This is a genomic window from Streptomyces griseus, assembly GCF_900460065.1.
GTDB lineage: Bacteria > Actinomycetota > Actinomycetes > Streptomycetales > Streptomycetaceae > Streptomyces > Streptomyces griseus.
Genome location: NZ_UAVD01000005.1, coordinates 57672 through 115342, shown reverse-complemented (window position 1 = coordinate 115342; position 57671 = coordinate 57672). Strand labels below are relative to the sequence as shown.

48 protein-coding genes (2 of these 48 cut by a window edge) are annotated in these 57671 nt (G+C 71.7%); 22 read left to right on the top strand and 26 right to left on the bottom strand.

Going from position 1 to position 57671, the window contains the following annotated elements; all coding sequences use genetic code 11:
- Positions 1–1487, bottom strand: the 5' portion of a protein-coding gene (locus DTB53_RS03010; protein ID WP_042497018.1) for a peptidoglycan recognition protein family protein. 61 nt of this gene lie to the left of the window's left edge; the window shows 1487 of its 1548 coding nt (coding positions 1–1487); the start codon lies at positions 1485–1487; its stop codon lies beyond the left edge, outside the window.
- A gap of 137 nt (positions 1488–1624) precedes the next feature.
- On the opposite strand from DTB53_RS03010, the gene DTB53_RS03005 reads away from it, so the two are divergent.
- The 4 genes from DTB53_RS03005 to DTB53_RS02990 all read left to right on the top strand — a co-directional run bounded on the left by DTB53_RS03005 (position 1625) and on the right by DTB53_RS02990 (position 7960).
- Positions 1625–2377, top strand: a complete 753-nt coding sequence (locus DTB53_RS03005) for a TIGR03089 family protein (protein WP_012380648.1) — start codon at positions 1625–1627, stop codon at positions 2375–2377.
- Between the two features lie 177 nt (positions 2378–2554).
- Positions 2555–4186, top strand: coding sequence for an LCP family protein (locus tag DTB53_RS03000; RefSeq protein WP_012380647.1), 1632 nt, complete (start codon positions 2555–2557; stop codon positions 4184–4186).
- A gap of 224 nt (positions 4187–4410) precedes the next feature.
- On the top strand, positions 4411–6198 hold the full coding sequence (locus DTB53_RS02995; RefSeq protein ID WP_003968718.1) for an LCP family protein: 1788 nt from the start codon (positions 4411–4413) through the stop codon (positions 6196–6198).
- 292 nt (positions 6199–6490) lie between these two features.
- The gene (locus DTB53_RS02990) at positions 6491–7960 is read left to right on the top strand and encodes an LCP family protein (RefSeq protein ID WP_012380645.1); all 1470 of its coding nucleotides are present in this window, start codon (positions 6491–6493) and stop codon (positions 7958–7960) included.
- A 76-nt stretch (positions 7961–8036) separates the two neighbouring features.
- Here DTB53_RS02990 and DTB53_RS02985 read toward each other — a convergent pair whose 3' ends face one another.
- Positions 8037–9065, bottom strand: coding sequence for a glycosyltransferase family 2 protein (locus DTB53_RS02985; protein ID WP_012380644.1), 1029 nt, complete (start codon positions 9063–9065; stop codon positions 8037–8039).
- A gap of 220 nt (positions 9066–9285) precedes the next feature.
- On the opposite strand from DTB53_RS02985, the gene DTB53_RS02980 reads away from it, so the two are divergent.
- Complete coding sequence (locus DTB53_RS02980; RefSeq protein ID WP_435809098.1) at positions 9286–10791, top strand: LCP family protein; 1506 nt, start codon at positions 9286–9288, stop codon at positions 10789–10791.
- 142 nt (positions 10792–10933) lie between these two features.
- Here the strand turns inward: DTB53_RS02980 and DTB53_RS02975 are convergent, their stop codons facing one another.
- Positions 10934–11503, bottom strand: coding sequence for an acyl-CoA thioesterase (locus DTB53_RS02975; protein WP_012380642.1), 570 nt, complete (start codon positions 11501–11503; stop codon positions 10934–10936).
- Positions 11504–11620: 117 nt separating this feature from the next.
- Here DTB53_RS02975 and DTB53_RS02970 point away from each other — a divergent pair, with 117 nt between their 5' ends.
- Positions 11621–12940, top strand: a complete 1320-nt coding sequence (locus DTB53_RS02970; protein WP_078562766.1) for an LCP family protein — start codon at positions 11621–11623, stop codon at positions 12938–12940.
- 65 nt (positions 12941–13005) lie between these two features.
- Here DTB53_RS02970 and DTB53_RS02965 read toward each other — a convergent pair whose 3' ends face one another.
- Positions 13006–14052 carry a DUF5954 family protein gene (locus DTB53_RS02965; RefSeq protein WP_012380640.1) on the bottom strand — a complete coding sequence of 349 codons (1047 nt, stop codon included), beginning with the start codon at positions 14050–14052 and terminating at the stop codon, positions 13006–13008.
- A gap of 303 nt (positions 14053–14355) precedes the next feature.
- Complete coding sequence (locus DTB53_RS02955) at positions 14356–14835, bottom strand: hypothetical protein (protein WP_012380639.1); 480 nt, start codon at positions 14833–14835, stop codon at positions 14356–14358.
- 161 nt (positions 14836–14996) lie between these two features.
- Here DTB53_RS02955 and DTB53_RS02950 point away from each other — a divergent pair, with 161 nt between their 5' ends.
- On the top strand, positions 14997–15569 hold the full coding sequence (locus tag DTB53_RS02950; RefSeq protein ID WP_003968710.1) for a dihydrofolate reductase family protein: 573 nt from the start codon (positions 14997–14999) through the stop codon (positions 15567–15569).
- Positions 15570–15601: 32 nt separating this feature from the next.
- Here the strand turns inward: DTB53_RS02950 and DTB53_RS02945 are convergent, their stop codons facing one another.
- Entirely contained in the window at positions 15602–16129 is a 528-nt protein-coding gene (locus DTB53_RS02945; RefSeq protein WP_012380638.1) for an AAA family ATPase, read from the bottom strand.
- 108 nt (positions 16130–16237) lie between these two features.
- On the opposite strand from DTB53_RS02945, the gene DTB53_RS02940 reads away from it, so the two are divergent.
- Positions 16238–16816: a maltokinase N-terminal cap-like domain-containing protein gene (locus tag DTB53_RS02940; RefSeq protein WP_012380637.1), complete on the top strand. Its 579-nt coding sequence runs from the start codon at positions 16238–16240 to the stop codon at positions 16814–16816.
- Between the two features lie 204 nt (positions 16817–17020).
- Here the strand turns inward: DTB53_RS02940 and DTB53_RS02935 are convergent, their stop codons facing one another.
- Positions 17021–18178 carry an acyl-CoA dehydrogenase gene (locus tag DTB53_RS02935; protein ID WP_030705411.1) on the bottom strand — a complete coding sequence of 386 codons (1158 nt, stop codon included), beginning with the start codon at positions 18176–18178 and terminating at the stop codon, positions 17021–17023.
- Positions 18179–18385: 207 nt separating this feature from the next.
- On the opposite strand from DTB53_RS02935, the gene DTB53_RS02930 reads away from it, so the two are divergent.
- Positions 18386–19729: a UDP-glucose dehydrogenase family protein gene (locus tag DTB53_RS02930; RefSeq protein WP_012380635.1), complete on the top strand. Its 1344-nt coding sequence runs from the start codon at positions 18386–18388 to the stop codon at positions 19727–19729.
- A gap of 173 nt (positions 19730–19902) precedes the next feature.
- Here the strand turns inward: DTB53_RS02930 and DTB53_RS02925 are convergent, their stop codons facing one another.
- The 4 genes from DTB53_RS02925 to DTB53_RS02910 all read right to left on the bottom strand — a co-directional run bounded on the left by DTB53_RS02925 (position 19903) and on the right by DTB53_RS02910 (position 23246).
- Positions 19903–20229 carry a pentapeptide repeat-containing protein gene (locus tag DTB53_RS02925; protein ID WP_003968705.1) on the bottom strand — a complete coding sequence of 109 codons (327 nt, stop codon included), beginning with the start codon at positions 20227–20229 and terminating at the stop codon, positions 19903–19905.
- Positions 20230–20341: 112 nt separating this feature from the next.
- On the bottom strand, positions 20342–21538 hold the full coding sequence (locus DTB53_RS02920) for a dipeptidase (protein WP_012380634.1): 1197 nt from the start codon (positions 21536–21538) through the stop codon (positions 20342–20344).
- 11 nt (positions 21539–21549) lie between these two features.
- A complete protein-coding gene (gene purE / locus DTB53_RS02915; protein ID WP_012380633.1) occupies positions 21550–22098 on the bottom strand; it encodes a 5-(carboxyamino)imidazole ribonucleotide mutase in 549 nt (182 codons plus the stop codon).
- Entirely contained in the window at positions 22095–23246 is a 1152-nt protein-coding gene (locus DTB53_RS02910) for a 5-(carboxyamino)imidazole ribonucleotide synthase (RefSeq protein WP_012380632.1), read from the bottom strand. The genes purE and DTB53_RS02910 overlap by 4 nt, the downstream gene beginning before the upstream one ends.
- Positions 23247–23423: 177 nt before the next feature.
- On the opposite strand from DTB53_RS02910, the gene DTB53_RS02905 reads away from it, so the two are divergent.
- Positions 23424–23945: a GtrA family protein gene (locus tag DTB53_RS02905; protein WP_003968701.1), complete on the top strand. Its 522-nt coding sequence runs from the start codon at positions 23424–23426 to the stop codon at positions 23943–23945.
- Between the two features lie 111 nt (positions 23946–24056).
- Here the strand turns inward: DTB53_RS02905 and DTB53_RS02900 are convergent, their stop codons facing one another.
- Complete coding sequence (locus DTB53_RS02900) at positions 24057–25322, bottom strand: sensor histidine kinase (protein WP_003968700.1); 1266 nt, start codon at positions 25320–25322, stop codon at positions 24057–24059.
- Positions 25323–25377: 55 nt separating this feature from the next.
- Entirely contained in the window at positions 25378–26055 is a 678-nt protein-coding gene (locus DTB53_RS02895) for a response regulator transcription factor (protein WP_012380631.1), read from the bottom strand.
- Between the two features lie 488 nt (positions 26056–26543).
- On the opposite strand from DTB53_RS02895, the gene DTB53_RS02890 reads away from it, so the two are divergent.
- Positions 26544–28043: a peptide MFS transporter gene (locus DTB53_RS02890; protein ID WP_003968698.1), complete on the top strand. Its 1500-nt coding sequence runs from the start codon at positions 26544–26546 to the stop codon at positions 28041–28043.
- A gap of 115 nt (positions 28044–28158) precedes the next feature.
- On the opposite strand, the gene DTB53_RS02885 is transcribed toward DTB53_RS02890, so the two are convergent.
- The 6 genes from DTB53_RS02885 to DTB53_RS02860 form a co-directional block, all read right to left on the bottom strand.
- Positions 28159–29538, bottom strand: coding sequence for a hypothetical protein (locus tag DTB53_RS02885; protein ID WP_012380630.1), 1380 nt, complete (start codon positions 29536–29538; stop codon positions 28159–28161).
- A 14-nt stretch (positions 29539–29552) separates the two neighbouring features.
- Complete coding sequence (locus tag DTB53_RS02880; protein WP_012380629.1) at positions 29553–30689, bottom strand: hypothetical protein; 1137 nt, start codon at positions 30687–30689, stop codon at positions 29553–29555.
- Positions 30686–31765, bottom strand: a complete 1080-nt coding sequence (locus DTB53_RS02875; RefSeq protein WP_012380628.1) for a COG1470 family protein — start codon at positions 31763–31765, stop codon at positions 30686–30688. The genes DTB53_RS02880 and DTB53_RS02875 overlap by 4 nt, the downstream gene beginning before the upstream one ends.
- Before the next feature lie 51 nt (positions 31766–31816).
- Entirely contained in the window at positions 31817–32539 is a 723-nt protein-coding gene (locus DTB53_RS02870; protein ID WP_012380627.1) for a hypothetical protein, read from the bottom strand.
- 382 nt (positions 32540–32921) lie between these two features.
- On the bottom strand, positions 32922–33413 hold the full coding sequence (locus DTB53_RS02865; RefSeq protein WP_003968693.1) for an ATP-binding protein: 492 nt from the start codon (positions 33411–33413) through the stop codon (positions 32922–32924).
- Positions 33414–33615: 202 nt separating this feature from the next.
- Positions 33616–33984 carry an STAS domain-containing protein gene (locus tag DTB53_RS02860; protein ID WP_003968692.1) on the bottom strand — a complete coding sequence of 123 codons (369 nt, stop codon included), beginning with the start codon at positions 33982–33984 and terminating at the stop codon, positions 33616–33618.
- A gap of 285 nt (positions 33985–34269) precedes the next feature.
- On the opposite strand from DTB53_RS02860, the gene DTB53_RS02855 reads away from it, so the two are divergent.
- A complete protein-coding gene (locus DTB53_RS02855; RefSeq protein WP_003968691.1) occupies positions 34270–35241 on the top strand; it encodes an RNA polymerase sigma factor SigF in 972 nt (323 codons plus the stop codon).
- A 139-nt stretch (positions 35242–35380) separates the two neighbouring features.
- Here DTB53_RS02855 and hutI read toward each other — a convergent pair whose 3' ends face one another.
- The 4 genes from hutI to hutU form a co-directional block, all read right to left on the bottom strand.
- Positions 35381–36553: an imidazolonepropionase gene (hutI, locus tag DTB53_RS02850; RefSeq protein WP_012380626.1), complete on the bottom strand. Its 1173-nt coding sequence runs from the start codon at positions 36551–36553 to the stop codon at positions 35381–35383.
- A 146-nt stretch (positions 36554–36699) separates the two neighbouring features.
- Positions 36700–38067 carry a formimidoylglutamate deiminase gene (locus DTB53_RS02845; protein ID WP_003968689.1) on the bottom strand — a complete coding sequence of 456 codons (1368 nt, stop codon included), beginning with the start codon at positions 38065–38067 and terminating at the stop codon, positions 36700–36702.
- Positions 38058–39344: an allantoate amidohydrolase gene (locus DTB53_RS02840; protein WP_012380625.1), complete on the bottom strand. Its 1287-nt coding sequence runs from the start codon at positions 39342–39344 to the stop codon at positions 38058–38060. Before DTB53_RS02840 ends, DTB53_RS02845 begins: the two co-directional genes overlap by 10 nt.
- Entirely contained in the window at positions 39344–41002 is a 1659-nt protein-coding gene (gene hutU, locus DTB53_RS02835) for a urocanate hydratase (RefSeq protein ID WP_012380624.1), read from the bottom strand. Before hutU ends, DTB53_RS02840 begins: the two co-directional genes overlap by 1 nt.
- A 134-nt stretch (positions 41003–41136) precedes the next feature.
- Between hutU and DTB53_RS02830 the strand changes: the two genes are divergently transcribed.
- The 5 genes from DTB53_RS02830 to DTB53_RS02810 all read left to right on the top strand — a co-directional run bounded on the left by DTB53_RS02830 (position 41137) and on the right by DTB53_RS02810 (position 44916).
- Positions 41137–42519 carry an APC family permease gene (locus tag DTB53_RS02830; protein ID WP_012380623.1) on the top strand — a complete coding sequence of 461 codons (1383 nt, stop codon included), beginning with the start codon at positions 41137–41139 and terminating at the stop codon, positions 42517–42519.
- Positions 42520–42677: 158 nt separating this feature from the next.
- A complete protein-coding gene (locus DTB53_RS02825; protein ID WP_003968685.1) occupies positions 42678–43091 on the top strand; it encodes a hypothetical protein in 414 nt (137 codons plus the stop codon).
- Positions 43088–43897 carry a helix-turn-helix domain-containing protein gene (locus tag DTB53_RS02820; RefSeq protein ID WP_012380622.1) on the top strand — a complete coding sequence of 270 codons (810 nt, stop codon included), beginning with the start codon at positions 43088–43090 and terminating at the stop codon, positions 43895–43897. Before DTB53_RS02825 ends, DTB53_RS02820 begins: the two co-directional genes overlap by 4 nt.
- Positions 43898–43935: 38 nt before the next feature.
- Positions 43936–44400 carry a roadblock/LC7 domain-containing protein gene (locus DTB53_RS02815; RefSeq protein WP_003968683.1) on the top strand — a complete coding sequence of 155 codons (465 nt, stop codon included), beginning with the start codon at positions 43936–43938 and terminating at the stop codon, positions 44398–44400.
- A gap of 141 nt (positions 44401–44541) precedes the next feature.
- Positions 44542–44916 carry a hypothetical protein gene (locus DTB53_RS02810; protein ID WP_003968682.1) on the top strand — a complete coding sequence of 125 codons (375 nt, stop codon included), beginning with the start codon at positions 44542–44544 and terminating at the stop codon, positions 44914–44916.
- Between the two features lie 255 nt (positions 44917–45171).
- Here DTB53_RS02810 and DTB53_RS02805 read toward each other — a convergent pair whose 3' ends face one another.
- Together DTB53_RS02805 and DTB53_RS02795 are read right to left on the bottom strand one after the other, a co-directional pair.
- Positions 45172–46017, bottom strand: a complete 846-nt coding sequence (locus DTB53_RS02805; protein WP_003968681.1) for a MurR/RpiR family transcriptional regulator — start codon at positions 46015–46017, stop codon at positions 45172–45174.
- Between the two features lie 1027 nt (positions 46018–47044).
- Entirely contained in the window at positions 47045–50614 is a 3570-nt protein-coding gene (locus DTB53_RS02795; RefSeq protein WP_236586338.1) for a hypothetical protein, read from the bottom strand.
- Between the two features lie 468 nt (positions 50615–51082).
- Between DTB53_RS02795 and DTB53_RS02790 the strand changes: the two genes are divergently transcribed.
- Both DTB53_RS02790 and DTB53_RS02785 read left to right on the top strand, forming a co-directional pair.
- The gene (locus DTB53_RS02790) at positions 51083–51601 is read left to right on the top strand and encodes a hypothetical protein (RefSeq protein ID WP_012380618.1); all 519 of its coding nucleotides are present in this window, start codon (positions 51083–51085) and stop codon (positions 51599–51601) included.
- Between the two features lie 274 nt (positions 51602–51875).
- Positions 51876–52292, top strand: coding sequence for a hypothetical protein (locus tag DTB53_RS02785; protein ID WP_003968680.1), 417 nt, complete (start codon positions 51876–51878; stop codon positions 52290–52292).
- Between the two features lie 446 nt (positions 52293–52738).
- Here the strand turns inward: DTB53_RS02785 and DTB53_RS02780 are convergent, their stop codons facing one another.
- The gene (locus tag DTB53_RS02780) at positions 52739–54145 is read right to left on the bottom strand and encodes a cystathionine beta-synthase (protein WP_003968679.1); all 1407 of its coding nucleotides are present in this window, start codon (positions 54143–54145) and stop codon (positions 52739–52741) included.
- A gap of 159 nt (positions 54146–54304) precedes the next feature.
- On the opposite strand from DTB53_RS02780, the gene DTB53_RS02775 reads away from it, so the two are divergent.
- From DTB53_RS02775 to DTB53_RS02765, 3 genes are all read left to right on the top strand, one after another.
- Positions 54305–55306: an SGNH/GDSL hydrolase family protein gene (locus tag DTB53_RS02775; RefSeq protein ID WP_042497007.1), complete on the top strand. Its 1002-nt coding sequence runs from the start codon at positions 54305–54307 to the stop codon at positions 55304–55306.
- Positions 55307–55483: 177 nt separating this feature from the next.
- A complete protein-coding gene (locus DTB53_RS02770; protein ID WP_003968676.1) occupies positions 55484–56704 on the top strand; it encodes an acetyl-CoA C-acetyltransferase in 1221 nt (406 codons plus the stop codon).
- A gap of 366 nt (positions 56705–57070) precedes the next feature.
- A protein-coding gene (locus tag DTB53_RS02765) for a hypothetical protein (RefSeq protein WP_370454203.1) crosses the window boundary here: on the top strand, positions 57071–57671 show its 5' portion. Its footprint extends 296 nt past the window's final position; 601 of the gene's 897 nt are visible here — the first part of the coding sequence; the start codon lies at positions 57071–57073; its stop codon lies off the right edge, out of view.

Here is a 57671-nt window from a genome sequence, read left to right as displayed (position 1 = left end):
GCTCCGGGGCATTCGGTTGCGAAGGCGTTGCGATGGCCCGAGATGACGTTCATCTTGACCTTCTTGCCCTTCGCGTACTTGCCGCTGCCGCCGGAGACGAGGGTGACCTTGCCCTTGGGGTTGGCCCCGAACAGTCCGAGCTTCCAGGCGGTGAGCTTGGAGACGGCGGTCACCGCGGCGGCGGGCGGGTTGGTGGAGGAGTACGTGCCGAGCACGGCGACCCCCATGGTGTTGGTGTTGAAGCCCAGCGTGTGGGCGCCCAGGACGGCCTTGGAGACGCCTCCGGCGCGGCCCTCGTAGATGTTTCCGCACTTGTCGACGGCGAAGTTGTAGCCGAAGTCGCGCCAGCCGCTGCTCTTGACGTGGTAGCGGTAGATGGAGCGGAGGACCGAAGGGGCCTGCTTGCAGGTGTAGTTGTTCCCGGTCGCGCTGTGGTGCACGAAGGCGGCCTTGACGGACTTGGTGTACGCGAAGTTCCGCTCGCGGAGCTTCTCGTCCGCGCCCCAGCCCTTGCGGGTGACGATCTTCGGGCGGGGCCCGATGTACGGCTTCGCGCCGGCCGCGACGATCGTCGCCTCCGCCTCCGTCTGCGCCTTGGTCAGCGCGGGGATGACGGCGGCGCCGAGGGGCGCGAGGTCCGCGTTGACGGCCGAGGTCGCGGCGGATTCGGCGGTGAGCGCCTCCGGCACGACCGCCGTCGTCGCCGGCGGCACCGGGCTGCCCGCGAACGTCGCCCGGGTGACGTGCCCGCCGGCCGTGGCGTCGGGGGCGGTTCGGGGCGCGGGGTCCTCGCCGGGGTCGACGAGTTCGAGGCGCAGCCCCTCGGGGAGCGGCGCGGCGGACCCGTGCTGCGGATCGGCCGCTTCCGGGCGTACGCGTACCTCCACGCCGTCCGAGTCGCCGACCCAGAGCGGGGCGGTCGATCCGCGCACGGCGCCGGACTCCCGCTCGGCGCTGCCCGGGTCGGCGGCGTGCTCGGCGTTGTGGGTCTCGACGTCCTGCCAGTGCGACCAGTCCGCGGAACCGGTCGCCCGGGTGCGGACCTGGACCGTGCCGTGGAGTTCGGCGTCGGCGTCGTCCCAGACCACGCCGACCAGGGAGAACGGGCGGGCGGTCCGCCGGTCCAGCCCCTGGCCGGCCGTCGCGGGGCCCATGGACCGGTCGGACGGTGCGGCGAGGGGTTCCAGGGGCAGGGACTGCGTCGAGCCGGCGAGCCCGGCCGAACGGGGCTCGCCGGTGCGCGGGGTGGCTGCTCCGGGGTCGCCGAGGACGCGCCCCGAGCCCTCTTCGCCGACCTCGTCGGCTTCGTTCGCGCGGTCGGGGGCGGCTGCGGTCCGGGCCGACGGCGGGCCGGACCCGGGTGACAGGGAGGGAGGCCGGGCCGAGGCGGAGTGCGCGGCCGGGACGGACAGGGCGGGGGCGGCGAGCGGCAGGGTGAGGGCTGCCGCGCAGGTGACGCCGACTGAGGTGACCAATAGTGCACGCATACGCATGATCCTGGCCATATGGTGATGAGTCCGGCGACCCGGGCGTCTGCCCCGACGTGACGCGCCGTCGGCCGAACCGGTGGACGTGACACCCGTTCAGCCCGCCCCGCACGGCGGCCCCGCGTACGCTTGCGCGGATGAACTCCAGCGACCGTACCCCTGCCGACCTGCTGCGATCCGCCCTCGCCGCGGACCCGGCACGCCCCCTGGTCACCTTCTACGACGACGCCACCGGAGAACGCGTCGAACTGTCGGTGGCCACCTTCGCCAATTGGGTGGCCAAGACCGCCAATCTGCTCCAGGGCGACCTCGCGGCGGAGCCGGGCGACCGGCTCGCCCTGCTGCTCCCCGCGCACTGGCAGTCCGCGGTGTGGCTGCTCGCCTGCTCCTCCGTCGGGGTCGTCGCCGAGGTCCAGGGCGACCCGGCCGCCGCCGATCTCGTCGTGACCGGTCCGGACACGCTGGAGCGGGCGCGGGCCTGCCGGGGCGAGCGGGTGGCCCTCGCGCTGCGTCCGATGGGTGGCCGGTTCCCGCGGACGCCCGAGGGGTTCGCGGACTACGCGGTGGAGGTGCCGGGACAGGGGGACCGCTTCGCGCCCTTCGCCCCGGTGGACCCGGAGGCGCCGGCGCTGGCCGTCGGCGGGATCGGGCTGACGGGCGCGCAGCTCGTCGCCCGGGCCCGTGAGGACGCCGACGCCCTCGGACTCGCGCCGGGATCCCGGCTGCTCACCGGGCGTTCGTACGACAGCTGGGACGGGCTGAGCGCCGGACTCTTCGCGCCACTGGCGGCCGGCGGGTCCGTGGTGCTCTGCCGCCACCTCGGGCAGCTCGACGCGGCGGGGCTGGCCGAGCGGACCAGGAGCGAGCGGGTCACCAACACCGCGGTATGACAAGCGCCCTGAGGTGCACTCGTCCGGCCCACAGCGGGCCGAGTCCTCGGTAATCGGCTCCGGAGCGGGTAGATGATCGGGCGGTACAGACCACTCTCCTGGCCGTGCACAACCAAGCGTGAGTTTCAGCCGTCTACTCCTGCGACCGGCGGCCCCTCGCGCCGCCGAACGTGAAGGATGGACGCAGACGTGACCGACAGTGCTGGCCCGCCGTCCGACCCGGACCACCCGGCCGGGGACAAGCCACAGGGCTCACCGGGCAGGTCGCAGGAGGAGTCCGGGCCCGAGGGCGCGAACGCCGGGGGCGGGGCCCCCGGGAGCGGTTCGCCGCGGGGCGGTTCGGACGGGAGCCCGGCGGCCGGGGACGCCCAGGGGCCCGCGGACTCCCCTCGGACCGCGAAGGACGCGGCGGCGGGGGCGGAGACCCCGGCCGCCGCGGAGCCCGGGACCGGGGCCGGCTCCGGGAACGAGACCGAGGCCGAGGCGGGCTCCGGGCCCGCGGCCGACGCCGGGCCCGGGGCCACGACCGAGGCGGATTCCGGGCCGGCGGCCGCGCTGACCGCCGAGCCCGACCCCGCGACCGAGCCCGCCACCGAGGCCCCCGAGCCCGCCGGGGCCGGGGGCGCCGGGGTGCAGACCTGGGCCGAGCGGCCCAAGGACGGCGGCACGGCCGCCCCCAAGAGGCACTGGCTGCGCTGGACCGCGCTCGGCGCGTCGTTCCTCGTGCTGGTCGCCGCGGGTGTGGGCTGGTGGATGTACCAGAAGCTCGACGGGAACATCACCACCGACACGAGCGCCGCCGCCGAGCTCAAGGCGTACGAGAAGGAGCGGCCGGCCCCGGTCGTCATGGACGCCCAGAACATCCTGCTCATCGGGTCCGACAGCCGGGCCGGGGACAACCGGAAGTACGGCCGGGACGACGGCGGCAGCCAGCGCTCCGACACCACGATCCTGCTGCACCTGGCGGCGGACCGGAAAAGCGCGACCGCCGTGTCCCTCCCCCGCGACCTCATGGTGGAGATCCCCAGCTGCCGCACCGCGGACGACAAGGAGACGCGGAAGCAGTTCACCCAGTTCAACACGGCGTTCGAGCTCGGCGGCACCGCCTGCACGATCCGCACCGTGGAGAAGATGACCGGCATCCGCGTCGATCACCACATGGTCGTCGACTTCAACGGCTTCAAGGACATGGTCGACGCCGTGGACGGGGTCGAGATCTGCCTCAAGGAGCCGATCGACGACAAGGACGCGCACCTGGAGCTTCCGGCCGGCCGGCAGACGCTGGACGGCGAGGAGGCCCTCGGCTACGTACGGGCGCGCAAGACCCTCGGCAACGGCAGCGACACCGAACGCATGGAGCGCCAGCAGCAGTTCCTGGGCGCCCTGGTGAACAAGATGCAGAGCAACGGCGTCCTGCTCAATCCGACGCGCCTCTACCCGGTGCTGGACGCGGCGACCAAGTCGCTGACCACGGACCCGGGGCTGGACTCGCTGCGCGACCTGTACGACCTGGTGCGCGGGATGCGGAACGTACCGACCGAGCAGGTGCAGTTCCTGACCGTGCCCCGGCAGCCGTACCGCAACAACGCGAACCGGGACGAACTCGTCGAACCGGACGCGGGTGACCTGTTCGAGCAACTCCGCGAGGACCGGCCCGTCGCCGTGGTCCCGGCCGACGAACTGGAGGAAGCGCGGCGGGAGCAGGAGGGGAAGCAGGACGGGAAGCCGGACGACGCGGGGTCCGAGAGTCCGACGCCCACGCCCACCTATTCGGGTTCGAGCGCGGCGGACGACCTGTGCAAGCAGTAAAGCAATTGCCAAGACATAGAACGCAATCGACGGCTAATGGGAAGAATGCCCGGTTGTAAAGGGCGTGGAATGTGTCACGCACGTCGCTCGACGCGGAATCGGCCGGATAGTGTGACGCGATCCGGTGCTTCCGGCCGTCAGGTCGTGCACTGCTGGAGCGAAGGAACGAGCGCCTTGCCGGGGGAGGGCGCCTCGCGTGGCACCGACGGAGGACGCAGGCAACCGTGGACGCGCACAGTCGTGGACGGGCGGACGATATCGACCCCGCCGACCAGTGGGTACTCAACCCGCAGACCGGCAATTACGAATTGCGACTGGATCACTCCACTGGGGAGTCGAGCAGCCCTTCGCGTACGGCTACGGCCGAGGAAACCGGTCGCCGGGGCGGCTCCCGGACCGGTTCGTCCCGCGAGGGTTCGGGGCGCCGCGGGGCCGGTTCCCGTGAGCGCGAGGGCGCCCCGGACGGGCCGCGCCGCGAGGTGCCCGGCCAGCGCAGCCGCCGCAGCTCCCAGGGGGAGCGCCGCGGGGCCGCCGAACCGCCCGCGGCCGGCCGCCGGAAGCGCAAGCCCCAGAAGTCGCGCAAGAAGAAGGCGCTGCTGTGGACGGGCGGGGTCATGGCGTTCGTCGTGGTCGCCGGCTCGGCCGGCGCGTACGCGCTCTACCAGAAGCTCAACGGGAACATCGACGCCATCGACGTGGGCGACGCCGGCAGCAAGAACGTCGTCACGGACGGCCCGATGAACATCCTGATCATCGGCACCGACAAGCGCACCGGCAAGGGCAACGAGGGGTACGGCGACAAGGGCAGCGAGGGCCACGCCGACACCACGATCCTGTTCCACGTCTCCGAGGACCGGACCAACGCGACGGCGATGAGCATCCCGCGCGACCTGGTGACCGAGATCCCCGAGTGCGAGACGAAGAACGAGGACGGCACCACCACGGTCATCCCCGGCACCGCGAACGAACGCTTCAACACCAGCCTCGGCCAGAACGGCCGCAACCCCGGTTGCACGATGCAGACGGTCGAGAACATCACCGGCCTCAAGCCCGACCACTTCATGATGGTCGACTTCAACGCCGTCAAGGCCCTGACGTCGGCGGTCGGCGGCGTCAAGGTCTGCATGGCGAAGCCGATCGACGACCCGAAGTCGCATCTGAAGCTGCCCGAGGGCGAGTCGAAGGTCGAGGGCGAGCAGGCGCTGGCCCTGCTGCGCACCCGCGACAGCTTCGGCAACCGGAGCGACCTCGACCGGATCAAGGTGCAGCAGCAGTTCCTCGGCTCCATGATCCGGGAGATGAAGTCGAGCGACACCCTGACCAACCCGAAGAAGTTGTACAAGCTGGCCGACGCGGCCACCAAGGCGCTGACCGTCGACACCGCCATCGGCGACGCGCAGAAGCTGATGACGCTCGCCCAGGAGATCGGCAAGGTCGACACGAAGAACATCAGCTTCCTCACGATGCCGGTCATAGACAACCCGGCCGAGCCGAAGCCCATCACCGTGGTCGTGGACCCGGTCAAGGGCGAGCAGCTGTTCGCGATGATGCGCTCCGACACCTCGCTGACCGAGGTGAAGCAGAAGGAGAAGGCCGCCAAGGGCAAGCAGGCGGCCCTGCTCAAGGGCCCGAAGGCCGAGGCCGCCGACGTACGCGTGGACGTCCTCAACGGCGGTGAGATCCCCGGCGCCGCGGGCTCGACCGTCAACTGGCTCCAGAACGTGCAGGGGGTGCCGAAGTCCACCAACAAGGCCAACGCACCCGAGAAGATCAAGAAGACGACGCTGGAGTACGCGCCCAACCAGGCCGACCAGGCCCGGGCGCTCGCCGAGATGATGGGACTTCCCGCAACGGCCATGAAGCAGGGCACCACCGACGCCGAGGGACTCGAGGCGATGGTGCTCACGCTGGGGGCGGACTTCAAGGGCGCGGGCCAGCTCATCACCGGACCGGCGAAGCCGCCGAAGGACATCGAGAAGGCAAGCGCCGACAAGGCGGTATGCGCCCAGTGACACCCGGTCACCGCGCCGCAGCGGAAATCTGAACAGCATGGGGGGTCCGGTGGGACGGAGCAGCACGCCCGGGGGGCGGACGAGATCACGCGTCCGCGGCGCCGATCGGCTCGGCTGGGACGAGAGCCCTGACGAGAGCCCGCAGGAGGGCGCCCGTCAGGGCGACGGCGACGGGCCGGGGGGCCGTGAGACGTCGGGGGGCGGTCGCCGGGCCGCCCCGGGCCGGCCCGCAAACGCCGGCGGCGCGCGGGCCCGCAGCAGCCGCCGTGCGCCCAAGAGCGCCAAGCGTCGGGTGGTGCGCTGGAGCGCCTGCGTGCTCGCCCTGCTGATACTCGGCACCGGCGGCGCCGGTTACCTCTACTACGAGCACCTCAACGGCAACATCAAGAAGGAGGATCTGACCCTCGGCGACAAGCAGATGGCCGATCACAAGGCCAACTCCGCCGGGCAGACCCCCCTCAACATCCTGCTCATCGGTTCCGACGCCCGGGACTCCAAGGCCAACCAGAAGCTGGGCGGGGCGAAGGAGACCTTCGGCGCACCGCCGCTGGCCGATGTGCAGATGCTGCTCCACATCTCCGCGGACCGCAGCAACCTCTCCGTGATCAGCATGCCGCGCGACACCATGCTGAAGATGCCCAAGTGCACGGCCCCGGACGGCGAGGTCTTCCCGGCCAGTACGGGGGACGTGCAGACCAACGAGAGCCTGGGCCGCGGTGGTCCGGGGTGCACGGTGGCGACCTGGTACGAGCTGACCGGCATCCGGATCGACCACTTCATGATGATCGACTTCGCCGGCGTGGTGTCGATGGCCGACGCGATCGGCGGCGTCCCGGTCTGTGTCGACGCCAACATCAACTCCCGCGGCCGGGACGGCAAGGGCTCCGGGCTGAAGCTGGAGAAGGGCACCACCTACGTCAAGGGCGAGCAGGCCCTCCAGTGGCTGCGCACCCGGTACGGCTTCGAGGACAACACCGACCTGGGGCGGGCGAAGGCCCAGCACCAGTACATGAACGCGATGGTGCGCGAGCTGCGCAAGGGCACCAAGCTCACCGACCCGGCGAAGCTGATGAACCTCGCCGAGGCGGCCACCGAGGCGCTGACGGTCGACAAGGGCCTCGACACGGTCAAGAAGCTCTACGACCTGGCCGAGGAGTTCAAGAAGGTCCCCACGAAGCGCATCACGATGTCGACCATGCCCAACGTGTACGGCACCGGCGCGAACAACGGCCGGGTCTACCCGAAGGCGGGCGACGCGGAGCAGTTGTTCCGGATGGTCCGCGACGACGTACCGCTGGACGGCAAGGCGTCGAAGCGGAAGAAGCCGGAGGCCACGAAGGACCCGTCGGCGCCGGTCGGCGAGATCTCGGTCGCCGTGCGGAACGGGACCGCCACGGACGCGCTGGGGCCGGCCGCGGGGCGCGCCGGCCACGTGGCGGACGCGTTGAAGGACGCGGGTTTCGCGAAGACCACCGTCGACCCGGGCAACGTGACCGGGGTGGCGCGGACGTCGATCCTGTATCCGAGCGCGGATCTGGAGGGCGACGCGCAGGCGGTGGCCAAGGCGCTCGGGGTTCCGCTGTCGCAGGTGAAGAAGTCCACGGAGGTCTCGGGGATCTCGCTCGCCGTGGGCGCGGACTGGCGCGACGAGGGCGCCTTCCCGGTGTCGAAGGGCAAGGAGAAGACCCCGGAGTCGGCGGGCGCCCTCAACGGCGACGACGACAAGGCCTGCATGAAGGTGAACCCGAACTACACCTGGTGACGCCGTAACGACACGTGTACGCGAAGGGCCCCACCGCCGGGCGGTGGGGCCCTTCGCACGCGTCGGGAGCCCGGGGTCAGACGGTCTCGCTGCTGCCGTTCAGCGCCGGGCGGCGGCTGGCGATGACCCGCTTGGCCAGGGACCGGGGGCTGGTGAGGAAGCCGAAGCCCCAGCACATGTGCATCGTCGCCAGCGCGACCGGGATCTGTGCGCGGGCCTTCAGCGAGAGGCCCCTGCCCGCGGGCAGCGATCCGGCGACGATCGCGGCGACGTAACCACCGGGGACGATCAGCGCCCACGGGGTGACCGCCGCGCCCACGACCAGGCCCGCCGCGATGGCGACGACGGCGGTCGGCGGGGCCAGGTAGCGCAGGTTGATCGAGCCGGAGTGGTAGCGGGCGACGACGTGGCGCCAGCGGCCGTAGTCCTTGTACTGCTTGGCGAGCGCCTTCACCGTGGGGCGCGGGCGGTACTGGACCTTCAGCTCGGGCGAGAACCAGATCAGTCCGCCGGCCTCGCGGATGCGGAAGTTCAGCTCCCAGTCCTGGGCGCGGATGAACTCGACGTTGTAGCCCTCCGCGCGCTCCAGGGCCTCGCGGCGGAAGACGCCCAGGTAGACGGTCTCGGCCGGGCCCGCCTGGCCGCCGGTGTGGAAGGCGGCGTTGCCGACGCCGATCTTCGAGGTCATCGCGGCGGCGACGGCGTCCTCCCAGGCGTTCTCGCCCTCGGCGTGCATGATGCCGCCGACGTTCTGCGCGCCGGTCTCCTCCAGGAGGCGGACGGCGGTCGCGATGTAGTTCGGCGAGAGCATGCCGTGGCCGTCGACCCGTACGACGACGGGGTGGCGGGAGGCCTTGATCGCCGCGTTGAGGGCGGCGGGGGTGCGGCCGGTGGGGTTGGGCACGGTGTGGACCCGGGGGTCCTCGGCGACCAGTTCGGCGGCGATCTCGTCCGTACGGTCGGCGGAGGGGCCGAGCGCGATCACGACCTCCATCTCACCGGGGTACTCCTGCTCCAGGATGTGCCGGACCGAGTTCCTGAGATGACGTTCCTCGTTGAGCACCGGCATGATCACGGAGACGGCGGGGTACTGCGCGGCAGACATGTGGTCCTCGGGTGGTCCTCGGGGGCGCCGGGGGCACCGCGCCGCGGGAGGCGGGCGCCCCGGGGAAGTGGCGTCATTCGGCCGCCACGTTACCGCGAATGGGGGATACCGGTGCGCGCGGCCGGGTCGTGGGCCGGGACGGAGATCGTATGGGCCTAACGTGCGATGGTCCCCTTGCACCGCAGAGGTGTCTCCCTTGCACCCCGGAGGTGTCTCCCCCGTGCCCGCACCGCAACGACCGCAGCGTCCGCCGCAGCCCCGCACCACTCCCCCGCGACGCCGTCCGCCCGAGGGCACCCGGCCGGTCCGCCGCCGCACGCAGGACGAGCGGCCCCGCTGGGGCATGCGGGTGGCCACGGGCCTGTCGGTGCTGGTGCTGGGGGCCGGCGGGATCGGGCACGCCGTGGTGACCAGCCTGGAGGGCGGGATCGGCCGGGTCGATCCGTTCAAGGACATGAAGAACCGCCCCCAGGGGGGCCACGGCACGAACCTGCTGCTCGTCGGCACCGACGGCCGGGACACGATCACCGAGGCCGAGAGGAAGAAGTACCGGCTGGGCGGCGCCCCCTGCCACTGCACCGACACGATCATGCTGGTCCATCTGTCGGCCGACCGGCAGCGGGCGAGCGTCGTGAGCCTCCCCCGGGACAGTTACGCGGAGATGCCCGCGCACACCGACCGCACCACGGGCAAGCACCACGAGAGCCACCCGGTGAAGCTGAACGCCGCGTACGCGGAGGGCGGGCCCACGCTGACCGTGCGGACCGTCGAGAACATGACCAAGGTCAAGATCGACCACTATCTGGAGGTCGACTTCACCAGCTTCATGAAGACGGTCGACGCGGTGGGCGGGGTGAAGATCTGCACGGCGCGGCCGATGAAGGACTCGTACACCGGTCTGAACCTCCCCGCGGGCTCGCACGAGCTGGACGGCGGCCGGGCGCTCCAGTACGTGCGCTCGCGCCATGTGGACGTCGGCTCCGACCTGGGAAGGATGCAGCGCCAGCAGAAGTTCCTGGCGGCGCTGATCAAGCAGGTGACGAGCAGCGGGGTGCTCCTGAACCCGGTGAAGTTCCAGCAGGTCTCGGCGTCGGCGCTCGGCTCGGTCCGGGCCGACGAGGGCTTCGGCACGGAGCAGATGCTGGCGCTCGGCAAGGCGATGAAGGGCTTCGGGCCGGCCTCGTCGGAGTTCGCCTCCGTACCGGTCGGCAACCCCAGCTTCCCGGTCAAGGGCATCGGCTCGACGGTGCGGTGGGATGCCGCGAAGGCGAAGAAGCTGTTCCAGGCCCTGCGCGAGGACAAGCCGCTGGCCCCGGCGGAGCCGAAGCCCGCGGCCGGCCCGAAGGAGCCGGCGGCCACGCTCGTGGACGTGGCGCCGGAGCAGGTCCGGGTGCAGGTCTACAACGGGACCCCGAAGGACGGCCTCGGCCGGACAGTGGACCAGGCACTGCGGGCGACCGGCTTCGCCACCACCGAGGCCCCGCTCAACGGGGAGGCGCGGGAGCTGAAGCGGACCCTCGTGGAGTACGACCCGCGCTGGGACCGGTCGGCCAAGTCCCTGGCCGCGGCGCTGCCCGGGAGCGAACTGAAGGCGGTGAAGGGCCAGGGACCGCAGTTGAAGGTGACGGTGGGCTCGGACTTCACGGAGGTGCGGCGGGTGCGGGCGGAGAGCCGGCAGGCGGGCGAGTTCTCCACGGTGCGGGGCGACGAGGTGGTCTGCCCCTAGGTCCTGCGCGCGAAGCCGCTCGTGGCGCCTGTGCAGCGGCGTACGCGGACGCGCGCGGTCCGGTGGGGCCGCGCGGGAGCCGCGCGTGGCCCCCGGAGCCGGGCGGTGCTCGTGGAACCCTTGACGCGTGCCGCTCGCGGCCTCAGTCGTCGATGCCGTCGGCGGCGCGCTTCTCGCGCAGCTCCTTGATCGCGCGGCGGCGGGCGAGCCGGTGGGTGCGCCGGATCTGCGCCTCCTGGTAGCGCCGCTTGTCGTGCTCGGTCTCGGGGATCACCTGCGGTACCGGACGCGGCTTGCCGTCCCCGTCCACGGCGGCGAAGACCAGATAGGCGCTGCCGACCTGCTGGGCGGGGGTCGACTCGTTCCAGCGCTCGGCCATCACCCGGACCCCGACCTCCATCGAGGAGCGGCCGGTCCAGTTGACCTGTGCGCGTACGTGGACGAGGTCACCGACCCTGACCGGCTCCAGGAAGACCATCTCGTCCATCGACGCGGTCACCGCGGGCCCGCCGGAGTGCCGGCCGGCCACCGCGCCGGCGGCGTCGTCCACCAGTTTCATGATCACGCCACCGTGCACCGTGCCGAGGAGGTTGGTGTCGCTGCCGGTCATGATGTGGCTGAGGGTGGTCCGGGACGCCGCGGTCGGCTTGCCCGGAATCTCGCCTTCCGAGCGGTTGGCCTGATCTGTTACGCCGGTGGCCTGATCTGTCATACAGTCCACCTTATGCGGGGACCCGGATCCCGCAGAATGCATCAGCTTGGCAACAGCCGCGGCCCAAATCCCCATACACCCTGTGAAGGCTGTAGGGCGGCGCGGCACACTGAGCGAATGAACGATTGGCCCGATCGACGGACCGGCGACCGCAACGAGCGCTACGGGCGGGGCAGCGACAGCGCCCGGCCGGAGAGCGCGCGGGCGATGCCCCACATCCAGCGCCGCCCGACCCCGCCGCAGAGGCCGCAGTCCCCTCCGCAGCGACCCCAGGTGCCGCCGCAGGGCCAGGGGTACGACGACCGCTACCAGGACGGCGGCTACGGCGACGGCCCCGGGTACGACAGCGGCTACAACACGGGCCAGGTCTACGGCTCGGGCGGCGCCGGATCGAACGGCCGGGGCGGCGGAGGCGGCCGTCGCGGCGGCGACGGGGGTTACGTCCAGGGCAGCCCGGCCCCGGACTGGCGCCGCCGGATCAAGCTCGGCGCGCTGACCCTGGTGGTCGTGGTGCTCGCGGTCTCGATCTCGACGTACTTCTGGGCCGACTCGAAGCTCAAGCGCGAGGTCGACCTCTCCAAGGTCATCGAACGCCCGGAGTCCGGCGACGGCACGAACTACCTGATCGTCGGGTCGGACAGCCGCGAGGGCATGTCGGCCGAGGAGAAGAAGCGGCTGCGCACCGGTTCCGCCGAGGGCAAGCGGACCGACTCGATGATGATCCTGCACGACGGCTCCAACGGCCCGACGCTGATCTCGCTGCCCCGCGACTCCAACGTCGAGATCCCGTCCTTCGTGGGGTCCGAGTCCGGGAAGAAGTTCGAGGGCACCGGCCGGCAGGTGAAGCTGAACGCCGCCTACGCCGAGGACGGACCCGAACTCCTCGTCCGTACGGTCGAGTTCAACACCGGCCTGCACATCGACCACTACGTCGAGATCGGCTTCGGCGGCTTCGCGAAGATCGTGGACGCGATCGGCGGGGTCGAGCTGGACATCCCGAAGGCCTTCAAGGACAAGAAGTCCGGCGCCGACTTCCAGGCCGGCAAGCAGACGTTGAACGGCGAGCAGTCCCTGGCCTTCGTCCGGACCCGCTACGCGTTCGCGGGCAGCGACCTGGACCGTACGAAGAACCAGCAGAAGTTCCTCGCGGCGCTGGCGAGCCAGACGGCGACCCCGTCCACGATCATCAACCCGTTCAAGCTGTACCCGACGATGGGCGCGGGCCTGGACACGCTGATCGTGGACAAGGACATGTCGCTCTGGGCGCTGGGCAACATGTTCTTCGCGATGAAGGGCGTCACGGGCGGCGAGGGCACCTCGATGAACATCCCGATCTCGGGCAGCATCGGCGGCAACCTGGTCTGGGACAAGGCCAAGGTGAAGCAGCTGGTGGAGCAGCTCAACAACGACGAGAAGGTCACGGTCAAGGGCGACTGAGGGCGCGCACGGGACCGTTGAAGGGCGCCGGGCCCGTCGCCCGGCGCCCTTCCGCGTGCCGGACCCTACGTGCCGTAGGCGATGTTCCCCTCCTCGTCCATGAGGGGGTGGATCCGGGAGGGGCCGTAGTCGTCCACGTCGGACGGGCGCGACCCCTCCGGCCCGTCGGGCCCGATCCGCATCACCCGCTCGACCCGGATCACCTCGAACCGGCGCCCCCGCACCACGAGTTCGTCGGGCCTCCGGCGCGAGGCGAACTCCTTCGCCGCCCGCGCGTCGAGGGCCGCCTCCTTCTCGTCCACCTTCATCCAGGCCGGCAGCTCCGGCATGTCCGGCAGATCCGGCAGCCGGGGAACGGGCCGGGTGAGGTGGTGGACGAGGGCGCGGCGGGCGCCCTGCGGGGTCGAGTACTGCCCCGTCACCATCGACCAGGTCGCCTCCTTCCGCTCGACCACCCGGAACGTCGTCGGGAGCAGCACGACCCCGGGATGGGTGGTCAACGCCCGTCGGGAGTCGGCCCGTACGTCCTCGGGGAAGCGGGCGGCGGTGTAGGAGAGCCCCAGCAGCCCGGCCCGGTCGATCCCCTCGGTCAGCCCGACGGCCGCCGCGTGGTCGACGACGAAGCCCTCGGTCCGGCAGGGGTCGGGCGCGTCGGGATCCCAGCTGTCCTCGTCCGGGTCGGTCGCCCGGGGCGGCTCCAGACGGCCGTCGCCGATCCGGGCGAACTCGTCGGCCCGCACGACCCGGTAGCGGACGCCGTCCGCCGACACCTCGTCGGTCGCCTCGACCTCCAGCCGCGCCACGGCGTCCAGCAGGGACCTCCGCACCACCGGGTCCCCGGTGTCGTCCCGCGCCCTGAACCAGAGGAGCGAGTTGAGCTCGTCCCGGGCCATCTGCGGGAATCCGCAGTCCAGTTCGCCCAGGAGCCGCCAGCGCGGCCGATCGCCGCGCCGCTGCTCGGCGAGCCCGAACAGGGGCCCCCGGACGACGATGTTCGGATATCTGCGGACCGAGGCGGACGCGTCCGCCTCGGTAACCTCGGATACCGGGTCCTCGCGACGGGTGATGTTGATCGTGAGGTGATCCGGCGATCCCTCCCGGTGAGCATCCATGCACTCAGTGTGCCGAAGGGGGGTGCCGATGTCAGGGCTTTCCGTCGCGAAGGGCTCCCGCCGACCGGAGCCGGTGTCAGGCGAACGCGCAGGCCCCGGCCTCCGCGCGTCGGACCGGTCTTCCCGTCACGCTCTCCCGCGCGCCGGCAGCGCCAACAGCCCGTCCTCCGAGCGGAATTCGCCGCACAGCTCGTCGTACGCCCGCCGGGTGGGCACGGAGCCGGGCGCAGGTGCGGGCGTACGCCTCGGCCTGGCCGGACCAGATGCGCCGTTCGGCGCGGTCGAAGGGGGTGGCCCGCTCGGTCACCCCGGTCCTGACACGATCCCCTTCGGTTCGAGCTCGGCGAAGTCCTCGTGGAGGGCGTCGAGATGGCGGCCGGTCGGTGCGCCGGCCGGGGTCAGCTCCGCCAGCCGCCAGCCGGGCAGCTGCGCCTCGACGTCCGCGGAGAGCGACCCGTCCGCCGGGTCCGCGAGGGCGCACAGCACCCCGTACGCGGTCTCCCTGGCGATCTCGCGGGCCAGCGCGCCGAGGTCCTCGGGGGTGAGCCCGGCCGCGAGGGCCCGGTCGACGGCGTCGGCGGCCGCCCCGTCGGTGCGATAGGCGTCGATCCACCGCGGGGCGGCCGTGCTCCAGGCGTCGACGTCCTGCCACACCGTCCGCAGGAGGCGGTAGCGGGCGAGCTGCGGCAGCCCCTCCTCGGCCTCGGACTCGGCCCAGTCACGGGCGTCGTCGTCCGCGCCCAGGGCGTCGAAGAGGGCGGTCAGCCTGTCGAGTTCGGTCATGGGGACGGAGGCTACCGGCCGGGTCCGGGATGAGGTCGGGGGCGGTGGGCGACGCGGGACCGATGAGTTTTCGCGAGGTGCGCGGTCTGAACCTCCGTAAGACTGGGAGGCGACGCCGGGCACACCGGCCGGGGCCCGCCACGACACAGCCAGGAGACCTGATGCGCACCCTGATCAGCACCGCCTTCGTTTCGCTCGACGGCGTCATGGAGGCCCCGGGCGGCGAGCCCGGCTACCGGAACTCGGGGTGGACGTTCAAGGACGTGGAGTTCCTTCCGGAGGCGTACGAGCTCAAGGGCCGGGAGCAGGAGGAGGCCGCCGCCCTGATGATGGGCCGTAACAGCTACGAGGCGTTCAGCCCGGTCTGGCCGGGCATGGAGGAGTTCGCCCGGTACAAGTCCATGCCGAAGTACGTCGTCTCCACCCGGCTGACCGACGGCGACCTGGTGTCCGACTGGGGCGCGACCACGATCCTGCGCTCGCTCGACGAGGTCGCCGCCCTGAAGGAGACCGAGGGCGGCCCGATCATCGTCCACGGCAGCACCGAGCTGAACCGGAGCCTCGCGGACGCCGACCTGATCGACCGGTACCACCTGCTCGTCTTCCCGCTCCTGCTCGGCGCGGGCAAGCGGCTGTTCAGCGACACGGACAAGGACGCCCAGAAGCTGAGGCTGGTCGAGCACGAGGCGTACGCCAACGGCATCCAGAAGAACGTCTTCGACGTCGTCCGCTGACGCCCGGGACCGGGCGGCCGGCGCCGTGGCTCCTACGAGCCGGGGCGTGCCTCTCGCAGGACGGTCTCCGCCACCTCGGCGGGCGCGACGTCCGTCGTGTCGACCATCCGGGCCTTGCGGAGGAGCCACGGCAGGGCCCGCTCGTAGTCGTCCAGGTGGTCCAGCCGCCACTGCCGGGCGGCCACGTTCCAGGGTTCCTCGTCGGTCTCGATGCGTTCGACGAGCGTGTCCCGGTCCGTGTGGAGCAGGACATGGTGCACGGGGATGCCGGCCCGGGTCAGACCGTCGTGGATCTCCCGCCAGTACGACTCCACGAGTACGGTCTGCGTGACCACCAGCGTTCCGCCCACGTGGTCGAGCACCTGGCGCGCGGTCTCCACCACCAGGCCCCGCCAGGGCGGGAAGTCCTGGAAGTCCCTCTCCGGCACTCCGAGCACATGCCAGAGCATCTCGCCGACCTTCTCGGTGTCGAACAGCCGGGAGTCCGGGAGGAGCGCGATCACCTCCTTCGCGGTGGTGGTCTTGCCCGCGCCGAAGGTTCCGTTCAGCCAGATGATCATCTCTCCACCCTAGGAGCGGAACTCCTGGCCTGTGCAGGATTGTTCTCTATAGGTTCGGAGTCGCCCGTCGTGAGGACGGGGCCGGATCCACCTCAGCAGGGAGCCCGCATGGCATCCATCCACCGCACCACCATGACGCCCACCAAGCTGGAACTGCTCTCCGGCTGGCTGCCCGAGCAGAGCTGGTACGCGGGCTCCGGGGAGACGCCCGACCTGGTCAAGGCCGGCGGGTTCCGGCTGGACGACCCGGAAGGGGAGGTCGGGATCGAGTTCATGGTCGTGGCCGACGCGTCCGGGCGGGAGCCGGTGGCGTATCTGGTGCCGCTGGGCTACCGCGGCGCGGCGCTGGAGGGCGCTCCCGACGAGGCGCTGATCGGCACCTCCGAGCACGGGGTGCTCGGCACCCGGTGGATCTACGACGGCGCCCACGACCCGGTGGTCCTGGCGCAGTTGCGGGCCCTGCTGCGCGGCGAGGCGAAGCCGCAGCAGCAGAGCGTGAGCGACACCCCCGACCCGACCGTCATCGTGCACGGGCCCGGCGTCGCCGAGGGGTCCGACGTCCGGCTCAACCGCGTCCTGCGGGCCTCGGAGGCCGAGGCGGGGGCGCCGGGCCGTCTCGTCGCCGGGTGGACCTGGCCGGACGGAACGGCCGTGCGGGGGGAGATGGCGGTCGTCGCGCCGCGGTAGGACCGTCTCCGCCGGCCGTGACACGGGGCGGCGGGAAGCGGGCGACCGCCCTCCCGGCCCGGGTCGGCTGCCGGCCGCGCGGCCGGGCACGACTGCCCTCGGCGGGGCCGCCGGGGGCAGTCGTGTCACGTGCGGTTCAGCTGTCTCCCGGGCGGCCGGCGCCCTGAGGCGGCTCCCGGCCCGGGGGCCTATTGCGGCACTCCGCTACGGCAGGTTCCTGGCCATGACGATGCGCTGGACCTGGTTGGTGCCCTCGTAGATCTGGGTGATCTTGGCGTCGCGCATCATGCGCTCGACCGGGTAGTCCCGCGTGTAGCCGTAGCCGCCGAGCAGCTGGACGGCGTCCGTGGTGACCTCCATGGCGACGTCGGAGGCGAAGCACTTGGCCGCGGCGCCGAAGAAGGTGAGGTCGCCGTCGACCCGCTCGGACTTGGCGGCGGCGGAGTAGGTGAGCTGGCGGGCCGCCTCCAGCTTCATCGCCATGTCGGCGAGCATGAACTGGATGCCCTGGAAGTCCGCGATCGGCTTGCCGAACTGCTTGCGCTCCTGGACGTACCCCTTGGCGTAGTCCAGCGCGCCCTGGGCGATGCCGAGGGCCTGGGCCGCGATGGTGATGCGGGTGTGGTCCAGGGTCTTCATCGCGGTGGCGAAGCCGGTGCCCTCCTCGCCGATCATCCGGTCGGCGGGGATGCGCACGTTGTCGAAGTAGACCTCGCGGGTCGGAGAGCCCTTGATGCCGAGCTTCTTCTCCGGGGCGCCGAAGGAGACGCCCTCGTCGGACTTCTCGACGACGAAGGCGGAGATGCCCTTGGAGCGCTTGGCCGGGTCGGTGACGGCCATGACCGTGTAGAACTCGGAGACGCCCGCGTTGGTGATCCAGCGCTTCACGCCGTTGAGGACCCAGAAGTCGCCGTCGCGCACGGCCTTCGTCTTCATGCCGGCCGCGTCCGAACCGGCGTCCGGCTCGGAGAGGGCGTAGGAGAACATCGCGTCGCCCTTGGCGAGCGGGCCCAGGTACTTGGCCTTCAGCTCCTCGGAGCCGGAGAGGATCACCGGGAGCGAGCCGAGCTTGTTGACGGCCGGGATCAGGGAGGAGGAGGCGCAGGCGCGGGCCACCTCCTCGATCACGATGACCGTGGCGAGCGCGTCGGCGCCGGCGCCGCCGTACTCCTCCGGGACGTGGACGGCGTGCAGGTCCGAGGCGACCAAGGCGTCCAGCGCCTCCTGCGGGAAGCGGCCCTCCTCGTCGACCTCGGCGGCGAAGGGGGCGATCTTCGTCTCGGCGAGGGCGCGGATGGTCTCGCGGAGCATGTCGTGCTCCTCGGCCGGACGGTACAGGTCGAAATCGGTCGAACCCGCCAAGACGCTCACTCCCCAGATGCTAACTACCGTTAAGTAACTCAATTTTAGTCCGCCGACCGCCCGGCGGCATACGTGCCGTGTACGTGAGCTTCCCGACAGGGGTGGGACATATGCGGTGGAGCGGACGGAAGGAGCGGTGAATTCCGGCCTTCCGGTCCCCGACTATGCTCGGTCCGCACCTCCGTCCGTATCTTCCAGGAGCACCCCATGGCCCTCAGGATCACTGTGATCGGCACCGGCTATCTCGGCGCCACCCATGCCGCGGCCATGGCCGAGCTGGGCTTCGAGGTCCTGGGGCTCGATGTCGTGCCGGAGAAGATCGAGCTGCTCTCCACCGGCCGCGTGCCGATGTACGAGCCGGGTCTGGAGGAGATGCTCCAGCGGCACGTCGCCGGGATCGAGGGCTCCACCGGGCGGCTGCGCTTCACCACCTCCTGGGAGGAGGTGGGGGAGTTCGGCGACGTCCACTTCGTCTGCGTGAACACCCCGCAGAAGCACGGCGAGTACGCGTGCGACATGAGTTACGTCGACAGCGCCTTCGACTCGCTGGCCCCGCACCTGACCCGGCCCGCCCTGGTCGTCGGCAAGTCGACCGTCCCGGTGGGCTCCGCCGCCCGCCTCGCGGCCCGGCTCGCCGAGCTGGCTCCGGCGGGGGCCGGTGCCGAGCTGGCCTGGAACCCGGAGTTCCTCCGCGAGGGCTTCGCCGTGAACGACACCCTGCACCCCGACCGGATCGTCGTCGGCGTCGCGAGCGAGGGGGCCGAGAAGCTGCTGCGCGAGGTGTACGCCGTGCCGGTCGCCGAGGGCTCCCCGTTCGTGGTGACCGACTTCCCGACCGCCGAGCTGGTGAAGACCTCCGCCAACTCCTTCCTGGCCACCAAGATCTCCTTCATCAACGCGATGGCCGAGGTGTGCGAGGCGGCCGACGGGGACGTCGTGAAGCTCGCGGAGGCCATCGGGCACGACGACCGCATCGGGAAGAAGTTCCTGCGGGCCGGGATCGGCTTCGGCGGCGGCTGCCTGCCCAAGGACATCCGCGCCTTCATGGCGCGCGCCGGGGAGCTGGGCGCGGACCAGGCGCTCACCTTCCTCCGCGAGGTCGACTCGATCAACATGCGCCGCCGCGGCCACATGGTGGAGCTCGCCCGGGAGGCGGTGGGCGGCGGCTCGTTCCTCGGCAGGCGGGTGGCGGTGCTGGGCGCCGCGTTCAAGCCCGACTCCGACGACGTACGCGACTCCCCCGCGCTCAACGTCGCCGGGCAGATCCACCTCCAGGGCGGCCAGGTGACCGTGTTCGACCCGAAGGGGATGGACAACGCCCGGCGGCTGTTCCCGACGCTCGGCTACGCGGACTCCGCGCTGGAGGCCGTGCGCGGGGCGGACGTGGTGCTGCACCTGACGGAGTGGCGCGAGTTCCGTGAGCTGGACCCGGCGGAGCTGGGCGAGGTGGCGGCCCGCCGGATCATCCTGGACGGCCGCAACGCCCTGGACAGCGCGGTGTGGCGCGAGGCCGGGTGGACGTACCGGGCGATGGGCCGCCCGAAGGCCTGATCCACACGTCCGGGGGCCGGCTTCGGGGAACCGGCCGACCGGCTCCCCCGGACGCCGCCGCCCACCGCCGCACGGGCGAACGCCCGGCCCGCACGCACGCGGGCCGGCCGCCGGTGGAGCGTGCGGCCGGCCCGGGGGCGCCTGCCCGGTGCGGACCGGGCGCGCGAGGCGGTTCAGTTGCCGATGCCGGAGCTGCCCACGCCGGTGTTGCCGATGCCGGAGCTGCCGAGGCCCGAGTTGCCGAAGCCGTGGCTGCCGACGCCCGTGTTGCCGATGCCGGCGTTGCCCCAGCCCCAGTTGCCGAGGCCGGCGTTGCCGACGCCACCGTTGAAGCCGCCCGCGTTGCCCAGGCCCGTGTTCGCGATGCCCGCGTTGCCGACGCCCTTGTTCCCGATGCCCGCGTTGCCCAGACCGTCGGCGGCGGCCACGCCCGCGCCGCCGACGGCCAGGACGACCGCGGTACCGAGCGCGGCCGTGACGCGGAGAAGATTCGTGCGCATCGTTGCGTACCTCCTGTTGAGGGAAATCCTGCCCGCTATCCCTAACACGAGGTTGCGTAGGAACTGTGGATGATTGCCCGAATCTTCCGTGTCGTCACGAGGCACGCTCGGGTCAGCGCGGCCGCTGCCCGTCCAGCTCCGTGATCGTCGCGTGGGACGGGCCGCGCCCGCTCTGCTCGTCGCGGGCCACGGCTTCCGTGTCGCGCAGCACCCGTAGGGAGTTCTGCCAGGTCAGCTTGGCGAGATCGCCCTCGGACCAGCCGCGCCGCAGCAGCTCGGCGATGAGGTTCGGGTAGCCGGAGACGTCGTCCAGGCCGCGCGGGGTGAACGCCGTGCCGTCGTAGTCGCCGCCGATGCCGATGTGGTCGACGCCCGCGACCGCGCGCATGTGGTCGAGGTGGTCCGCGATGGTCGAGACGGTGGCCTCGGGGCGCGGGTGGGCCGCCTCGAAGTCCTCGTGGATGCGCATCGCGGTCGGGGTGGTGTCGAGGTGGTGCAGGCCGTGCTCGCGCATGTTCCGGTCGGCGGCCAGGGTCCAGGCGACGGCCTCGGGCAGCACGAACTTCGGGACGAAGGTCACCATCGCGACGCCGCCGTTGGCCGGGAGGGCCGCGAGCACGTCGTCGGGGATGTTGCGCGGGTGGTCGCAGACGGCGCGGGCCGAGGAGTGCGAGAAGATCACCGGCGCGGTGCTGGTGGCGAGCGCGTCGCGCATGACGCCGTCCGCGACGTGGCTGAGGTCGACCAGCATGCCGACGCGGTTCATCTCGCGGACGACCTCGTGGCCGAAGGCGGAGAGGCCGCCGAGGCGCGGCAGGTCCGTCGCGCTGTCGGCCCAGTCGATGTTGTCGTTGTGGGTGAGCGTCATGTAGCGGACGCCGAGGTCGTACAGGGCGCGCAGGGTGCCCAGGGAGTTGTTGATGGAGTGGCCGCCCTCGGCGCCCATCAGGGAGGCGATCCGGCCCTCCGCGCGGGCCTTCTCCAGGTCGTCGGCGGTGAGCGCCCGGCGCAGGTGCGTCGGGTAGCGGGCGATCAGCTCGCCGACGATGTCGATCTGCTCCAGGGTGGCGCTGACGGCCGCGTCGCCGGTCAGGTCGGTGCGGACGTACACCGACCAGAACTGGCCGCCGACCCCGCCGGCCCGCAGCCGGTTCAGATCGGTGTGGAGCAGGCCGCGCTGGTCGGCGGCGATGTCCCGGGCGTCGAGGTCGTAGCCGACCTGTTCGCGCAGGGCCCAGGGGAGGTCGTTGTGGCCGTCGACGACGGGGTGGACGGCGAGGAGCTCGTGCGCGCGGGCGAGGTGGTCCACGGGTCCGGTCCCTACTTTCCGAAGCCGAAGGAGTCCGCGCCCTGGACCTTGGAGCGCAGGCGCTTGCCCTTCTCCGTGGCCTGGTCGTTCAGCTCCTGCAGGAACTCCTGCATCCGCTCCTGGAGCACGGGGTCGGCCGCGGCGAGGATCCGGGCGGCCAGCAGCCCCGCGTTGCGCGCGCCGCCGACGGAGACGGTGGCGACGGGGACCCCGGCCGGCATCTGGACGATGGAGAGCAGGCTGTCCATGCCGTCCAGGTACTTCAGCGGCACCGGAACGCCGATGACCGGCAGCGGGGTGACCGAGGCCAGCATCCCGGGCAGGTGGGCGGCCCCACCCGCGCCCGCGATGACCGCCTTCAGGCCGCGGCCCGCGGCCTCCTCGCCGTACGCGATCATCTCGCGCGGCATCCGGTGGGCGGAGACGACGTCGACCTCGTAGGGGATCTCGAACTCGTCGAGCGCCTTGGCGGCGGCCTCCATGACGGGCCAGTCGGAGTCCGAGCCCATGACGATGCCGACGAGGGGGGCGACGGGGGATCCGGTGCCGGGGGAAGTCATTCGGTGATCGTTCCTCGCAGGTAGTCGGCCGCGTGCCGGGCGCGCTCCCGCACGTCCGCCAGGTCATCGCCGTAGGTGTTGACGTGTCCGACCTTGCGGCCGGGCTTCACGTCCTTGCCGTACATGTGGATCTTGAGCTGCGGGTCGCGGGCCATGCAGTGCAGGTACGCCTGGTACATGTCCGGGTAGTCGCCGCCCAGGACGTTGCACATGACCGTCCAGGGGGCGCGCGGGCGCGGGTCGCCGAGGGGGAGGTCGAGGACCGCCCGCACGTGGTTGGCGAACTGGGAGGTGATCGCGCCGTCCATGGTCCAGTGGCCCGAGTTGTGCGGGCGCATGGCCAGCTCGTTGACGAGGATGCCGGGCTTCCCGTCGGGGCCGCGCGTCTCGAACAGCTCGACCGCGAGGTGTCCGACGACGCCCAGCTCGGCGGCGATGCGCAGCGCGAGCTGCTGGGCCTCGCCGGCCAGTTCCTCGTCCAGCTCCGGGGCCGGGGCGATCACGGTGTCGCAGACGCCGTCCACCTGGATCGACTCGACGACCGGGTAGGCGACGGCCTGGCCGTGCGGCGAGCGGACGATGTTCGCCGCCAGCTCCCGTACGAAGTCGACCTTCTCCTCCGCGAGGACCGGCACCCCGGCGCGGAACGGATCGGCCGCGTCCGCCTCGGAGCGGACCACCCACACGCCCTTGCCGTCGTAGCCGCCGCGCACGGTCTTGAGGATGACGGGGAAGCCCCCGACCTCCTCGGCGAACGCGGCGGCGTCGGCCGGATCGCTCACGATGCGGTGGCGGGGGCAGGGTGCGCCGATCTCCAGGAGCCTGGCGCGCATCACCCCCTTGTCCTGGGCGTGCACCAGGGCATCGGGGCCGGGGCGCACGGGGATGCCGTCCGCCTCCAGGGCCCGCAGATGCTCGGTCGGGACGTGCTCGTGATCGAAGGTGATCACGTCACAGCCCTGCGCGAAGGCGCGCAGCGTGTCCAGGTCGCGATAGTCGCCGATGACGACCTCGCTCACCACCTGGGCCGCCGAATCCTGGGGGGTGTCACTGAGCAGCTTGAATTTCAGGCCGAGGGGGATGCCCGCCTCGTGGGTCATGCGGGCGAGCTGACCGCCGCCGACCATGCCGACTACCGGGAACGTCACGCCTCCAGGGTATCCGCCACGCCGGGGCTCCCCGGACGGCCGTACGGATGCCGTACGGTCACGACCCCTGCGGACTCACGGGCGTCACACGGGTGGGCTGGTTAGCATGGCGGAGTTGACGTGGTTGCGTCGACACGTCTTCCAGACGCCTTCCGACGGACGGGGCCAGCGATCACCATGAGCGAACGGGGCGCACTGCGGACCCGGCTTGAGCTGCTGGCCCGGGAGGTCGCCAAGTTCGGCGCGGTCGGCGCTTTCGGCCTGCTGGTCAACATCGCGGTCTTCAACCTGCTGCGGCACACCACGGACCTCCAGGTGGTCCGGGCAAGCGTGATCGCGACGTTCGTGGCGATCCTCTTCAACTACGTGGGGTTCCGCTACTGGACCTACCGGGACCGCGACAAGACCGGCCGGACCCGTGAGCTGGCCCTCTTCCTGCTGTTCAGCGCGGCGGGCGCGGTGATCGAGACCGGTGTGCTGTACCTGGCGACGTACGGCTTCGGCTGGAACACCCCGGTGCAGAGCAACGTCTTCAAGATCGTCGGCATCGGGGTCGCCACTCTGTTCCGCTTCTGGTCCTACCGGACCTGGGTCTTCAAGACCCTGCCCGCCAAGGAGGCCGTGCTGAACGCGGAACGGTTTCTGGAACAGCGCAGGCCGGCGGAGGAACGGGTGACGCCCGACCCCGTACGGAACTGACCGCGGCCCGGCCGTACGGGAACCGCTCCGGCGCCCGAACCGACCGCGGCCCGGACGGAACCGGCCGGTCGTGCCCGTACGGGAGCGCGTCCGGCGCGGGCCCGTCGTCGTTCAGCGCACCGGGCGCTCGGGGGTCTTCCGGTCGACCGGAACCCGGCTGAGGAAGAGCGCGAAGACCGCCGGGTGCTGCTGGAGCAGTTCCAGCCGGCCGCCGTCCGCCTCCGCGAGGTCGCGGGCGACGGCCAGGCCGATGCCGGTGGAGTTGCGCCCGCTGATGGTCCGCTCGAAGATCCGCGCCCCCAGTTCGGCGGGGACGCCCGGGCCCTCGTCGGTGACCTCGATGACCGCCTGGTTGCCGGTGACCCGGGTGCGCAGGGCGACGGTGCCGCCGCCGTGCATGAGGGAGTTCTCGATCAGGGCCGCCAGGACCTGGGCCACCGCGCCCGGGGTGCCGACGGCCTTCAGCCCGTGCTTGCCGGAGCAGACCAGCGCCCGGCCGGCGCTGCGGTAGGCGGGCCGCCACTCCTCGATCTGCTGCTTGACGATCTCGTCGAGGTCGAAGACGACGGCGGAGCCGGTGCGCGGGTCGCGGGAGTTCGTCAGGAGCCGCTCCACGACGTCGGTGAGGCGCTCGACCTGGGTGAGGGCGATGTTCGCCTCCTCCTTCACCGTGTCGGGGTCGTCGGTGACGGAGATCTCCTCGATCCGCATGGAGAGGGCGGTCAGCGGCGTCCGCAGCTGGTGCGAGGCGTCCGCGGCGAGCCGGCGTTCGGCGGTCAGCATCCGGGCGATCCGCTCGGCCGAGGAGTCCAGGACATCGGCGACCCGGTCCAGCTCGGGCACCCCGTACCGCTTGTGGCGCGGGCGGGGGTCCCCGGAGCCGAGGCGCTCCGCCGTCTCGGCGAGGTCGGTGAGCGGGGAGGCCAGCCGGTTCGCCTGGCGCACGGCGAGCAGCACGGCCGAGACGATCGCCAGCAGCGCCACCGCACCGATGATCAGGAGCGTGCGCCCGACCTCGCGGGTGACGGCCGAACGGGACTCCTCGACGGTGACGGTCTCGCCCTGCTCGCCGGTCTCGATGGCGCGCAGGACGCTGCCGACGGGGCGTTCGCCGACGGCGATGGGCTCGCGGCCGGGGATCTCGACCAGGGCGTACCGCTTGGGGTCGATCTGCTCGGCCAGCACCCCGGGGTTGATCCGCTCCGCGCCCAGCAGCCGGCTGTCGACCACGCTGATCAGCCGGAGCGCCTCGGACTCGACGCTCTCCTGGGCGCTGGCGCTGATGGTGCGCGTCTCGACGATCACCAGGGAGACGCCGAAGACGGCGATGACGACGAGCACCACGGCGAGCGTGGAGCTGATCAGCCGGCGGCGCATACCGGCCTCAGGGGGCCGCGGGGGCCGTTCTCAGGGTGCATGGGTGCTTCGTACGTCAGCTCTTCTCGAACCGGAAGCCGACGCCCCGGACGGTGGCGATGTAGCGCGGATTGGCGGCGTCGTCGCCGAGCTTCTTGCGGAGCCAGGAGATGTGCATGTCGAGGGTCTTGGTGGACGACCACCAGGTGGTGTCCCAGACCTCACGCATCAGCTGGTCGCGGGTGACGACCCGGCCGGCGTCCCGGACCAGGACCCGCAGGAGGTCGAACTCCTTCGCGGTGAGCTGGAGTTCCTCCTCGCCCATCCAGGCGCGGTGCGACTCGACGTCGATCCTGACCCCGTGGGTGGCGGGCTGCGCGACGGGCTCGGAGGCCCCGCGGCGCAGCAGGGCGCGGACCCGGGCGAGGAGCTCGGCGAGCCGGAACGGCTTGGTGACGTAGTCGTCGGCGCCCGCGTCCAGGCCGACGACCGTGTCGACCTCGTCGGCGCGGGCCGTCAGCACCAGGATCGGGATGGTGTGGCCGCCGGCCCGGAGCCTGCGGGCGACTTCGAGACCGTCCATCCCGGGCAGCCCCAGGTCGAGGACGACCAGGTCGATGCCGCCCTGGAGTCCGGCGTCGAGCGCGGTCGGACCGTCCTGGCGGACCTCGACCTCGTAACCCTCCCGACGCAGTGCGCGGGCCAGTGGCTCCGAGATGGATGCGTCGTCCTCGGCGAGCAGTACACGGGTCATGGACTGATGGTAGTCCGGACGGAGGGTCCGAGGTGAGGCCCACGACGCCACCTGCGGGTCAGCGCCATAAAGCGGACGGGGGCCTTTGAATAGGGGAGTGTGGTTCCACCGGGACCTGTGATCCATGTCTCAAGTCCTTTCATATCCCGCCGTGTCGTGTCGTATGGTGTCCCAACGCCTGTTGCACTACTCAAGGACCTTTGGGCAGCCATGAGCGCCAAGGGTCTCTTTTGTGTGCGGGGCCGGTTCCCGCCGGCTCCTGAGTGAACGACCTGTGAGCCGGGCCCGGAGTGCGAGGACGCGCGACGGGCGTGGATCCCGACGCGGTTTCTCCCCGCTCCGCCGCCGCACCTCCGTCAGGAGTCCGGCCGCACGGAGCACGTCCCCCCTCAGGCGTGGGGGCGGGGTACGCCGCGCCGGTGCCGGCTGCCCCCCACCGGGCGCGTACAGCTCACGAGGCGTCGCGTCCCGACCAGCAAGGATCGACCATGGCGTCCAGCCTGACGAAGGACTCGCCGAATTCCGGCGAGAAGACCTTCTTCGGCCACCCCCGCGGTATGGCCACCCTGTTCATGACGGAGATGTGGGAACGCTTCTCCTGGTACGGGATGCGCGCCATCCTCACCCTGTACTTGGTGGCCGCTGTGCTCGACGGCCCCCTCGAGGGCCGGGAGGCGCTCGCCGCCTCCATCTACGGTGTCTACAACGCCGTCGTCTACATGGCCGCGATGCCCGGCGGCTGGGTCGCCGACCGCCTCTGGGGCGCCCGCAAGGCCGTTCTGGTCGGCGGCATCGTCATCGCGCTGGGCCACTTCACCCTGGCCCTTCCGAGTGACATCGCGTTCTTCATCGGTCTGGCGCTGATCGCGGCCGGTACGGGTCTGCTGAAGCCGAACATCTCGGCGATGGTGGGCGCTCTCTACGAGGGCCAGCCCAGCTCCCGCCGTGACGCCGGGTTCACCCTCTTCTACATGGCGATCAACATCGGTGGGCTCGCCGCCCCGCTGCTGGTCGGCTACCTCGGCGAGAACGTCAACTGGCACCTCGGCTTCGGTGTCGCCGGTGTCGGTATGACCTTCGCGGTCATCCAGTACGCGCTGGGCTCCAAGCACCTCGGCGACGTCGGCAAGCTGCCCGCGAAGCCCGCCTCGCCCGAGGAGCGGCGGCAGATGCTGCGCAAGGTCGGCCTGTGGTCCGGCGTCGCGGTCGCCGCACTGCTGATCGACCTGGCGCTCGGCACGTACGACATCGAGCACATCGTCAACGTCCTGGCCGTCCTCGGCGTCGTCGTGCCGATCGTGTACTTCGTCTCGATCTTCCGGAACCCGGCGCTGACCCAGGAGGACCGGCCGAAGATCAAGGCGTACGTGTGGTTCTTCATCACGGCCGTGCTCTTCTGGATGATCTACGACCAGTCCGGTTCGCTGCTGACGATCTTCGCGGACAACAAGACGGACCGCTTCATCGGCGGCTGGGAGTTCCCGGCCTCCTGGCTCCAGTCGGTCAACCCCGCCATGGTCATCATCCTGGCCCCGATCTTCGCCGGGCTCTGGGTCAAGCTGGCCACGCGCAACCGGGAGCCCAGCACCCCGATGAAGTTCGCGCTGGCGATGCTCCTCATCGGCGGTTCCTTCGGCATCATGGGCCTGGCGGGCGCGGCCGCCGCGAACAGCGAGACCGGCAAGGTCACCGTCTTCTGGCTGCTCGCCGTCTACCTGGCGCAGACCATGGGTGAGATGTGCCTCTCCCCGGTCGGCCTGTCGCTGTCCACGAAGCTGGCGCCCAAGATGTTCATCGGCCAGATCATGGGCCTGTGGTTCCTGGCCACGTCGACGGGCAACGCCCTGAACGGCTGGACCACGAAGCTCAACGCCCCGCTCGGCGACGCCGCGTACTACACGTTGCAGGCGGTCGTGGCCGTCGCGGCGGGCATCGCCTTCATAGTGGCCGGACGCAAGATCCGCGCGCTCATGGGCGACGTCAAGTAGCAGTTCCGGTCCCTTCCGGGGTCCGACAGCGGGTCCGCACGATCACTTCGTGCGGACCCGCTGTCGTTCGGTCCGAGCGGTACCGGCTCAGCGGTGCGCTCCGAGCGGTACCGGCTCAGCGGGTGCCGCGCAGCCTCCGCCACGGGGTGAACGTGAACACCGCGCCGCCCAGCAGGATCGCCGTGCCGGCGACCAGGCCGAGCGCCCTGAGCGCACCGTCGTCCTCGGCCCCGGTGGCGGCCAGGCCGCCGCCGGAGTCCGTGCCGCCGCCGGACGCCGCGGCTCCGCCGGAGCCCGCCGCGCCGCCGCTCCCGCTGCCGCCGCCGGACGCGCCGCCCGGCTGGGCGGAGGTGTCCAGCTCCAGGGAGACCGCCACGCCCGCGGGCGGGGTGCAGGTCGTCGTCGTACCGGCGGCCATCACGGTGAGGACGCCGGGGCTGAGCGTGGACTTGCCGCTCGCGCCGGGCTTGTACGTGCCGGTGAGGTCGGGGATCTCGATCGGGGCGCCGGTCTTGATGACCTCCTTGTTCACCGGCCCCTCGACCTTGACCGTGCCCTTGTCCGCCCCGCCGAGCCTGACGTCCATGGACGGCTTCACCTGGCCCGCCGGAATGTCGATCGGGCTGTCCATCACGGACGTGCTGAACTCCACCGTGAGGCCGTAGTCGCCGCCGCTCTTCTTGGCGCTGATCCGGACCGGCGACGTGGCGTTCTTGTCCCCGATCGGGGTCTTGCACGCGTAGGCGACGGAGACCTCCTTGCCGGGGAAGTCGGTCTCCCCGCCCCCGCCGCCGGTGCCGCCGCCGGACGAGGCGCCTCCGGCGTCCGCACCGCCGTCCGAGCCGCCCGACGTCGTACCGCCGGAGTCCGTGCCGCCGGACGTGGTGCCTCCGGTGTCACCGCCGCCCGACGTGGCGCCTCCGGCGTCCGTGCCGCCGGACGTCGTGCCGCCCGTGGTGGAGCCGCCGCCCTCGGTGACCTTGATCGTGGCGCCCGCCTTCACCTCCTCCTTCGGCGCGCACTTGGTGTCCGTGGAGATCGGCTTGGACACGTTGATGTTGTACGCGCCCGGCGTCAGGGTGATCTCCCCGGCCTTCTCCAGCTTCAGCGTGCCCTTCATGTCGGGCAGCACCATCGGGCTGTTCTTGGGAATCGGCGGGTTCTGCCGGGGGCCCTCCAGCTTCAGTTCGCCGCTCGCCGAACCGCCCAGGGTGATCGTCCCGGTCGGCTTGACCGTGTCCGCGCCCAGGTCCAGCACGTCCGGGTTCTTGGACGCGGCCGCCACCGTCTTCCAGACGACCTCGATCTCGTCGCCCACCTTCGCCTCGGCCGGAGCGGTCAGCTCCACCTTCGTGGTGCCCTGCACCGCGGGCAGTCCCGAGATCGGCGGCGGAACGCACTCCGTCGCGTAACTGACCTCGGCGGCCTGGGCCGGACTCGCGGCCATCAGGATGCCCGCGCCGCCGAGCATCAGCGCGACTCCGGCCGCGCTCATCCTCCGTTGCGTGCTCACGCTTGTCCCTTCGTCGTGGGTCGGGATCGGTTCTCGGACGGTGCGGAATCCGGGGTGAACCACGGCAGCACGGCCGTGGTCGCATCGGGAGTCGTGGCGGCGCTCGTGGTCGCTCCAGTGGTCGCGCCCGGGGCCGTGGCCGCGTCCCGGCCCACGCCCGTGCGCCCGCGCCGCTCCGGCCTGTGTCGCGCGGCCGGCGTACGCGTACGGTGCGCGCCGGCGGGACGCGGCCGGACCTTGTCCACGACCGCCATGCCGATACGGAAGACGGCTGCCGGTACGACCAGGCAGAGCAGCACCCAGAAGACCGTGACGCCCCAGGGGCGGGCGACCCCCCACGGCTGCTCGGCCAGCACTTTCCGCCCGTACCGCAGGGAGACCTGGTAGTCGCCGTGCGCGCCCGCGGACAGTTCGAGGGGCAGCTTGATCCGGGCCTTGGCGCCGGGGGCGACCGTGCCGCGCCACTGGCGTTCCTCCCACTGCGGCGCGTAGACGCCGTGCGCGGTGCCGATCTCGAAGACGGGGTCCTTGACGGGCGCGGACCCGAGATTGCCCACGGTGAAGACGAGCCTGCGGGCCGGCGGGGCTCCGAACCAGGTGAGCAGGGAGCTGTCTCCCTCCAGGCGGGTGGTGGCCAGCACCGCGAGCCTTCCGCCGCCGGTCTGCTCCGGCAGGTCCGCGGTGGGGTGGCCCGCCACCGTGAACACCGCGTCGGCCAGCGCCTGTTCGCCGGTCACCGTGGCGACGTGCACCACACAGGGGCACGGCTTCGGCGGTTCGGTGACCGGCAGCTTCTTGCTGAAGGCGCCCTTCTCGTCGGTCGTGACGGCGCGGCCGTCGGCGTTGGCACAGGCGTTGGTGCCGCCGATCACGCCGCGCTCCGGCGTGGACTGACCGCAGATCAGCAGCATCAGCAGCGCCTCGGCGCGCCAGCCGCTGCCGCTGACGGTGATCTCTCCGCCCTTGCCCGCCTCCTTCTTGGACAGGCTCACGGTGGGGTCGCCGTCGGCCGCCCGCGCGCCCTGGGGAGCCAGGACGGACAGGGCCGGCAGGAGCGCCAGGAGGGCGGCCAGGAACAGGAGGACGGGCGGCGCGCTGCGCCGGGGGGCTCGGGGGCCGGGCTGCCGCGTCACGATCCCGCTCCCGACTTCACCAGGGGTCCCGTCTTCACCAAGGGCCTCGTCTCTGTGGTCGGTTGCCCGTCGTCCGCCGAGTCGGCGCCCGGCGGTTCCGTGCCGGTGCCCCCCGTCTCCGCGCCCGGCGGTTCCGCTCGGCCTGTCTCCGCGCCCGGCGGTTCGGGGTCGCCCCGCCGGGCACGTCGCCGCCGGAACGCGCCGGAGCCGAGCAGGGCCAGGCCGCCGAGGACCAGCAGCCCGCCGCCGACGGCCGGGGCCACCGGTACGTACGTCGCGGAGGCCTCGGCCTCGTCCCGGGCGCCCCCGGGGGCGGTGACCCGCAGCCGTACGGTGACCGCGTCCAGGGCCGGGGCGTCGGGCCAGGGTTCGGTCCGCTCCACCCGTCGGCCGGGGGCCAGCTCCAGCGGCAGGGGCCGCTCCGGGCGGTCCAGCAGCGTGCCGAACATTCCCTCGGCGCGTACCGCGAGCCGGGGCTCCAGCACCGCGTTGCCCCGGTTGACCAGGGCGTAGCGGATGGTCCCGCCGGAAATCTCGACGTCCTCGACGGTGAGCGCCGCCAGCGTCGGACCGCCGATCCGGACCCGGACCGGCACCCGGATCTCCTCGTCCCCGTCGGCGGCCACCACCTCCCCGGAAGCGTCGCCGGGCACCGCGTCGGGCGGCACCGTGAGGGCGAGCGGCACCTCGGCTCGGGTCCGGGCCGGGACGGTGACGGAGTCCGCGGCGAAGCCGATCCAGGCCCCGGCCCGGCCGTCGCCCCGCAGTCGTACGGTCAGCGGGGCCCGGCCGGAGTTGGTCACCGCGAGACGGTCCTGGAGGGCCTGGCCGGGAGTGCCCTCCAGATAGAGGTACGGCCGGGCGTCCCGGCCCGCGCCCGGTCCGGCGGGCCTGGCCGTCCAGCCCGCCGGGCCGTCCGCGGCGGTGTCGGTGTCGGCCCGGGCGGTGTCGGCCGGAGCGTCCGCGGCGGCCCGAGCGGCGGCGGCCGGGAGCGGTGTGAGCACGCACAGCTGCGCGGCGAGCACCGCCGTGAGGACGAGCAGCGCCCGGCGGAGGCGCGGAGTGGGTGGCGACATGGGCGGCTCCTCTGCCTGCCGGCGGCGATGCTGCGCTGGACCGGGCCGGTCTCAGCCAGCGGAGCGCTGTCCTCGCCGGGTCAGCCAGAGCACTCCGGCCGCCCCGCTCAGCAGCACGGTGCCGCCGAGCGTGCCGAGCGCCGCCGCCGAGTCCAGCGGGCCGGTGCGGGGCAGCTCACCGCCTCCCGAGGCGCCGCCGGTCGAGCCGCCGGTGGCCGCGCCGCCCGGCGAACCGCCGTCGGTGGAGCCGCCGTCCGATGAACCGCCCGCCGCTTGGACGTCGAGTTCGAGGGAGGGTCCGGGGTTGTTCTTGGGGGTGCAGGTGGTGGTCGTGCCGAGGGCCTTGATGGTGAGGACCCCGGCGGTGAAGGTGACCTTGCCGCTCTTCTTCGGGGTGTACGTCCCCGACAGGTCGCTGATCTTGATCGGTGTGTTGGCGGGGATCGCCTCGTTGTTCGCCGGGCCGGTGACCTGGACCTTCCCCTGCTCCGCGCCGCCCAGCTCGATCACGGCGCTGGGGTTCATGGCCCCTTTGCCCAGCTCGACCGGGCTGGAGGAGACGCCCTTTCGGAAGGACATGGTGAGCTTGTGGCCGTCGCCGCTCTCGACGCTCTTGATGTCGATGGGCGAGACCGCCCCTTTGGGCCCGATGGGCGTCACGCACTGGTAGTTGACGTCCACGACCTCGGCGTGGGCGGCGGGCGCGCCCGCCACCACGACCGAGCCCGCCAGCGCAGCCGCCAGCGCGAGAGTGGTCCGCTTCTGGTTCGACACCTCGTGTTCCCCTCATGCCGGACGCCGCCGCGCGCCACGACCCGTACGGGCGCTCATTACTGACGGCACATCAGATTGGGCGCTCAAGGTACGCCCGGGGCCTGATGGAGGGAAGACAAAGAGCGCGCCGATCCGGCGCGCTCCTGTCGGTGCGGGTGGGGACGCCCCCGAGACGCCCGCCCGGCGCACTCCTGAGGCGTACGGATGAGGGGCCGGGCGAGGAGGGCCGGCGGCGGGCGCGCCAGGCAGCGCCCGCGAAGCATCGTCGGCCGCCCGTCGGGCCGGACGAGACTGCGCGGTCACGGCCCAGGTTCTGCCGTCAGACCGCCGTCGTCGCCCGAAGGGCGGCCCCGCAGGGCAGGCGGCAGGTTGACGACAGGGCCTACGCGGGGGCGGCGAGCTCCGCCCAGACGGTCTTGCCGGGGGCGTCCGGGGTGCGCAGGACACCCCAGTCGAGGCAGAGGCGCTGGACGATGAACATGCCGTGCCCGCCGGGCCGGCCGGCGCGGTGCGGCGTACGGGGTGCGGGCTGGCCCGCCCCCCGGTCGACGACCTCCACCCGCAGCACCTTGGGGGTGTGGCCGATCCGGAGCTCCTCGGGACCCTCCGCGTGCAGGCAGGCGTTCGTCACCAGCTCGGAGACGACCAGCAGGACGTCCTCGGCCGCGGCTCTGCGGTCCGCGGTGGACGCCGGGAGCCAGCCCCAGTCGTGCAGCGCCTGCCGGGCGAAGTCACGAGCAGTCGGCACGATGCCGCTGGCCTGCGCGAGTGAGAGGGTGCGCCACTGCCGCCCGGCCGGGTCGGGCGGGACTGCGCCCGCTCCGTCCGGCTCGCGACCGAGGTCGCCCGGCGGATGCTGCCGGGTGGTGCTCATCAGCGCTTCACCTCACCGATTCGCCATGTCGCCATGTCGCCTTCGAACAGATAGTGATCAGTTACCGAGTGTGTCGGGGCCTTTGCGGGGCACCGCCGGGGTGTCTCCTGCCCTGCCGTGTCGCAACAACACCCACTTGAGGCACACGATCGCGTGACACGCCGGACACCGGGGGCGTCAGCGGTCGCGCGCTCGTGCCGGGTCAGGTGGCCAGGGCCTCTTCGAGCGTGGCGTGGACGGTGAAAACCGCCTCGGCGCCGGTGATCTCGAAGACCCTCGCCACAACGGGCAGCATTCCGGCCAGATGGACCCCGCCGCCGACCGCCTCCGCCTTGAGGCGGGCGCCGAGCAGCACGTTCAGCCCGGTGGAATCGCAGAAATCCAGCCGGGAGCAGTCGACCACCAGGCGTGAGCGCCCCTGCTCCACGGCACTTTCCAGGGGCTCACGCAGCAGATCGGCGGTGTGGTGGTCGAGCTCACCCACCGGCGTCACGACCTCGCTGCGCCCCTCGGTCCGGGCCTCGACCTGAAGTCGACCCCGGTTAGCACTGCCGACCGTCCCGCGGTCCATGCCTGTCCCTCTTCGCCGTTCGTCACTGTGCGCGTCACTGCCTGTGCGGCTGTATGCAGAGCTACCGCCGACGTTCCTGGAACATTACGCGTTCCGTTCGCCACGCGGTAGTCGGAGACCTCAACAAACCGGACATATGGCGGCAATTGGCGCTTGTCACTGCTGGCCAGGACCGGGTATGGGTAGAGGGACACCAGAAACACGACCGGCTTTGGAGGCGCCGCTTCACCGCAGGCACACGTATGGGCATCGGCAGCCATATGCCGAGAACGATGGAGGAGACCCATGTCACCCCGGCTCGACGAAGCGCGTACCCACAACGCGCCGTCGGCATGTCCTCAGGGACCGACCCATTCCGACTCCCCCGCCGCGAGCGCCGTTCCCGGCCCGCGCACCGGCACGACCAGCACGACCCGCACCACCTCAGACTTCTCCGGCGCGGCCGGCGAGGGCCTCGAAGGACTTCCCGAGATCCCGCCCTACGCCGAAGTGGGCGCTCTGGACGCCAGGGCCCTGTCGAAGACGCTCTTCGAGCGGCTGGAGTGCCTCGAAGAGGGCACCCACGAGTACAGCTACGTCCGCAACACCCTCGTCGAGCTCAACCTCGCGCTCGTCAAGTTCGCCGCCGCCCGGTTCCGCTCCCGCAGCGAACCCATGGAGGACATCGTCCAGGTCGGCACCATCGGCCTGATCAAGGCGATCGACCGGTTCGAACTGAGCCGCGGCGTGGAGTTCCCCACGTTCGCGATGCCGACGATCGTCGGCGAGATCAAGCGCTTCTTCCGTGACACCAGCTGGTCCGTGCGCGTACCGCGGCGGCTCCAGGAGCTGCGGCTGGACCTGGCGAAGGCCGGCGACGAGCTCTCCCAGCAGCTGGACCGCGCGCCCACCGTGGCGGAGCTGTCCGAGCGCCTCGGCATCAGCCCGGAGGAGGTCGTCGAGGGCATGTCGGCGAGCAACGCGTACACCGCGAGCTCGCTGGACGCCAAGCCCGAGGAGGACGACGGCGAGGGCGCCCTCGCGGACCGCATCGGCTACGAGGACCACAGCCTCGAAGGCATCGAGTACGTCGAGTCGCTGAAGCCGCTGATCGCCGCGCTGCCCGCCCGGGACCGGATGATCCTCTCGCTCCGCTTCGTCAGCAACATGACCCAGTCGGAGATCGGCGAGGAGCTGAACATCTCGCAGATGCACGTCTCCCGGCTGCTCTCCCGCACGCTGACCAAGCTCCGCAAGGGTCTGACCCTGGAGGAGTGACCCCGGCCCGGCCCGCCGCCCCCGAGGGGGCTCCACGGGCCGCTCGGGCGTAACGCGGAAGGACCCGCCCCGGATCGCCGGGAGCGGGTCCTTCCGCGTGCCGGGGTGCGCCCCGGCCGCACCCGGGCGGGGGCGCCCCTCACACCACGCGCTGTCCGCTCCGCCACACCGCGCTGACCAGTGGGACGCCCGGGCGGTAGGCGAGGTGGACGTGGCTCGGGGCGTCGAGGAGGACCAGGTCGGCGCGGGCGCCGGGGGTGATCCGGCCGATGTCGGTACGGCGCAGGGCGGCGGCCCCGCCCGCGGTGGCGGACCAGATCGCCTCGTCGGGCGTCATCCCCATGTCGCGTACGGCCAGCGCGATGCAGAAGGGCACGGACGAGGTGAACGACGAGCCGGGGTTGCAGTCCGTGGAGAGCGCGACGGTGGCTCCCGCGTCGAGGAGTCGGCGGGCGTCCGGCCAGGTGGCGCGGGTGGAGAACTCCGCGCCCGGGAGCAGGGTGGCCACCGTGTCGCCCTGGCCGAGCGCGTCGACGTCCGCGTCGGTGAGGTGGGTGCAGTGGTCGGCCGACGCGGCGTCGAGTTCGACGGCGAGCTGGACACCGGGCCCGTAGGTCAGCTGGTTGGCGTGGATGCGCGGGTGCAGCCCCTTGGCGCGGCCCGCCGTGAGGATGGCGCGGGCCTGGTCGCCGTCGAAGGCGCCCTGCTCGCAGAAGACGTCGATCCAGCGGGCGTGCGGGGCGCAGGCCTCCAGCATCGGGCCGGTGACCAGGTCGACGTATCCGGCGGGATCGTCGGCGTAGTCGGGGGAGACGATGTGGGCGCCGAGGTAGGTGACCTCGTCGGTGTGACGGCCCGCGATGCGCAGGGCGCGGGCCTCGTCCTCGACGGTGAGGCCGTAGCCGGACTTGGTCTCGAAGGTGGTGGTGCCCTGGCGCAGGGCCTCGGCGAGGTAGCGGGCGACGTTGGCGGAGAGCTCCTCGTCGGAGGCGGCCCGGGTGGCGGCGACGGTGGTGCGGATGCCGCCCGCGCGGTAGGGCTGCCCGGACATGCGGGCGTTGAACTCCTGGGTGCGGTCGCCCGCGAAGACCAGGTGGGAGTGGGAGTCGACGAAGCCCGGGACCACCGCGCGGCCGGCCGCGTCGAGGACGTTGTCAGTGGCGGGTGCTTTGCTGGATTCACCGGTCCAGACGATGCGGTCGCCGTCGATGACGACGGCCGCGTCCTGGATCAGGCCCAGGGGGGTCCCGTTGCCGAGGGAGGGGTCATTGGTGACCAGGCTGGCGATGTGGGTGACGGCGGTGGTCGTCATCTGGAGAGTGTTCTCCTTGCGTTCCGGAGGGTCCGGTTCTGCGGGCGGGGTGCTGACCGTGGTCCCGGGCCGGCCCGGGGGGCCGGGCGTGTCCGGCGGGTCCGGGGGCCCGGGCGGGCGGCCCGGGGTGTCCGGCGGGTCCGGGGTCAGGGGTGCAGGGCGGCCACGGCCTCGGCGAGCGCCCGGGGCACGTCCTCGATCCGTGTGTGACGGCCGTCCCGGACGATGTGCCGCCCTGCCACGACCGTGTGCCGCACATCAGCGGCGGAGGCGGCGAATACGGCGGTCTCCGCTGCCAGTCGGGGCACCGGTCCGGCCGTCCTGACGGAGTCCAGGGCGACGGTGGTCAGGTCGGCGGGGGCGCCCGGCTCCAGCACGCCCGCGTCGGGGCGGCCGAGTGCGGCGTGCCCGTCGGCCGATGCCGCCCGGAGCAGGGCGGCGGCCGTCCAGTGGCCCCGGACGTGCGTGCGCAGCCGCTCGTTGAGCTCCATCGCCCGCGCCTCCTCGAAGAGGTCGATCACGGCGTGGCTGTCGCTGCCCAGCGAGAGCGGCGAGCCCGCCTTCTGGAGGGCGGCGGCGGGGCCGATGCCGTCGGCCAGGTCGCGTTCGGTGGTGGGGCACATGCAGGTGCCCGTGGCCGAGGAGCCCAGCAGTGCGATGTCCGCCTCGGTCAGGTGGGTGTTGTGGATGCCGGTGGTGCGCGGGCCGAGGACCCCGTGGTCGGCCAGCAGCCGGGTGGGAGTGCGGCCGTGCGCGGCCCGGCAGGCGTCGTTCTCCGCCGTCTGCTCGGAGAGGTGCACATGGAGCGGGGCGTTCCGCTCCTCGGCCCACTGTGCGACGGTGCCCAGTTGCCCGGCCGGGACCGCCCGGACGGAGTGGATCGCCGCGCCGATGAGGGTGTGGTCGTCGCCCTTGAGGAGGGAGGCGCGCTCCGCCCAGGCCTCCGCGGTGGTGTCGGAGAAGCGCAGTTGGTGCCGGTTGGGCTTCTCGCCGAATCCGGCGGCGAGGTAGGCGGTGTCCAGCAGGGTGATCCGGATCCCGGCCTCGGCGGCGGCCGCGATCAGCGCTTCGCCCATGGCGTTCGGGTTGGCGTAGGGGGTGCCGCCGGGGGCGTGGTGCAGGTAGTGGAATTCACCGACGGACGTGATGCCGGCCAGGGCCATCTCGGCGTAGGTGGCGCGGGCCAGGTCGAAATAGGTGTCCGGGGTGAGGAGGGACGCCGTCCGGTACATCAGCTCGCGCCAGGTCCAGAAGGTGCCCGAGCCGACCTGGACGGTGGCGCGCAGGGCCCGGTGGAAGGCGTGGGAGTGGGTGTTGGCGAGGCCGGGGAGGGTCAGGCCGCGCAGCGCGGTCGCACCGGGCGGCGGGGTCGGCACCCCGGTCCTGATCCCGGCGACGCGGCCGTCCGCGACGTCCAGGGTGACGCCCGGCTCGACGTGGGTGCCGAGCCAGGCGTGGTCCATCCAGTAGGTCGCGGTGACGGGTGCGCCCGTCGTCCGGTGTGTCAGCTGCACGCGAGACCTTCCAGTACGTCGGCGAGTGCCTCGACCCCGGCCGTGCAGTCGTCCTCGGCGGCGTGCTCGGCGGGTGAGTGCGAGATGCCGGTGGGGTTGCGTACGAAGAGCATGGCGGTGGGCGCCGAGGCGGACAAAATACCCGCATCGTGGCCCGCGCCGGTGCCGAGGACGGGCACGGGCCGCCCCGTGTCGCCGGCGCCTTCGAGGATCTTGGCCAGCTCGTCGCGCAGGGCGTGCTCGAACTCGACGACGGGCGTGAACGATTCGCGGACGACGTCGAGGTCGATCCCGGCCCGCTCGGCGTGCTCGCGGGCGGCCCGCTCGATTCCGGTGACCACGGCGTCCAGGGTCACCTGGTCGGCGGCGCGGGAGTCGAGCCAGCCGCGGACGAGCGAGGGGATGGCGTTGACCCCGTTGGGCTCGACCGCGATCTTGCCGAAGGTGGCGAGGGCGCCGGTCAGTTCGGCCTCGCGGCGGGCGGCGAGCACGGTCTCGGCGTACGTGAGCATCGGGTCGCGGCGGTCGGCGAGGCGGGTGGTGCCGGCGTGGTTGGCCTCGCCCCGGAAGTCGAACCGCCAGCGGCCGTGCGGCCAGATGGCGGAGGCGATGCCGACGGGGTCCCCGGTCAGGTCGAGGGCCCGGCCCTGCTCGACGTGGAGTTCGACGAACGCGCCGATCCGGGCGAGCCGTTCCGGGTCGGGGCCGATGGTGCCGGGGTCGTATCCGGCGGCCTCCATGGCGGCGGGCAGGGTGGTCCCGTCCGCGTCCCTCAGGCGGTGGGCGTCGGCGACGGCGAGCTGTCCCGCGGTCAGCCGGGATCCGACGCAGGCGAGGCCGAAGCGTGCGCCCTCCTCGTCACCGAAGTTGGTGATCGCCAGCGGCCGGGTGAACTCCACTCCCCTGCGGTGGAGTTCGTCGAGCGCGGCGAAGGAGGACACCACGCCGAGCGGTCCGTCGAAGGCGCCGCCGTCCGGGACGGAGTCCAGGTGCGAACCGGTGACGACGGCGTCCCCGGCCAGCGGGTCGCCGAGCCAGGCCCACTGGTTGCCGTTGCGGTCGCTCTCGTACGCGAGACCGCGCGCCTCGGCCTGCGCGCGGAACCAGGCCCGGCAGTCGAGGTCCGCCGGTGACCAGGCGTGGCGCCGGTAGCCGCCGCTGTCGGGGTGGCGCCCGATGGGGGCCAGCTCCCGCCACATGGCGAGGAAGGAGTCACCGGCACGCCACGGCTGCCGTCCCGGACCGGCCGGGCCCTGCCCCGAGGTGCCCGTGGGCATCAGTTGCCCTCCGTCATGGGGACGCGTACGCCCTGGTCGGCGGCGACGTTCTCGGCGATGTCGTATCCGGCGTCCACGTGGCGGATGACGCCCATGCCCGGGTCGTTCGTCAGCACCCGGCGGATCTTCTCGCCCGCGAGCTTCGTGCCGTCCGCGACGGAGACCTGGCCCGCGTGGATGGAGCGGCCCATGCCGACGCCGCCGCCGTGGTGGAGGGAGACCCAGGAGGCGCCGGAGGCGACGTTGACCATGGCGTTGAGCAGCGGCCAGTCGGCGATGGCGTCGGAGCCGTCGAGCATGGCCTCGGTCTCGCGGTACGGGGAGGCGACCGAGCCGCAGTCGAGGTGGTCGCGGCCGATGGCCAGCGGGGCGGCCAGTTCGCCGCTCGCGACCATGTCGTTGAAGCGCTCGCCGGCCTTGTCGCGCTCGCCGTAGCCGAGCCAGCAGATGCGGGCGGGCAGGCCCTGGAAGTGGACGCGCTCGCCGGCCATCCTGATCCAGCGGTGCAGCGACTCGTTCTCCGGGAACAGCTCCAGCATCGCCTTGTCGGTCTTGTGGATGTCGGAGGCCTCGCCGGAGAGCGCCGCCCAGCGGAAGGGGCCCTTGCCCTCGCAGAAGAGGGGGCGGATGTAGGCGGGGACGAATCCGGGGAAGTCGAAGGCACGGTCGTACCCGGCCAGCCGGGCCTCGCCGCGGATGGAGTTGCCGTAGTCGAAGACCTCGGCCCCGGCGTCCATGAAGCCGACCATGGCCTCGACGTGGCGGGCCATCGACTCGCGGGCGCGCCGGGTGAAGTCGGCGGGCTTCTCGGCGGCGAGGCCGGCCATGTCGTCGAAGTCGACGCCGAGGGGGAGGTAGGCCAGCGGGTCGTGGGCGCTGGTCTGGTCGGTGACGATGTCGATGGGCGCGCTCTCGGCGAGCATCCGGGGAAGCAGTTCGGCCGCGTTGCCGAGGAGGCCGATGGAGAGCGGGCGGCGGGCGTCGCGGGCCTCGACGGCCAGCTGGAGGGCGTGCTCCGGGCTGTCGGCCTTCACGTCCAGGTAGCGGTGCTCGATGCGGCGCTCGATGGCGCGCGGGTCGACGTCGATGCAGATCGCGACGCCGTCGTTCATGGTGACGGCGAGCGGCTGGGCGCCGCCCATGCCGCCGAGCCCGGCGGTCAGGGTGATCGTCCCGGCCAGCGTCCCGCCGAACTTCTTGGCGGCGACGGCGGCGAAGGTCTCGTAGGTGCCCTGGAGGATGCCCTGGGTGCCGATGTAGATCCAGGACCCCGCGGTCATCTGGCCGTACATGGTGAGTCCGAGCGCCTCCAGGCGGCGGAACTCCTCCCAGTTGGCCCAGTCGCCGACCAGGTTGGAGTTGGCGATGAGCACACGGGGCGCCCACTCGTGGGTCTGCATGACGCCGACCGGCCGCCCGGACTGGACGAGCATCGTCTCGTCCTGCTTGAGCGTCTGAAGGGTGCGGACCATCGCGTCGAACGAGCGCCAGTCGCGGGCCGCCTTGCCGGTGCCGCCGTAGACGACGAGCTTGTCGGGGTGCTCGGCGACCTCGGGGTCGAGGTTGTTCTGGAGCATCCGCAGGGCGGCTTCCTGCTGCCATCCCAGGGCGGTCAGCGCGCTGCCGCGCGGTGCCCGTACGGGGCGGGGTCCTGACATGGCGGTGCCTCCTCGCGACGGTGAAAAACTATTCACATCCTGATGCTCTGAATAGTCGTAGTCAACAGGTGCGGTTCGCGCCGCGGCCGGGAACAGGTCCTGCCAGTGATGCGCGGCATGGACCGGAGGCGTCGATGAGCACAGCCGAATCCCCCACGACCGGCGATCCCCGGAGCCCCACGGGATCGCCGCCGCTCAAGCGCGCCCTCGGCACCAAGCTGCTGATCCTCTTCGTCGTCGGCGACATCCTGGGCACCGGCATCTACGCGACCACCGGGAACGTGGCGGGCAAGGTCGGCGGCGCGCTGTGGCTGCCGTTCGCGATCGGCTTCGCCGTCGCCCTGCTGACGGCGGCCTCCTACGTGGAACTCGTCGGGAAGTACCCGAAGGCGGCCGGGGCCGCGCTCTACACCCAGAAGGCGTTCAAGACCCCTTTCCTGACCTTCGTCGTCGCCTTCATGGTGATGTGCTCGGGCCTCTCCTCGGCGAGCGCGGCCGCGCGGGCGTTCAGCGGCGACTACCTGGGAGAGTTCACCGACGCCGTGCCGCCGACCCTGATCGCGATCCTCTTCGTCCTCGCCCTCGCCGCGATCAACCTCCGCGGGGTCGCCGAGTCGGTGAAGGCGAACGTCGTCCTGACCCTGGTCGAGGTCAGCGGGCTCGCGGTGATCCTGGCGATCGGCGCGTACGCCGTGTTCAGCGGTGGGGGCGACCCCTCCCGGCTGACCCGGATCGAGACCGGCGGCACCGGATACGCGCTGATCACCGGGGTGCTCGGCGCCACCGCCCTGGGCTTCTTCGCGTTCGTGGGATTCGAGGACTCGGTCAACATGGCCGAGGAGACCAGGAATCCCGCACGCGCCTTCCCCCGCGCGATCTTCATCGGGGTGGGCATCACCGGCACCGTCTACGTCCTGGTCGCCGTGGTCTCCTCGCTCCTGGTCGACTCCCGCACCCTGGCGGGCTCCAGCGGCCCGCTGCTGGAGGTGGTGAAGGCCGGAGGCGTCGATTTCCCGCCAAAACTCTTCGCGCTGATCGCCCTGTTCGCCGTCACCAACTCGGCACTGATCAACATCATGATGGCCTCGCGGCTCTGCTACGGCATGGCCAACGAGCGCATCCTGCCGCCCGCGATGGGCAAGGTGCTGGCCGGCCGCCGCACCCCCTGGGTCGGCATCGTCTTCGTCTCGCTGCTGGCCATCGGCCTGGTCTCCACCGGCGAGATCGAAGGGCTCGGCGACACCACCTCGTTCCTGCTGCTCTGCGTCTTCGGCGTGGTCAACATCGCCGTGCTGGTGCTGCGCGGGGACCGGGTGGACCACCACCACTTCCGTACCCCCACGGCCCTTCCGGTGCTCGGCGCGCTCACCTCGCTGATCCTGGCGAGCCCGCTGGCCGACCGGGGCTCCGACGTGTACGTCCGGGCCGGGGTCCTGCTGCTGATCGGGATCGGGCTGTGGGCGCTCAACAGGGCGGTGATGACGGCCCGCGAGAAGTCGGGCGCCCCGGGCGCCTGACCGGACGGGGCCGACGCATCCGCCACCGCCTTTCCGGCCGCTCCTTTACACCGCGGGCCGCATGTACCAAGGGAAAATGCCAGAACCCCCACCGGCCGTGAGCACGATGCGTAGCCTCAGCGTTACAGCCGTACGCCACGTCGGGAGGGGAGATCCGCGTGCCCGGAATCGACGAGTGCCTGCTCGAAGTCATGAGGCTGCCCGGCGCCCGGGGCGCCTCGGTGGTCGACTGGACGAGCGGTCTCGCCCTCGGCACCATCGGCGAATCCCCCAACGGCGACCACGAGGCCACCGCCGCCGAGACCGCGGAGGTCGCCCGGATGACCGCCGAGCAGCCGGCCTTCGCCCACCTCGCCCCGGACGGCGGCCCACAGGACCGGGGAGAGGCGCCCGGCACCCCCGTCGAGGACGTCATCGTCACCACCCACGACGGATACCACATGCTCCGGTTCGTCGAGACGGCTTTCGACAGCAGCGTCTTCCTCCACCTGTGGCTGGACCGCTCCGAGGGCAATCTCGCGCTCGCCCGGATGCGTCTGGGCGAGCTGGCCGAGCGCCTGGTGCTGGCATGAGCGCGATAGCGGCCGACCCCGACGCCCCCGGCACCGACCGGCCCCCGGTGCTCTCCCCGATGCTCCGGCGCCTCGCCGCCGAACGCGCCACCGGCGCCCTGATGCGCGACCGCGGCACCCTCTACCTCGCCGACGGCCAGGTGGTGCACGCCGAGAGTCCCGCCACCCCCGGCATCGACGTCCTGCTCACCGCCGGCGGGGCCCTGCGGCACGAGGGCTGGTGGGACGCCGTGGCGCAGGCCGGGGCGCACCGCCGGGTCGGCCGCTATCTCGTGGAGGGCGGCCATGTGCCGGGCGGCGCACTGGAGTTGTGCCATCTCGGCGCGCTGTACGACGCCGCGTTCTTCGCGCTCGCCCCGACCGGGACGCCCGCCCGCTTCCGTTACGGGGTAGCGCACTGGATCGGTCCGGTGCGGCCGGTCCCGGTGGCCGCCGTGGAGCGCGAGACGCTGCGCAGACGGGAGTTCCTGGACCGGATCTGGCCCGACCCCGCCTGTGACGGCGCTCCGCTGCTGCGGACGTCGGCGCATCCGTCCGACGCCCCGGTCCCGGCCCGGCAGCGCCGGCTCCTGGAGCTGGCGGACGGGGTCCGTACGGCCTCGGACATCGCGCGGACGCTGGGCCGTTCGGCGTTCCACGTCCTGGTCGACCTGCGACGCCTCGCGGCGGCCGGCCTGGTGGAGGCGGTCCGCGCCCAGCCCCTGCCGGCCTCCTCCCCGGCCGGCCGGATCGCGCTCCCCGAGGTGACGGCCGACCCCGACATCGCCCTGTTGCGCCGGCTCCGAGACGCATTGGAGGCCCTGTGATACGCGCGCTCAGACAGCGTGCCGGGAGGAGACAGCTGATGGTGCCCGAGGCCGAAGCGCGTGATGTCCTCGCCGAGCTCCAGCGGTTACGCGCCCGGGTCCCCCTGCTCTCCGGGGCGCTGGCCGCCTCCACCGACGGGCTGGTCCTGGCCCACGACACCCCGGGCGTCGAGGCGGAGGGCGTGGCCGCCCTCACCGCGGCGGCCCTCGGCGTCTCCGTCCGGATGACCGACGCCACCGGGCGGGGCGGCTTCCGCGAGCTGCTGGTCCGCGGCGACGACGGCTACATCGCCACCTACGCCGCGGGCTCGTCGGCCGTCCTGACCCTGCTGGCCGAGGACCGCATCAACGTCGGCCGACTCCATCTGGAGGGCCGCCGCGCGGGCGCCCGTATCGGCGAACTCGTCGCCGCCGGGCTGCGGCGCACGGAGCGCCCCTCGACCGCCGCGCCCCCGCGCCCCGGCACCGCGCCCGACCGCACCCTGCCGCAACGCCCCACGTAACCGGCACGATCCCCCACCCGCGACGTCACCACCACCGGGACTCACGCCATCACGCAGAAGCCCGCGCACCGGCCCGCACGACAGCCACCACAGAAACGGCCCCGGTCACCGCGACCGGCCAGGGAAAGGAAACGAGCCTCCATGGCGAACACCGAGACGACACTGAAGGACGCGATGAGCTCGATCGAGGGCGCCACGGGTGTCGCCCTCGTCGACTACACGAGCGGGATGGCCCTGGGCACGCTCGGCGGCGGCAAGGACTTCAACCTGGAGGTCGCCGCCGCGGGCAACACCGACGTGGTCCGCGCCAAGCTCCGCACCATGGAGCACCTGGGCATCAAGGACGAGATCGAGGACATCCTGATCACGCTCGGCACCCAGTACCACCTGATCCGGCTCCTCAAGACCCGTGGCAACAACGGTCTGTTCCTCTACCTGGTGCTGGACGCCGGCCGGGCGAACCTGGCGATGGCCCGCCACCAGTTGAAGAAGATCGAGGCGGGCCTGGAGGTCTGACCCCGGCCGCCGCGAGGTCTTCGGTCCGGCCCCGCAGGCCCCGCCTCACCGGCGGCGACGCCGCGCCCCGCCCGGCGCGGCGTCCCCCGCCTCCGGACCCGTCGTCCGGTGCGCCCGCACCCGCTTGCCCTCCGCGCCCCACGTCCGTACCCCTCTCGCCGTGCCCCCGCGTCGCCCGCGGTGCTTCCGGGCGCGGAGGTCAACGGCCGCAGACGAGCGGCGGCTGAGAATTCCGCGCGGGCCGGGAGCCCGCCCTCACTCCACGAAGAGAGCGCGTGCCGCCGCGCGGGTGTCGAACTCCTCCAACCGGGCCTGGGCGTCGGGGAGTCCGTCGCACATCGCCTCCAGAAGCACCCGGCCGAGCAGCATCGGCGCGCAGACGGTGTCGAAGGAGAGCCCGGAGCCGATGGCCGCCGGGAGCAGCAGGTCGCTGTGTTTGGCTACCGGCGCGAAGGCGGAGTCGGCGACGGTCACCACGGTCAGCCCCTGGTCCCGGGCGTAGGCGAGCGCGTCCACGCTCTCCTTGGGGTGGCGCGGCAGCGCGAAGCACATCAGGGCGGTGGCCCCGGCCCGCCGGGCGGAGTCGATCCGGTCGGCGAGCATGCTGCCGCCCTCGTCGAGGACCCGGACGTCGGGGTGCACCTTGGCGGCGAAGTACCCGAAGCCGCGCGCCTGCGAGGAGGCTGCGCGCAACCCCAGCACCGGCAGCGGCCGGGAGCCCGCGAGCAGCCGGCCGGCCCGCTCGACGGGCGCGGGGTCGGCGAGCATGTCGGAGAGGTGCTGGAGGTTCTCGATCTCGGCGCGGACGGCCTGCTGGTACTCGTTGTACGTCTCCCCGGCGTCCTCCTGCTCCACGTCGGCGGGCGCGACCTCGCGCAGGTGCCTGCGCAGCGCCGGGTAGCCGTCGAAGCCGAGCGCGACGGCGAAGCGGGTGACGGAGGGCTGGCTGACCCCGGCCAGCTCGGCCAGTTCGACGCTGGAGAGGAAGGGAGCGTCGGCGGCCCTGCGGACCATGCAGTGCGCGATGCGCCGCTGGGTGGGCGTGAGCCGGTGCCCCTCGAAAAGCCGCTGCAACCGTGCGGCGGGGCCGCTCCCACTCATGCTGTCCCCTTGCTGGATCCGTCGTGCCACGACCGGCGCCGACCGTTCTATTCAGCCAGGAAGGTCGCTGTATGTCCATATGCAGGGGGTAGGCCGGGGCAGTGCGAGAAGGGCCGTACCGGTTCGAGAGCCGAAGCCCAACAGGCGGAGAAACCTGACCGCAGTCGGGTTTGCGCGTAGCGCGCCAGTCGTCTAGCCGCACGCGCTCGTGCTGACCGGGAGCCACCCAGCCAGCAGTGCACCGGTAGCCCGCCGTCGGCCATGTCTGGCGCACATCGATACCCCGGACCGCCATGTGGTCGATCACGCCAAGGCCCAGGTGCCACGTCCCAACGTGGCACCTGGGCAGCCATGCAGTACCCGGTTGACCGGGCCACGTTGGCCCGGTTACCCCTGGGGGAGATAGAGGCCCCTACTCCTGATCAGGAGTAGGGGCCTTTTCACCTGCGGCGGAGACCAGGTTCAGCAAGTCCCCCTCCGGCAGGTGGCGCCCCTTGCCTGCGGCGGCGGTGTATTGCCGGTTCCGGCATGCCGGTGCGCCTCGCCCTCGAAGCACCCCGGTCGTCGAGGCTAACCGCAGTGAACTCGGTGACCAGTTGCATGCGTCAGTCCGGACGAGCCCGGACCGACGTACGCCCGCCGCCCTTCACTCCAGATTCTCGATCAACGACACAATCGATCAAGAATATATGCCATCACGGATGACACATGGCCAACCACCACTACCGCCATTCCACTGGAATGCGGGACAACTGCTCAAGTATGTCCCAGTCCTGAGGCTTGAAGGAGGGGCAGTGCCATCCCGCACCGTTCCCCGTCCAGTAGCCACGGTAGTTGCGGACCCCCATGAGGCTGGTGTCGGAAACATCTGACTCGTTGCCGCAGCACACACAGATCAGCGCTGTGGGCCATCCACCTTCCCAGAAGAGGTCGCCGTCGTCGTGTCCGCACACCCGGCAGACAGATTCCTCGTCTGGACCGGGGGGATCGAGGTCTTCTGGTGGCATGGAGTCACCTTTCATCCCTGTCAGCGCTCTCGCTGACCTTGCGCCTTAAGGTAGTCCTCTAGCGTAGGCCACCTGTTAGTGTCGAAGCCGCGCGGGTTGTCAGGACTCCTAGGAGCTGGCCGATTCATCGTCTTAGGCACGCCACCACCGTCATAGGAGACGAGAGTATTGGACTTCTTCTCGTACACGGCGTAACCGTTGAGGTTGCCGCTCTTGTCCAGACGATCCCAGACGCGATAACCGGCAGGAGGCTTGGGGCTATTTGCCGCCTGCCGGTAAAAGTGGGCCATTTCCACGTACTGTTTAGCGTTCTGCAGCTCGGGAAATTCACCGCGGTGGCTCTTAAAGTGTTCCAGAGCGTTCTTGACGCTAGGAAATTTCTTATTGCTCGCCCAGATGTGGGCCACGGATCCGCTGGCCCGTTCGGCCTTCATGAAAGCTTCCGCGCCGCGGAACATGTTCTTGCCCCACTTGGCGCCGGTGGCCCCCCAGCCGACGAACGGGATCGCTGAGGCCGCGGAGAGGGAGGCGTTGAGCGCGTCGCCTTCGAGTCCGTACCATCCCGCGTTCGCCAGGTCCGCGATCTCGCCGACGCCCGGGACCAGCCCGGCGACGTCCAGCACCGTGTGCCCGACGCCGGACAGCACGTCCCAGACGCTGATGTCATCGTCGGCCGCCGCATCGGCGAGGGCTTCCTCCATCTCCTGCAGCGCCGCAAGGTTGGTGCGGTTCTCTTCCTTCCGTGCGGCCTCGGCCTCTTCGCGGGACTTCGTCACCCACGCGGCGAGCGCGTCCTTCGCGGCCTTGTCGGCCGCGTCGGCGTCCTTGCCGGCCGCGATCGCGGACTGCTTGGCCTCATTGGCGTACGACCAGGCCGCGTCGGCCGAACCACGCGCGGCGGTCGCGGACGACTCCGCAAGGGCCGCGGAGTGGCCGGCCTCGCGAGCGGACTGCCGGGCCTGCGCCTCGGCCTCAGTGGCCTTCTTCGCCGACTCGGCCGCGCGATTGGCGGACTCGGTTGCCTGCTTGGCCGACTCGGCCGCCTGATTGGCGTATCCCTGGGCCTTGTTCTTCGAAGCCTCGGCTTCCTTGCGGTACTTGTCGGCCTCAGCGGCGGCCTTGCGGGCGTCGGCTGCGACGGCCTGGGCCCGGTCGGCGTTCTCCTGCGCCGTCGCGGCGACCTTGGAGGCGTCCAGAATCAGCTTGCGGATCTGCAGGTCATGAGTGGCCGCGAGCAGATCCTTGCGCTTGGCCTTGAACTGGCCGGAGACTGAGAACTCGTGCAGGGCCTGAGCCGGGGCCTTGAGAGCGATGCAGGCGGCCACCGTCACTTCGCTGACGGAACACTTGTCGGGGGCCGTGGACCCCCCGTCCGCGAGACCCGCGGCGATGAGACGGTCGTCGTCGTACTGCGCGGTGAACTGTCCGGTGACGAGGAACTGGCGGTACTTGTCCTCCGAGCCCGAGTTCAGTGCAGCGCGACCGCTCTCCTGGACGTTGGGACCGCCGTTGCTGATGATCTGCGCGATCTGCAGGCGGAAGTCGTCGGAGGCGGCCACGTACTGGCCCGTCTCCAGGAATGAAGTGATTTTGGCGGCATCCCCGGAGAGCGCGGTCACCGCCTGGATCCGGACCGGCTCGATCTCCGAGAGGAGGGCGAGGTTCTCGACGCGGGCGCGATCGTCCTGCTCGGCGGCCTGCGTCCATCCGGTACGGATGTAGTCGATGAGGTCCTTGTCCGTGCCCGCGAGGGCGACTTCGGCTGCCGTACGGCTCCAGGGACCCCGGACCTTCATCGCACCGATGGCAACCGTGCGGGCCTTGAGGGCGACATCCGCGGGCTCGGCGCCGGGAGCATTCGCCTCCGCGGCCAGCTTCTCGGCCTCCGCCTCCAGGTCCTGCGCCTCCTTGGCCGCACTCTCGCGCGCCTGATCGAAGGCGGCGGTGGAGTCGGCCAGGGCGATCGCCTTCTCCATGCCGATGTTCGCGCGTTCGGTGCGCCCTTCCTTCTCGATCTGCAGCGCGAGCTCGTGCGTCTTGACCGACTTGGCGACCGCCGCGGACGCACGGGTGGCTGCATCCTGTGCGGCCTTGGCGTGAGCGGTGGACTGCGCGGCGGCCGCGGCGGCCTCACCGGCGTGGTCCGCCGCCTCGTCCGCCGCCTTGGCCGCGTTGCGCGCGTGCGTGGCCGCCGACCGGGCGTCGTCACGCGCATCACGGGCTGCCTGAGCTGACTTGCGGGCCAGGTTCCGGGCCTCCTGGGCGGCGCGAGAGGCCTCGTTGGCCTGCCGCTCGGCGCGGGCGGCGGCATTCCGGGCCGTCTGCGAGTGCACACCGGCCTGGTCTGCGAAGTTGCTGGCGCTCCTGGCAGAGCTCGCCGCACTCTGCGCGTCGGCGCCGGCCTTGCTTGCGGAGTCAGCGGCATCCGCGGCACGATCCGCCGCGATACCAGCCTGGTTGGATGCCTCGGCCGCCTTGTCGGCCCCCTCGGCGGCTGCACGCGCGTTCTCTGCGGCAGCGCGCGCCTTGGAGGCGTCGCCCGCGTTGACCGCGGCAGAGGCAGCCGCACCACGTGCGGCGGAGGCGGCCTGGGCGGCGCCAGCGGCTGCCGAGGCGGCCTGGGCCGCGGCGTTGGCGGCGATGCGGGCGGAGTTGTTGGCTGCCCGAGCAGCACTGATGGCCTGCTGGGCCGCAGAAGCGGCTTGGTCGGCGGCCTTGGCCGCACGGCCGGCCGCAGCTGCGGCGCTGAGCGCGTCGTCGCGCGCGAGGTCGGTCTCCCGGGCGGCCTTCTCGGCTGCCGTCTTGGCCAGTGCCGCGGCCGTGATGGCGCGCTTGGAGGTCACCTCGGCAGCCTTGGTCTCCACCAGCGCCTGGCGTCCGGCCTCGACTGCCTGCTCGGAGAGCTCAGCGATCGTGGCGTGTTCCCGGTCCCGGTCGCGGGCGATGTGCTGGCCCACTTCCAGGAACTCCCGGACATCGGCCGGACTACCGTTCATGGCGATCTTGCCCGCGGCTCGAATGTTCGGCCCGCCGGTGCTCAGGATCTGAGCCAGTTGCAGCCGTTCATCATCCTCGCGGGCCGTGTGCTGCCCCTTGTTGAGGAACGCCTGGACGTCGGCGGCGGAACCATTGAGCGCCGCCTTGCCTGCCTCCTGGACCCCGAAGCCTCCGGCGTCCATGATCTGGGCGACACGAAGCCTTTGGTCCTCCTCGAGCGGATGCTTCCATCCGTCCTTGAGAAACACCTGCAGTTCCGCGTTCGACGCCGACAGCGCCGTGCGAGCCGCTTCCTGGACGTTGACCCCGCCCACCGTGGCGATCTGCGCCACGGAGACGCGGTCGTCGTCGGCCTGGAGGCCGGGGGCCACCTTGTCCAGGAAGTTCTTCACCTCGGCATCGCTGCCGGTGAGGGCCACCTCGGCAGCAGCCTTGACGCCGGGTCCGCCTTCTTTCCAGAGCTCGACAACCCTCCCGCGGTCGGTCGCCGGTATCGCGCTGACAGGGCTCTCGTCGTCGTCGAACCCGTCATCAGCAAAAACCGGAGCGGATCCCATCAACCCCATGACCAGCGCAACCGGCAGCAGGCTCACCAGCAGCGCCCGCAGGGTGCTCGACGCCCTTCTCGCGTGCCGAGGTGCACGCAGTTTTCGCCTCAACATCGCTCATCTCATCGTCGGCGACATGCCATCGCCGGAATCTGGATCGAGGGAGCGGCCAAAAAGCCGAAAAAGTTCGTATGTTCGCGTTTCAGACATCGAACGCGACCCGCCCCCGCTCGGCGTGCGCGGCGCGAGACGCCAGGACAGATCGCCAAAGAAGGCGACAAGTTGCACACATACCGAGTTCGCTCGCACATTACTCTGGCCCACCAAAGGCCCACACTCCGGGATACGGTGATCCACTTCACTTTATTTCACCTTGACAGGCCTCGTGAGCGAGCTGTTTCTTTGCAACTGAGGTTCGCTGATCAGTGCCTGACTCCGCGTGTGGCGCTGCGAGTTTCCTGACCGCTCGAATCGCGGCTGAGCCGTACCCGCTTCCCGGAAGGACGCCACCAGGTGTTCACGCATGCCCCCAAGCTGATTGCCGGCACCGCACTTGTCGGTGCCGCCGCCTTGGCCGTCGCCGTGCCCGCCCTGGCCTCGTCGCCCAGCGCCCAATCGTCCGTCGCCGACGCGTCGATGCCGCACACAGTGGAGACGTACGACTACCCGGGTGCCGAGCAGGTCCTCGAAGAGAAGTCGATTAAGTTGATCCGCGGCGACGGCCACATCGTCCTCGCCGAATGCGACAACTCCGACAAGACTCAGATCAAGGTTCAGGTCACCCGTGGCCCGGACGAGCAGAACAAGCCCAAGCTCTTTTGTTTCCGGGCAACCGCCAAGTCCGGTTTCCTCACGCTCGAGGTGCCGAGGGTGTTCTACATCGAGACCGCCGACCACCCGGTGTCGGCGAAGCTGACCACCGACGCCGGTGCCTCCGAGACCGTCAACGTCGACAAGGACGACTTCAAGACCGTCGGCCAGGGGCTTGGCAAGCCGATGACAACCTTGGTCGAACTGCGCGTCACCGGCTGACCTTTGACCGCCGGGCCGGTGGACGTCCGCAGCGCGGACGGTGTCCGAGCCGCACGTCGTGCTGCCCCGCTACTGACCTGGGCTGCTGGCGCGCCGCCGTCTCCGTCGTTCCACACCACGGACGACGCGACGGTTCCCGGCCGGACCGCTGCCCGGAAGGGGGCCGGCCGTCGGGGGCGGGCTGAACCCGGCCGCCCCGAAGGGGGGTTAGCCCTAAGGAATGCGGGGGCTAGCCCCACTGTCACCGGGGCCCGGGCTCCGTACCGTCGTAGCCATGGAAGCCCGTGACCACGAGCTCAAGAAGGAGCTCGCCGCCACCCTCCAGGCCCGTGGCGAGCTGGGCGCGGAGTACGAGACCGCCCTCATCGACTCGTTCCTGGAGAAGGTCGAGCAGCGGCTCGACACCACGCTCGACCGCCGGGTCCGCCGTCAGCTCGCCGAGCAGCAGATGTCCGCCGCCCGGGGGGCGCGTCCGGCGGAGTCCTGGAGCTTCGGGGAGCGGCACGGTCTGGGCATCGTCTCGCTGATCCTGGCCATCCCGCTGTCCGCGATCGGTGTCGCGAACGCCGATGTCGAGGGGCTGGTCGTGGCCTGGCTCGGCATCGTCGGCGTCAACGCGTTCCAGGCGGCGCGGGGCGGCGGCCTGTTCCGCCGCCGGGAAGATCGCGCGCCGTCCGACTGGCGGGACTGAGCGCCGCCGAGGCCGTCCGGCCGGCGGGGCTGAGCGCCGCCGCGGTCACGCGCGGGCGCGAGCCTCGCGGAGCGCGGCCGGCCCCGGGAACGACAGCGCGGCCGGACCCACGGGGGAGTCCGGCCGCGCTGTCGTGCGTGCGAAGTCTGTCGCGGGGACCGCCGCACCCCCGGTCGCCCGGGGGGCGGGACGACGGCGGTCCCCGCGAGGGACGCGGTCCGGGTCAGGGCCGGTTGCCCGCGTCCGGGCGACGGTGGAGGTCCGGGAGCCGCTCCGTAGTCCGGTGTCGCCGTTCTGGGTGCCGGCGGGTTTCCCTGCCGACACCCACCAATGTGCCGGAGCCGTGTTAAGCGGGTGCTGCGCGGACGTGACGCGCTCGTACCGTTTTCGCGAAGGCCCGCGGCCGACCCGTGAGCCGCCCCGGACCGGCCCCGGCGGCCGACCCGTCAGGCCTTCGCCGTGCCCGCGTCCTCGGCGAGGAACGCCAGCAGGTCCTGCCTGCTCACGACGCCCTTGGGCTTGCCCTCGACGAGCACGATCGCCGCGTCGGCCCCGTCCGTGCCGCTGAGCACGGCCATCAGGTCCTCGACCGGTTCGCCGGAGCCGACCTGCGGCAGCGGAGCCGACATGTGCTTCTCCAGCGGGTCGGACAGCGAGGCGCGCTGGGTGAACAGCGCGTCCAGCAGCTGCCGCTCCACGACCGATCCGATGACCTCCGCGGCCATCACGTCCGGGTGACCGGCGCCCGGCTTCACGATCGGCATCTGGGAGACGCCGTACTCGCGCAGCACCTCGATGGCCTCGCCGACCGTCTCCTCCGGGTGCATGTGGACGAGCGAGGGCATCGGGCCCTCCTTGAAGTCCAGGACCGCGCCGACGTTGGCGGAGGTGCCGGTGTTCTCCAGGAAGCCGTAGTCGGCCATCCACTCGTCGTTGAAGATCTTGCTCAGGTAGCCGCGCCCGCTGTCGGGGAGCAGCACCACGACGACGTCATCGGGGCCGAGCCGCTTGGCGACCTCCAGGGCCCCGACGACCGCCATGCCGCAGGAACCGCCGACGAGCAGCCCCTCCTCCTTGGCGAGCCGGCGCGTCATCTGGAAGGAGTCCTTGTCGGACACGGCGACGATCTCGTCGGTGACGTTCCGGTCGTACGCGCTCGGCCAGAAGTCCTCGCCGACGCCCTCGACCAGGTACGGCCGCCCCGAGCCGCCGGAGTAGACCGAGCCCTCCGGGTCCGCGCCGATGACCTGGACCGCGCCGTCGCTGATCTCCTTCAGGTAGCGCCCGGTGCCGCTGATGGTGCCGCCGGTGCCGACGCCCGCGACGAAGTGGGTGATCTTCCCCTCCGTCTGCTCCCACAGCTCGGGACCGGTGGTCTCGTAGTGCGAGCGCGGGTTGTTCGGGTTGGAGTACTGGTCGGGCTTCCAGGCGCCCGGCGTCTCGGTGACCAGCCGGTCGGAGACGTTGTAGTACGAGTCCGGGTGCTCGGGGTCGACGGCGGTGGGGCAGACGACGACCTCGGCGCCGTACGCGCGCAGCACGTTGATCTTGTCCGTGGACACCTTGTCCGGGCAGACGAAGATGCACTTGTAGCCCTTCTGCTGGGCGACGATGGCGAGGCCGACGCCCGTGTTGCCGCTGGTCGGCTCGACGATCGTGCCGCCGGGCTTCAGCTCCCCGCTCTGCTCGGCCGCCTCGATCATGCGCAGCGCGATGCGGTCCTTCACGGACCCGCCGGGGTTGAAGTACTCGACCTTGGCCAGGACCGTCGCCTGGATACCTGCCGTGACGTTGCGCAGCCTCACCAGCGGGGTGTTGCCGACAAGACTGATCATCGAATCGTGGAATTGCACCGTGTACTCCGGGATCTCCGAGATGGTCCGGCCCAGAGTATGCGTACGGGGCGCACTGTGCGTACGGGAAGGAGTACACCGAGCCCCCGGCGGGGCAAGTAGGTACGTGTACGGCTGTACGGCGAGGAGGAGGTGGACCGGACTGTGTCGAGAGCAAGGGTGGCACGGCGGATCGCGGCGGGCGCGGCCTACGGCGGTGGCGGCATCGGGTTGATCGGTGCGGCGGCCGTGGGCGTGTTCCTGGCGGAGGTCCAGCTCGCGAAGAGGCAGGTCGGCGGCGGGACGGCGCCGGTCCCGCCGAGTGCGGACGGACGGTACGGAGTGGCGTTCGCCGGGCCGAACGACGCGATGCGGCTCGGGATCCTCGGGGACTCGACGGCTGCGGGCCAGGGCGTGCGGCGGGCCGGGCAGACCCCGGGCGCGCTGCTGGCCTCGGGTCTCGCGGCGGTGGCCGAGCGGCCGGTGGACCTGCGGAACGTGGCCCTGCCGGGGGCCAGGTCGGACGATCTGGAGCGGCAGGTGTCACTGCTGCTGGCGGACCCGGCACGGGTCCCGGACGTCTGCGTGATCATGATCGGGGCGAACGACGTCACCCACCGGATGCCCGCGACCCAGTCGGTGCGCTGTCTGACGACGGCGGTGCGCAGGCTGCGGACGGCGGGGGCGGAGGTGGTCGTCGGGACCTGCCCGGACCTGGGCACGATCGAGCCGGTCTACCAGCCGTTGCGCTGGCTGGCCCGGCGGGTGAGCCGGCAGCTGGCGGCGGCGCAGACGATCGGCGTGGTGGAGCAGGGCGGTCGCACGGTGTCGCTGGGCGATCTGCTGGGCCCGGAGTTCGCGGCGAACCCGCGCGAGCTGTTCGGCCCGGACAACTACCACCCCTCCGCCGAGGGCTACGCCACGGCGGCCATGGCGGTGCTGCCCACGCTGTGCGCGGTGCTGGGCCTGTGGCCGGAGTCGGACCGGCTGGACGGCGCACGGCGCGAGGACATCCTTCCGGTGGCGAAGGCCGCGTCCCGGGCGGCCCGGGAGGCCGGTACGGAGGTCACGGGGGCGCGCGCTCCCTGGGCCCTCCTCAAGCACCGTCGGCGGCGGCGCCTGCCCGCCTCCACGGAGCCCACCCCGCACCCGCACCCGGACGCCGCCCACGGGCACGCGTAGGAGGGCCCTCGCCACCCGGCAGACCGTCGGCGGGAGCCCGGCGGACCATCCTGAGCAAGCGCTTAGAAAAGAGTCCCGCATCACACGGCCTGCCGGGTGACCCCGACGATACGTCCGGGTAACTTCCAGAGGAGTTCCGTCCGTCCACACAGCCTTCCAGCCCCTTGGAGCCGCGTGATGCCCGAAGCCGTGATCGTCTCTGCCGCCCGTTCGCCGATCGGCCGCGCCTTCAAGGGGTCCCTCAAGGACCTGCGCGCGGACGACCTGACCGCCACGATCATCCAGACCGCGCTGGCCAAGGTCCCGGAGCTGGACCCGAAGGACATCGACGACCTGATGCTGGGCTGCGGTCTGCCCGGCGGCGAGCAGGGCAACAACCTCGGCCGCATCATCGCCGTGCAGATGGGGATGGACCACCTTCCCGGCTGTACGGTCACCCGCTACTGCTCCTCGTCGTTGCAGACCAGCCGGATGGCGCTGCACGCGATCAAGGCGGGCGAGGGCGACGTCTTCATCTCGGCCGGTGTCGAGATGGTGTCCCGCTTCACCAAGGGCAACTCCGACAGCCTCCCGGACACGCACAACCCGCTGTTCGCCGAGGCCGAGGCCCGCACCGCCGCCCGTGCCGAGGAGTCCGGCGCGAGCTGGCACGACCCGCGCGAGGACGGCCTCGTGCCGGACGCGTACATCTCGATGGGGCAGACGGCGGAGAACCTGGCCCGGTCCAAGGGCGTCACCCGCCAGGAGATGGACGAGTTCGGCGTACGGTCGCAGAACCTCGCCGAGGAGGCCCTGAAGAACGGCTTCTGGGAGCGGGAGATCACCCCGGTCACCACCCCCGACGGCACGGTCGTCGCCAAGGACGACGGCCCGCGCGCGGGGGTCACCCTGGAGGGCGTGCAGGGCCTGAAGCCGGTCTTCCGCCCCGACGGCCTGGTCACCGCGGGCAACTGCTGCCCGCTCAACGACGGCGCCGCCGCCCTGGTGATCATGTCCGACACCAAGGCGCGCGAGCTGGGCCTGACCCCGCTGGCCCGGATCGTCTCCACCGGCGTCTCCGGCCTCTCCCCCGAGATCATGGGCTACGGCCCGGTCGAGGCCAGCAAGCAGGCGCTGAAGCGGGCCGGCCTGACCGTGGACGACATCGACCTCGCCGAGATCAACGAGGCGTTCGCCGCCCAGGTCATCCCCTCCTACCGGGACCTCGGCCTGCCGCTGGACAAGGTCAACGTCAACGGCGGCGCGATCGCCGTGGGCCACCCCTTCGGCATGACCGGCGCCCGCATCACCGGCACGCTGATCAACAGCCTCCAGTTCCACGACAAGCAGTGGGGCCTGGAGACGATGTGCGTGGGCGGCGGCCAGGGCATGGCGATGGTCATCGAGCGACTGAGCTGAGGCGCAGCGGAGGGTAGGGGTCGCCCGAGGGACGAGGACGGCACCTGCCCGCAGCGGAGGCACAGCCCAGTGCGACCACCAGCACGAGCGACTGAGCTGACGTGCGGCGGAGGGTGGGGGGCTCCCGCGCGGCGGGGGTTTCGAATCCCTCCGAGCCCCGACCGTGACCGAATCTCCCCCAGGATGTGATCTGCGTCCTGGGGGAGCGCCGTTTCCGCAGGTCAGCGCCGTTATGGGGCTAAACATCGGACCGAAAGACCTGTCCATTTCGTGACGTAATGCACTGACAGCGCGTACCGGTACAGGTCAAGCTGATGTAGGAAGTCGGGGGTATCGATAGAAACCGGGAGTATGTCAGTGAGCGCCATGTCATTTGCCCTGTTGCTGACCACCGCCGCTGCCACGGTCGTCGGCGCCGCCGCACTGCACGCCGCTCACGGGCTGCGCAAGCAGGTCGTGGCGCTGCGCACGGAGCTGGCCGCCGGTCACGCCCTGCATGCTTCCGTGCCGCCGCAGAGCCGCGGTACGGCCACTGGGGCCGAGGAGATACGCGCGGCCGTCGCCGAAGCGCTCGCCGAGGAGCGCGAGCGCGAGCTGGCCGAGGCGCGCGCTTTCTGGGCCGCCCAGGAGGCCCGTGACGCCGCCGACGCCCCGTCCCTGCTGGGCGGTCTGTCCGGCCTCGGCGACGACGCCCCGTACTACCTGCCCCGGCAGGCCGACTTCGCCGGCCTGGAGTCGATGGACCTCGAAGCGGCCGAGGCGATGGAGGAGCTCGCGGAGCTGAGCGAGCGGACCCTCGCGGAGGCGGAGCTGGGCGAGCGGACCCTCGCGGAGCACGAGGTCGGCGAGCTGACCGATCTCCCGGAGATCTCCGAGTTCCCCGAGGACTCCCCCGAGCTGGCCGCGGCCCGCCGCCGGCACCCCTCGCACCCGGACTTCGTCCCCGTGCAGACGCCGGTGGTCACCG

What these genes read in the sequence shown, in the direction of transcription:
- DTB53_RS02885 (WP_012380630.1), bottom strand. Translation starts at nt 29,538, where the DNA reads ATGAGCGCGGCCGGAGTCGCGCTGATGCTCGGCGGCGCGGGCATCCTG.
- DTB53_RS02810 (WP_003968682.1), top strand. Translation starts at nt 44,542, where the DNA reads ATGGCGAACACCGAGACGACACTGAAGGACGCGATGAGCTCGATCGAG.
- purE (WP_012380633.1), bottom strand. Translation starts at nt 22,098, where the DNA reads ATGACTTCCCCCGGCACCGGATCCCCCGTCGCCCCCCTCGTCGGCATC.
- DTB53_RS02855 (WP_003968691.1), top strand. Translation starts at nt 34,270, where the DNA reads ATGTCACCCCGGCTCGACGAAGCGCGTACCCACAACGCGCCGTCGGCA.
- DTB53_RS02985 (WP_012380644.1), bottom strand. Translation starts at nt 9,065, where the DNA reads ATGTCTGCCGCGCAGTACCCCGCCGTCTCCGTGATCATGCCGGTGCTC.
- DTB53_RS02815 (WP_003968683.1), top strand. Translation starts at nt 43,936, where the DNA reads ATGGTGCCCGAGGCCGAAGCGCGTGATGTCCTCGCCGAGCTCCAGCGG.
- DTB53_RS02930 (WP_012380635.1), top strand. Translation starts at nt 18,386, where the DNA reads ATGGCCCTCAGGATCACTGTGATCGGCACCGGCTATCTCGGCGCCACC.
- DTB53_RS02905 (WP_003968701.1), top strand. Translation starts at nt 23,424, where the DNA reads ATGAGCGAACGGGGCGCACTGCGGACCCGGCTTGAGCTGCTGGCCCGG.
- DTB53_RS02940 (WP_012380637.1), top strand. Translation starts at nt 16,238, where the DNA reads ATGGCATCCATCCACCGCACCACCATGACGCCCACCAAGCTGGAACTG.
- DTB53_RS03005 (WP_012380648.1), top strand. Translation starts at nt 1,625, where the DNA reads ATGAACTCCAGCGACCGTACCCCTGCCGACCTGCTGCGATCCGCCCTC.
- DTB53_RS02785 (WP_003968680.1), top strand. Translation starts at nt 51,876, where the DNA reads ATGGAAGCCCGTGACCACGAGCTCAAGAAGGAGCTCGCCGCCACCCTC.
- DTB53_RS02975 (WP_012380642.1), bottom strand. Translation starts at nt 11,503, where the DNA reads ATGACAGATCAGGCCACCGGCGTAACAGATCAGGCCAACCGCTCGGAA.
- DTB53_RS02860 (WP_003968692.1), bottom strand. Translation starts at nt 33,984, where the DNA reads ATGGACCGCGGGACGGTCGGCAGTGCTAACCGGGGTCGACTTCAGGTC.
- hutI (WP_012380626.1), bottom strand. Translation starts at nt 36,553, where the DNA reads ATGACGACCACCGCCGTCACCCACATCGCCAGCCTGGTCACCAATGAC.
- DTB53_RS02900 (WP_003968700.1), bottom strand. Translation starts at nt 25,322, where the DNA reads ATGCGCCGCCGGCTGATCAGCTCCACGCTCGCCGTGGTGCTCGTCGTC.
- DTB53_RS02840 (WP_012380625.1), bottom strand. Translation starts at nt 39,344, where the DNA reads ATGCCCACGGGCACCTCGGGGCAGGGCCCGGCCGGTCCGGGACGGCAG.
- DTB53_RS03000 (WP_012380647.1), top strand. Translation starts at nt 2,555, where the DNA reads ATGGACGCAGACGTGACCGACAGTGCTGGCCCGCCGTCCGACCCGGAC.
- DTB53_RS02805 (WP_003968681.1), bottom strand. Translation starts at nt 46,017, where the DNA reads ATGAGTGGGAGCGGCCCCGCCGCACGGTTGCAGCGGCTTTTCGAGGGG.
- DTB53_RS02895 (WP_012380631.1), bottom strand. Translation starts at nt 26,055, where the DNA reads ATGACCCGTGTACTGCTCGCCGAGGACGACGCATCCATCTCGGAGCCA.
- DTB53_RS02925 (WP_003968705.1), bottom strand. Translation starts at nt 20,229, where the DNA reads ATGCGCACGAATCTTCTCCGCGTCACGGCCGCGCTCGGTACCGCGGTC.
- DTB53_RS02955 (WP_012380639.1), bottom strand. Translation starts at nt 14,835, where the DNA reads ATGACCGAACTCGACAGGCTGACCGCCCTCTTCGACGCCCTGGGCGCG.
- DTB53_RS02945 (WP_012380638.1), bottom strand. Translation starts at nt 16,129, where the DNA reads ATGATCATCTGGCTGAACGGAACCTTCGGCGCGGGCAAGACCACCACC.
- DTB53_RS02970 (WP_078562766.1), top strand. Translation starts at nt 11,621, where the DNA reads ATGAACGATTGGCCCGATCGACGGACCGGCGACCGCAACGAGCGCTAC.
- DTB53_RS02865 (WP_003968693.1), bottom strand. Translation starts at nt 33,413, where the DNA reads ATGAGCACCACCCGGCAGCATCCGCCGGGCGACCTCGGTCGCGAGCCG.
- DTB53_RS02830 (WP_012380623.1), top strand. Translation starts at nt 41,137, where the DNA reads ATGAGCACAGCCGAATCCCCCACGACCGGCGATCCCCGGAGCCCCACG.
- DTB53_RS02875 (WP_012380628.1), bottom strand. Translation starts at nt 31,765, where the DNA reads ATGTCGCCACCCACTCCGCGCCTCCGCCGGGCGCTGCTCGTCCTCACG.
- DTB53_RS02965 (WP_012380640.1), bottom strand. Translation starts at nt 14,052, where the DNA reads ATGGATGCTCACCGGGAGGGATCGCCGGATCACCTCACGATCAACATC.
- DTB53_RS02950 (WP_003968710.1), top strand. Translation starts at nt 14,997, where the DNA reads ATGCGCACCCTGATCAGCACCGCCTTCGTTTCGCTCGACGGCGTCATG.
- DTB53_RS02770 (WP_003968676.1), top strand. Translation starts at nt 55,484, where the DNA reads ATGCCCGAAGCCGTGATCGTCTCTGCCGCCCGTTCGCCGATCGGCCGC.
- hutU (WP_012380624.1), bottom strand. Translation starts at nt 41,002, where the DNA reads ATGTCAGGACCCCGCCCCGTACGGGCACCGCGCGGCAGCGCGCTGACC.
- DTB53_RS02890 (WP_003968698.1), top strand. Translation starts at nt 26,544, where the DNA reads ATGGCGTCCAGCCTGACGAAGGACTCGCCGAATTCCGGCGAGAAGACC.
- DTB53_RS02820 (WP_012380622.1), top strand. Translation starts at nt 43,088, where the DNA reads ATGAGCGCGATAGCGGCCGACCCCGACGCCCCCGGCACCGACCGGCCC.